General features: G+C 65.2%; 44 protein-coding genes and 1 pseudogene (1 of these 45 running past the window's edge). 26 read left to right on the forward strand and 19 right to left on the reverse strand.

Annotated features, from left to right (window positions below; genetic code table 11):
* A pseudogene (locus AC1DJW_RS05095) lies at positions 1 to 150 on the reverse strand (lipoyl synthase); the annotation flags it as partial.
* The gene (gene lipB / locus AC1DJW_RS05100; protein ID WP_476900863.1) at positions 147 to 815 is read right to left on the reverse strand and encodes a lipoyl(octanoyl) transferase LipB; all 669 of its coding nucleotides are present in this window, start codon (positions 813 to 815) and stop codon (positions 147 to 149) included. The pseudogene AC1DJW_RS05095 and the gene lipB, both read right to left, overlap by 4 nt.
* 224 nt (positions 816 to 1,039) lie before the next feature.
* On the opposite strand from lipB, the gene AC1DJW_RS05105 reads away from it, so the two are divergent.
* Complete coding sequence (locus tag AC1DJW_RS05105; RefSeq protein WP_476900978.1) at positions 1,040 to 2,623, forward strand: serine/threonine-protein kinase; 1,584 nt, start codon at positions 1,040 to 1,042, stop codon at positions 2,621 to 2,623.
* A gap of 4 nt (positions 2,624 to 2,627) precedes the next feature.
* On the opposite strand, the gene AC1DJW_RS05110 is transcribed toward AC1DJW_RS05105, so the two are convergent.
* Entirely contained in the window at positions 2,628 to 3,527 is a 900-nt protein-coding gene (locus AC1DJW_RS05110; RefSeq protein ID WP_459343126.1) for a TIGR01777 family oxidoreductase, read from the reverse strand.
* Positions 3,528 to 3,610: 83 nt separating this feature from the next.
* On the opposite strand from AC1DJW_RS05110, the gene AC1DJW_RS05115 reads away from it, so the two are divergent.
* Positions 3,611 to 7,132: a S41 family peptidase gene (locus AC1DJW_RS05115; protein ID WP_476900864.1), complete on the forward strand. Its 3,522-nt coding sequence runs from the start codon at positions 3,611 to 3,613 to the stop codon at positions 7,130 to 7,132.
* An 85-nt stretch (positions 7,133 to 7,217) separates the two neighbouring features.
* Here the strand turns inward: AC1DJW_RS05115 and AC1DJW_RS05120 are convergent, their stop codons facing one another.
* The 5 genes from AC1DJW_RS05120 to AC1DJW_RS05140 form a co-directional block, all read right to left on the reverse strand.
* Positions 7,218 to 7,646 (reverse strand): OsmC family protein, encoded by a 429-nt coding sequence (locus AC1DJW_RS05120; protein ID WP_284751992.1) that lies wholly within the window; start codon positions 7,644 to 7,646, stop codon positions 7,218 to 7,220.
* 213 nt (positions 7,647 to 7,859) lie between these two features.
* Positions 7,860 to 8,213, reverse strand: coding sequence for a hypothetical protein (locus AC1DJW_RS05125; RefSeq protein WP_284751993.1), 354 nt, complete (start codon positions 8,211 to 8,213; stop codon positions 7,860 to 7,862).
* Between the two features lie 168 nt (positions 8,214 to 8,381).
* Entirely contained in the window at positions 8,382 to 10,130 is a 1,749-nt protein-coding gene (gene sucB, locus AC1DJW_RS05130) for a 2-oxoglutarate dehydrogenase, E2 component, dihydrolipoamide succinyltransferase (RefSeq protein ID WP_459343128.1), read from the reverse strand.
* A gap of 107 nt (positions 10,131 to 10,237) precedes the next feature.
* Positions 10,238 to 11,620 carry a dihydrolipoyl dehydrogenase gene (gene lpdA, locus AC1DJW_RS05135; protein WP_284751995.1) on the reverse strand — a complete coding sequence of 461 codons (1,383 nt, stop codon included), beginning with the start codon at positions 11,618 to 11,620 and terminating at the stop codon, positions 10,238 to 10,240.
* A gap of 235 nt (positions 11,621 to 11,855) precedes the next feature.
* On the reverse strand, positions 11,856 to 13,376 hold the full coding sequence (locus AC1DJW_RS05140) for a leucyl aminopeptidase (protein WP_459341067.1): 1,521 nt from the start codon (positions 13,374 to 13,376) through the stop codon (positions 11,856 to 11,858).
* A 318-nt stretch (positions 13,377 to 13,694) separates the two neighbouring features.
* On the opposite strand from AC1DJW_RS05140, the gene AC1DJW_RS05145 reads away from it, so the two are divergent.
* From AC1DJW_RS05145 to AC1DJW_RS05160, 4 genes are all read left to right on the forward strand, one after another.
* On the forward strand, positions 13,695 to 14,633 hold the full coding sequence (locus tag AC1DJW_RS05145; protein WP_390282123.1) for a proteasome assembly chaperone family protein: 939 nt from the start codon (positions 13,695 to 13,697) through the stop codon (positions 14,631 to 14,633).
* Positions 14,634 to 14,668: 35 nt separating this feature from the next.
* Positions 14,669 to 16,027 (forward strand): MFS transporter, encoded by a 1,359-nt coding sequence (locus AC1DJW_RS05150; protein WP_390282122.1) that lies wholly within the window; start codon positions 14,669 to 14,671, stop codon positions 16,025 to 16,027.
* A 102-nt stretch (positions 16,028 to 16,129) separates the two neighbouring features.
* A complete protein-coding gene (locus AC1DJW_RS05155; protein ID WP_390282120.1) occupies positions 16,130 to 17,362 on the forward strand; it encodes a DUF4192 domain-containing protein in 1,233 nt (410 codons plus the stop codon).
* Between the two features lie 312 nt (positions 17,363 to 17,674).
* Positions 17,675 to 18,973, forward strand: a complete 1,299-nt coding sequence (locus AC1DJW_RS05160; RefSeq protein ID WP_284752000.1) for an RNA polymerase sigma factor — start codon at positions 17,675 to 17,677, stop codon at positions 18,971 to 18,973.
* Positions 18,974 to 19,051: 78 nt separating this feature from the next.
* On the opposite strand, the gene AC1DJW_RS05165 is transcribed toward AC1DJW_RS05160, so the two are convergent.
* Complete coding sequence (locus AC1DJW_RS05165) at positions 19,052 to 20,464, reverse strand: aminotransferase-like domain-containing protein (protein ID WP_284752001.1); 1,413 nt, start codon at positions 20,462 to 20,464, stop codon at positions 19,052 to 19,054.
* Here AC1DJW_RS05165 and AC1DJW_RS05170 point away from each other — a divergent pair.
* Both AC1DJW_RS05170 and AC1DJW_RS05175 read left to right on the forward strand, forming a co-directional pair.
* Positions 20,463 to 21,404 carry a DMT family transporter gene (locus AC1DJW_RS05170; RefSeq protein WP_476900865.1) on the forward strand — a complete coding sequence of 314 codons (942 nt, stop codon included), beginning with the start codon at positions 20,463 to 20,465 and terminating at the stop codon, positions 21,402 to 21,404. The two genes, AC1DJW_RS05165 and AC1DJW_RS05170, sit on opposite strands and share 2 nt — an antisense overlap.
* Before the next feature lie 67 nt (positions 21,405 to 21,471).
* Entirely contained in the window at positions 21,472 to 22,122 is a 651-nt protein-coding gene (locus AC1DJW_RS05175) for an FMN-binding negative transcriptional regulator (protein WP_459341065.1), read from the forward strand.
* 153 nt (positions 22,123 to 22,275) lie between these two features.
* Here AC1DJW_RS05175 and AC1DJW_RS05180 read toward each other — a convergent pair whose 3' ends face one another.
* Positions 22,276 to 22,497, reverse strand: coding sequence for a DUF7455 domain-containing protein (locus AC1DJW_RS05180; protein ID WP_284752004.1), 222 nt, complete (start codon positions 22,495 to 22,497; stop codon positions 22,276 to 22,278).
* A 222-nt stretch (positions 22,498 to 22,719) separates the two neighbouring features.
* Between AC1DJW_RS05180 and AC1DJW_RS05185 the strand changes: the two genes are divergently transcribed.
* Positions 22,720 to 24,828 carry a DNA gyrase/topoisomerase IV subunit B gene (locus AC1DJW_RS05185; RefSeq protein ID WP_476900866.1) on the forward strand — a complete coding sequence of 703 codons (2,109 nt, stop codon included), beginning with the start codon at positions 22,720 to 22,722 and terminating at the stop codon, positions 24,826 to 24,828.
* Between the two features lie 54 nt (positions 24,829 to 24,882).
* On the opposite strand, the gene AC1DJW_RS05190 is transcribed toward AC1DJW_RS05185, so the two are convergent.
* Entirely contained in the window at positions 24,883 to 25,875 is a 993-nt protein-coding gene (locus tag AC1DJW_RS05190; RefSeq protein WP_284752006.1) for a M56 family metallopeptidase, read from the reverse strand.
* 6 nt (positions 25,876 to 25,881) lie between these two features.
* Positions 25,882 to 26,268 carry a BlaI/MecI/CopY family transcriptional regulator gene (locus AC1DJW_RS05195; RefSeq protein WP_078105520.1) on the reverse strand — a complete coding sequence of 129 codons (387 nt, stop codon included), beginning with the start codon at positions 26,266 to 26,268 and terminating at the stop codon, positions 25,882 to 25,884.
* A 272-nt stretch (positions 26,269 to 26,540) separates the two neighbouring features.
* Between AC1DJW_RS05195 and AC1DJW_RS05200 the strand changes: the two genes are divergently transcribed.
* Genes AC1DJW_RS05200 through cydD form a run of 3 tightly spaced genes read left to right on the forward strand, consistent with a single transcriptional unit; the run spans position 26,541 to position 32,791 of the window.
* The gene (locus AC1DJW_RS05200; protein WP_390282114.1) at positions 26,541 to 28,145 is read left to right on the forward strand and encodes a cytochrome ubiquinol oxidase subunit I; all 1,605 of its coding nucleotides are present in this window, start codon (positions 26,541 to 26,543) and stop codon (positions 28,143 to 28,145) included.
* Between the two features lie 20 nt (positions 28,146 to 28,165).
* Positions 28,166 to 29,263 carry a cytochrome d ubiquinol oxidase subunit II gene (gene cydB, locus AC1DJW_RS05205; protein WP_476900867.1) on the forward strand — a complete coding sequence of 366 codons (1,098 nt, stop codon included), beginning with the start codon at positions 28,166 to 28,168 and terminating at the stop codon, positions 29,261 to 29,263.
* Between the two features lie 3 nt (positions 29,264 to 29,266).
* Complete coding sequence (gene cydD / locus AC1DJW_RS05210; protein WP_476900868.1) at positions 29,267 to 32,791, forward strand: thiol reductant ABC exporter subunit CydD; 3,525 nt, start codon at positions 29,267 to 29,269, stop codon at positions 32,789 to 32,791.
* A gap of 7 nt (positions 32,792 to 32,798) precedes the next feature.
* Here cydD and AC1DJW_RS05215 read toward each other — a convergent pair whose 3' ends face one another.
* Together AC1DJW_RS05215 and AC1DJW_RS05220 are read right to left on the reverse strand one after the other, a co-directional pair.
* Complete coding sequence (locus tag AC1DJW_RS05215; protein ID WP_476900869.1) at positions 32,799 to 33,884, reverse strand: NAD(P)H-dependent flavin oxidoreductase; 1,086 nt, start codon at positions 33,882 to 33,884, stop codon at positions 32,799 to 32,801.
* Positions 33,885 to 33,892: 8 nt separating this feature from the next.
* Positions 33,893 to 34,411 carry a DinB family protein gene (locus AC1DJW_RS05220; protein WP_284752011.1) on the reverse strand — a complete coding sequence of 173 codons (519 nt, stop codon included), beginning with the start codon at positions 34,409 to 34,411 and terminating at the stop codon, positions 33,893 to 33,895.
* Positions 34,412 to 34,535: 124 nt separating this feature from the next.
* On the opposite strand from AC1DJW_RS05220, the gene AC1DJW_RS05225 reads away from it, so the two are divergent.
* Positions 34,536 to 34,916 (forward strand): VOC family protein, encoded by a 381-nt coding sequence (locus AC1DJW_RS05225; RefSeq protein WP_284752012.1) that lies wholly within the window; start codon positions 34,536 to 34,538, stop codon positions 34,914 to 34,916.
* 57 nt (positions 34,917 to 34,973) lie between these two features.
* Here the strand turns inward: AC1DJW_RS05225 and AC1DJW_RS05230 are convergent, their stop codons facing one another.
* Positions 34,974 to 37,511: a DNA gyrase/topoisomerase IV subunit A gene (locus AC1DJW_RS05230; RefSeq protein WP_476900870.1), complete on the reverse strand. Its 2,538-nt coding sequence runs from the start codon at positions 37,509 to 37,511 to the stop codon at positions 34,974 to 34,976.
* Between the two features lie 54 nt (positions 37,512 to 37,565).
* Here AC1DJW_RS05230 and AC1DJW_RS05235 point away from each other — a divergent pair, with 54 nt between their 5' ends.
* The 4 genes from AC1DJW_RS05235 to AC1DJW_RS05250 all read left to right on the forward strand — a co-directional run bounded on the left by AC1DJW_RS05235 (position 37,566) and on the right by AC1DJW_RS05250 (position 42,993).
* On the forward strand, positions 37,566 to 40,259 hold the full coding sequence (locus AC1DJW_RS05235; protein WP_390282406.1) for a bifunctional acetate--CoA ligase family protein/GNAT family N-acetyltransferase: 2,694 nt from the start codon (positions 37,566 to 37,568) through the stop codon (positions 40,257 to 40,259).
* Positions 40,260 to 40,326: 67 nt separating this feature from the next.
* The gene (locus tag AC1DJW_RS05240; protein ID WP_284752015.1) at positions 40,327 to 41,055 is read left to right on the forward strand and encodes a DUF5998 family protein; all 729 of its coding nucleotides are present in this window, start codon (positions 40,327 to 40,329) and stop codon (positions 41,053 to 41,055) included.
* Positions 41,055 to 42,284, forward strand: coding sequence for an alkaline phosphatase family protein (locus AC1DJW_RS05245; protein ID WP_476900871.1), 1,230 nt, complete (start codon positions 41,055 to 41,057; stop codon positions 42,282 to 42,284). The genes AC1DJW_RS05240 and AC1DJW_RS05245 overlap by 1 nt, the downstream gene beginning before the upstream one ends.
* Positions 42,277 to 42,993 (forward strand): thymidine kinase, encoded by a 717-nt coding sequence (locus AC1DJW_RS05250; protein WP_476900872.1) that lies wholly within the window; start codon positions 42,277 to 42,279, stop codon positions 42,991 to 42,993. Before AC1DJW_RS05245 ends, AC1DJW_RS05250 begins: the two co-directional genes overlap by 8 nt.
* 23 nt (positions 42,994 to 43,016) lie before the next feature.
* Here AC1DJW_RS05250 and sepH read toward each other — a convergent pair whose 3' ends face one another.
* A complete protein-coding gene (sepH, locus tag AC1DJW_RS05255) occupies positions 43,017 to 44,405 on the reverse strand; it encodes a septation protein SepH (protein WP_476900873.1) in 1,389 nt (462 codons plus the stop codon).
* Between the two features lie 286 nt (positions 44,406 to 44,691).
* Here sepH and AC1DJW_RS05260 point away from each other — a divergent pair, with 286 nt between their 5' ends.
* Positions 44,692 to 44,991: a DUF4193 domain-containing protein gene (locus AC1DJW_RS05260; RefSeq protein WP_078105507.1), complete on the forward strand. Its 300-nt coding sequence runs from the start codon at positions 44,692 to 44,694 to the stop codon at positions 44,989 to 44,991.
* Here the strand turns inward: AC1DJW_RS05260 and AC1DJW_RS05265 are convergent.
* Positions 44,988 to 45,488 (reverse strand): DUF3093 domain-containing protein, encoded by a 501-nt coding sequence (locus tag AC1DJW_RS05265; protein WP_476900874.1) that lies wholly within the window; start codon positions 45,486 to 45,488, stop codon positions 44,988 to 44,990. The genes AC1DJW_RS05260 and AC1DJW_RS05265 overlap by 4 nt on opposite strands.
* Positions 45,489 to 45,587: 99 nt before the next feature.
* Between AC1DJW_RS05265 and dut the strand changes: the two genes are divergently transcribed.
* The 4 genes from dut (at position 45,588) to AC1DJW_RS05285 (ending at position 48,095) form a co-directional block, all read left to right on the forward strand.
* Entirely contained in the window at positions 45,588 to 46,100 is a 513-nt protein-coding gene (dut, locus tag AC1DJW_RS05270; RefSeq protein WP_284752019.1) for a dUTP diphosphatase, read from the forward strand.
* A 111-nt stretch (positions 46,101 to 46,211) separates the two neighbouring features.
* A complete protein-coding gene (locus AC1DJW_RS05275; RefSeq protein ID WP_284752020.1) occupies positions 46,212 to 46,961 on the forward strand; it encodes a DUF3710 domain-containing protein in 750 nt (249 codons plus the stop codon).
* Entirely contained in the window at positions 46,954 to 47,307 is a 354-nt protein-coding gene (locus AC1DJW_RS05280; protein ID WP_390282413.1) for a single stranded DNA-binding domain-containing protein, read from the forward strand. The genes AC1DJW_RS05275 and AC1DJW_RS05280 overlap by 8 nt, the downstream gene beginning before the upstream one ends.
* Positions 47,304 to 48,095 (forward strand): DUF3159 domain-containing protein, encoded by a 792-nt coding sequence (locus tag AC1DJW_RS05285; RefSeq protein ID WP_476900875.1) that lies wholly within the window; start codon positions 47,304 to 47,306, stop codon positions 48,093 to 48,095. The genes AC1DJW_RS05280 and AC1DJW_RS05285 overlap by 4 nt, the downstream gene beginning before the upstream one ends.
* Here AC1DJW_RS05285 and AC1DJW_RS05290 read toward each other — a convergent pair.
* Entirely contained in the window at positions 48,065 to 48,796 is a 732-nt protein-coding gene (locus tag AC1DJW_RS05290; protein ID WP_284752023.1) for a potassium channel family protein, read from the reverse strand. The genes AC1DJW_RS05285 and AC1DJW_RS05290 overlap by 31 nt on opposite strands.
* Positions 48,793 to 49,467, reverse strand: a complete 675-nt coding sequence (locus AC1DJW_RS05295; protein ID WP_284752024.1) for a potassium channel family protein — start codon at positions 49,465 to 49,467, stop codon at positions 48,793 to 48,795. Before AC1DJW_RS05295 ends, AC1DJW_RS05290 begins: the two co-directional genes overlap by 4 nt.
* Positions 49,468 to 49,577: 110 nt before the next feature.
* On the opposite strand from AC1DJW_RS05295, the gene AC1DJW_RS05300 reads away from it, so the two are divergent.
* From AC1DJW_RS05300 to dxs, 4 genes are all read left to right on the forward strand, one after another.
* Positions 49,578 to 51,551 (forward strand): APC family permease, encoded by a 1,974-nt coding sequence (locus AC1DJW_RS05300; RefSeq protein WP_459341056.1) that lies wholly within the window; start codon positions 49,578 to 49,580, stop codon positions 51,549 to 51,551.
* Complete coding sequence (locus AC1DJW_RS05305) at positions 51,551 to 52,948, forward strand: class I SAM-dependent RNA methyltransferase (protein WP_476900876.1); 1,398 nt, start codon at positions 51,551 to 51,553, stop codon at positions 52,946 to 52,948. Before AC1DJW_RS05300 ends, AC1DJW_RS05305 begins: the two co-directional genes overlap by 1 nt.
* Before the next feature lie 140 nt (positions 52,949 to 53,088).
* On the forward strand, positions 53,089 to 55,920 hold the full coding sequence (locus AC1DJW_RS05310) for an aconitate hydratase (protein WP_476900877.1): 2,832 nt from the start codon (positions 53,089 to 53,091) through the stop codon (positions 55,918 to 55,920).
* A 152-nt stretch (positions 55,921 to 56,072) separates the two neighbouring features.
* Positions 56,073 to 57,671, forward strand: partial view of a 1-deoxy-D-xylulose-5-phosphate synthase gene (gene dxs / locus AC1DJW_RS05315; protein ID WP_284752031.1) — the 5' portion only. Its footprint extends 375 nt past the window's final position; only the first 1,599 of its 1,974 coding nucleotides appear in the window; it begins with the start codon at positions 56,073 to 56,075; the stop codon falls past the right edge of the window.

A 57,671-nucleotide genomic window follows, 5' to 3' on the forward strand; every position in this document is an offset into this window, starting at 1 on the left:
GCCTTCTTTTTTCACGAGGTTCTTCAGGCCCACGAATTCCGGTCCCATCTGGACCTTGGCCTTGATCCACTCGGGCTTGCGTTCGACCGGGACGGCTTTGTTGCGCTGTTCAACGCGCAGCAGCTTACGGCCTTCAGGTGCCAGGGTCACTGGAGTGCTCCTTCGGGGCTGGATACGAGTGCTTCTTCGTGCTTGCGGAACTCTTCCACGAAGCGCTCAGCAATGTCGGCCGGATTGATGGTCCTGCCGGTCTCAATGGACATGGTGGTGACGCTGGCGTCGGTGATGCCGCACGCGATGATCTGTGCGTAGGGCGCGAGGTCGTTGCTGCAGTTGATGGCCACGCCGTGCATGGTGACGCCGTCCAGGACGCGAATGCCGATTGCGGCGATCTTGCGGTCCGGACCCTTTTCGTCGGCGAGGACCCAGACGCCTGCCCGGCCTTTGACCCGCGTGGCCTTGATCCCGTAGTCCTCCATGATCGCGATCATGACGGCTTCGAGACGCTCGACGTAGTCACGGATCCCGGCACGGTATTTCAACTTGAGGATGGGGTAGGCAATGAGCTGGCCCGGTCCGTGCCAGGTCAATTTGCCGCCACGGTCCACCGGAACGACGGGAGTGCCGTCAAACGGGCGCTCGTGGTCCTCCGTGAGCTTGCCTGCCGTGTAGACCGCGGCGTGCTCAAGGAGCAGGACGGTGCTGGGTTTCTCGCCGGCAACAACCTTGTTGTGGAGTTCGCGCTGGATATCCCAGCCCTGCATGTAGTCAACGAAATCCGGGGCAAGACCCAGCTGTGAAAACTCAAGAGTCATGGGGACAAGCTTAGACCCCGCCGGGCGCAGGCCATGATTTTGTGGCCAAGCTCTCAGTCGTACTCGGCCGGGTTGCGGGGCTCCGGTCCCTGGCCTGTGGATAACTTCTGCGGCAATCCGCGATTTCCGGTATTTGTTGAGGCATGGAGACTTTTTCGCCAGGCGGGAGCGGCCAAGACCAAGACGGGGCCGTGCCCTCCCAGGGGACCGAACCTTCCGAACCCGTGATCCCGGGTTTTCTTCCGGTCCGTGAGCTGGGCCGCGGAGGGAGCGCCACGGTGTGGCTCGCAACGGAGCAGCGGTCGGGAAACAATTTCGCCGTGAAATGCCTCGACCGGAAACCGCCGATGGTTGATTCATGCGAGTCCAAGTCATCCCTGCTCCGTGAAGTGCAGCTTCTGTCCCGGCTGGACCACGAGCACCTCGTGAAGGTCCGTGGCGTCGTTGAGTTGGCAGGATCCTTTGGCGGCGGCTTGGGCGTGGTCATGGACTACGCCCCCGGGGGATCGCTTGCGCAGTTGGTGTCCAGCAGGGGGCGTCTTGGCGTGGGCGAGACGGTGACTATCCTGACGCCCCTGGCGCATGCCCTGGCCTATCTGCATCGCCAAGGCATGACACACTCCGATGTCTCGCCCGGAAATGTCCTCTTCACCGCCCAAGGGAAGCCGCTCCTCTCGGACATGGGCATTTCCCGCGTGGTGGGGGACGCCTCGGGGGTCCCAGACTCCGGAACCCCCGGATTCGTGGATCCTGATCCGATTACCCCGGGGACCGCGGAACTCCAGCCGCAACGCGACACCTACGCCCTCGCCGCCCTTGGCTGGTATTGCCTCACCGGCTCCGCGCCTGACACTGCGGCCCGCCGGCCGCCGCTGACATTGCTGGTGCCCGCGGTCCCCACAGCCCTTGCCGTCGCCATCGAGGCCGGGCTCCATCCCGACGGGGAGCAGCGGCCTTCTGCGGCCGAATTGGGTGTTGCCATCTACAGGAGCGCAGCGCCGGAAGCCGTGGACCTTTCTGCGTCGGTGCATGCGACGGTTGTTCCTGAACTGATGACCCGGCGTCGGGCTTCTGATCGCCGCTCGAAGCGCGCCCGCATCGCGGTGCTTTTCAGCCGCTCCCGCCCGCCGGGGGTGGGCCACAGGCACCGGCGGGCGGTAGCTCCGGCTTCCGCCCGACGGCGGGTGGCGTCTCTTGTGCTCGCCCTCGGGGTAGTTGTGGGCGCCGGATCAGGAGCCGCAGTGTGGTGGGCTGGCACAGTGTGGTGGGCCGGCGATCTGGGACCGGGAGCAGGGCCGCCGACGCTTGGCGCGGCGTCGACGACTGGCCAGGAAGACCGGAGCGCGAACGAACCGGGCAATACCCGGCAGGGAACCGTCCTCGACGGGGTTCCCGCGGCGGTACTGGGCCAGATCCGATCCGAAAAACCGGAGGAAGCCATCAGCGGGCTGTCTGCGATCCGGGACACAGCGTTGAGTTCCGGCAAGTTCGAGTTGTTGGACCTCGTCAATGTACAGGGCTCAGCGGCTGCAGCCTCGGATGGAAAGCTCAGGGACGAATTGATCGGCGCCGGCTTGGTTCTCGCGGGCTTTTCCACCATCTTGACGAGCGTGAGAGTGGAAGGCGTTCCCGACCCGGACCGGGCGACGGTTGCTGTCACGGTGGCAACCTCGGCTTATGAAGAACGGGACGCCGCGGGGACGGCCGTCCGGGCGCGTCCCCCGGGCAAGCCACAGGAACTCAGGCTGGTCCTCCAGCGCGGCGGGGGCTCGTGGAGGATCACGGAGATCCTGGCCAAGCAGCCTTAGGGGCTCATTTGCCGCCGTTTGCCACCCATCGGGCGGCGTCCGCCAGCGCGGGGTGCTGCCAGGCAAAGCCTGAGTCCATCAGCCTTGCCGGTTCCATGCGCTGGTTGGCAAGGACAAGTTCCTCTGCCAGATGGCTGCCAAGGGCGAGGCGCAGGGCCGGGGCGGGTACGCGCAGGAACGCCGGCCGGTGCAGGGCAGCCGCCAGTTGCGCAACGATCGCGTTGACATCCGCGCTTTCGGGGGCGCACACGTTGACGGGACCTTCAAGCGACGAGTTGAGCAGGTATTCGAAGGCTGAGACCTCATCCACCAGGGAAATCCACGGCCAATATTGCCGGCCGTTTCCCAGCGGTCCGCCCACGCCCATCTTCAACAACGGAAGGAGCGGCCCCAACGCTCCGCCATCAGGGCTGAGGACCACCCCGGTACGCGGTGTCACCACCCGTACGCCGGCAGGTGCCGTATGGGCGGCGGCCTCCCAATCGACGCACAGGGTGGCCAGCATGCCTTTGCCTGGCCCTGCGTCCTCCCGGAGCAGGCCGGCGCGGGACGAACCGTAGTAACCCGACGCCGACTGGCTCAGGAACGTTCCGGGCGGAGTGCCCAGCCGTCCCATGGCAGCCGTGAGCGTTCTTGTTGTCCGCAAGCGTGAGTCGATGATGTCCCGCACTCGCGCCTTGCTCCAGCGGCGCTCCCCGATGCCTGCCCCGGAGAGGTTGACCACGGCGCCTGCGCCGTCGAGTACCGCCTCATCCAGTTGGCCCGCGGCCGGATCCCAAAATGCCTCATTTGCCCCTGCAGGCGGACGGCGGACCAACCGCACGACGTCGTGCCCGCTGCCGAGGAGACGCGCGGAAAGCGCGGTTCCAATGAATCCTGAAGCACCCGATATCACGATTCGCATGCCTCATCTCATCATGGCGAGCGTCACTTCGGCATTACGGCAGGCCTCAAAAGGCTCGCTTCACCTTTGACTATGATCGAACAATGACCTCCTCCAGCTACTTCCGTTTCCCGCATTTGCACGGTGATTTGATCACTTTCGTGGCCGAAGACGACGTTTGGATTGCGCCCGTGGCCGGAGGCCGCGCGTGGCGGATTTCGGCCCAGCAGCTCCCTGCACGCAATCCCCGCTTCACCCCGGACGGCAAGCGGCTCGTCTGGACGACGATCGTGGGGGCCGCTCCCGAGGTGGTGACAGCGAATGTCGACGGCGGCGGGTACCGGCAGTTGAGCTACTTCGGCCACGGCACCACCAGGGTCAAGGGATTCACCTCCGCAGGCGACGTCGTAGTCACCACGGCCTTCGAACAAGCCGAGGGGCGGCACACCCACGCCTACGCCTTGCCGCTCGACGGCGGCCCCGCCGTCGAGCTTCCCTTCGGCCCCGTCGAATCAGTGGCATTCGGCCCGGAAGTGGGGGACGAGCGTCCCGTGGTCCTTGCCAGCGTGCTTTCCCGCGAGCCTGCCTGGTGGAAGCGGTACCGCGGCGGCACTGCCGGAAAACTGTGGATCGACGCCGACGGGAACGGCGAGTTCGCCCGCTTGGTTCCCGCGCTCGACGGGAACCTCGCGGACCCGCTGTGGGTAGGCGGACGGATCGCCTTCCTTTCGGACCACGAGGGCTACGGGAATCTCTACTCGCTGCAGCCGGACGGTTCGGACCTGCGCCGGCACACCGATCACGAGGACTTCTACGTCCGGCACGCTGCGAGCGACGGCAAGCGGGTCATCTTCGAATCGGCGGGTGAGTTGTGGATCCTGCCGACGCTTGAGGCCGACGCCGAAGCGGTACGGCTGGACGTCAGCCTGGGCTCGGCATCCCAGTCGCGGCGGCCCGCTCCCCTCAAAGTCGCCGCTCACTTGGGCGAAGTCTTCCCCAACGCAGCCGGTTCGGCCAGTGCGGTGGAATCCCACGGAACCATCCACTGGCTGCGCCACAAAGACGGACCGTCCCGCGTGGTCGAAGCGACTCCCGGCGTGCGGGCAAGGCTTCCCCGGCCCCTCATTGACGGTCGCATCGCCTATGTAGCAGACCACGACGGCGTCGATTCCATCTATATCAAGAGGATTGCCCCGCGTTTCTCACGGCCGGCCGTCGAGGCGCCAGTCAAGGACGCAGTACCGGCGCCACACGAAGCTGAAGAGGCCGCGGCCGGACAACTGCCCCGCCCCGTCTCGGCATCAGCCATTGCGGGACAGCCCGCGACGTCCGAGGTTCGGGTGCCGCAGCCGCACACGGATATTGCTACGGCGTCCGCGGATACTGAGGCCGCCCCTGTCAGCACCACAAGTGGCGGGGCCGAAGAATCACCGATCGATTTCCTGCGGATCGATTTTCCCAGGGCGGCCCGTCCAAGCGCCCTCGAAGCCAGTCCCGATGGCCGGTGGCTTGCCGTGGGTACCGCGTTCGGAGACGTCTACCTGGCCGACACTGCCAGCGGCACCTTGTCGCCGCTTGTCAGCGTGGGGGATGGCAGCATCGACAGCCTCGCCTGGTCGCCGGACTCGCAATGGCTTGCATGGTCCGAGCCTGTGACATCCTTTGGCTCGCGGAGCAAGTTGCGCATGGTCAACATCGCCAGCCCGGAAGACGTCGTGGATGTCACCGACGGCCGCTTCTGCGACGAATCGCCGGCATTCACTCCTGACGGCAAATTCCTGGCGTTCCTCTCGAACCGCAGCTTTGATCCCGTCTACGACGGCCATGCCTTCGACTTGTCGTTCCCCAGCCCCATCAAGCCGTACCTCGTGGCACTCGCCGCAGCCACTCCATCTCCCTTCGGCCCGGTAGTGGATCTGCTGGACGAGGATGAAGACGCACCACCCGCACAGACGAACGGCGCGAAGGACGGTGTGGGAGATGGTGCCGGGGCGACCGTCAGGGTCCATGTGGACCTTGAAGGGCTGCCCTTGCGCGTCATCGGCGTCCCCGTGCCGCAGGGCAACTACTCGGCGCTTTCGGCTTCCAGCGGCGCATTGCTGTGGCTCGACACCCCGCTCTCAGGTGTCACGGGAGACGGCCGAGGCAAGGTGCAGGACAAGGCGCCCGCTCCGGCTTTGGTCCGCTACGAGCTTTCGAAGCAGAAGCAGGTCACACTAGCCTCCGCGGTTGAGCGTTACCGACTTTCCGGAGACGGCAAGAAACTGGTCTTCGTGAACGACAAGCAGGTTATCGCCGTACCGTCCGATACCAAGGTTGAAGAAGAATCGGGCGAGCTCGTCAAGGTTGAGCTGAACCGGATCCGGGTAGTCATGGATCCTTTGGCGGTGTGGGGGCAGGCCTTCGACGAAGCGTGGCGGCTGCAGCGGGACTTCTTCTGGACGGAAGACATGGCGGGCCAGGACTGGGATTCGGTGCACGCACGGTACCGGCCCGTCGTCGAACGCCTCGGCTCGCACGACGACTTGGTGGACCTTCTGTGGGAACTGCACGGTGAGCTGGGCACTTCCCACGCGTACGTGCGTCCGGCGGCCGTGGGCGAACCCGGGAGCAATGGACAGGGCCGGCTCGGCGCCGACCTCAAGCTCACGGAGGCCGGCTGGGAGATCACGCGGATCCTCGCCGGAGACTCTTCCGACCCCCTCGCCAACTCGCCGCTGACGCGGCCGGGATCCGACGCGAAGGTGGGCGACGTTGTCCTGGCGATCGACGGCGTCGGGCTCTCCGCAGACCGTACTCCCGCCAAACAACTGGTGGGCGCAGCGGGCCGGACCGTGGAACTCACGCTCCTGAATGGCGCTGGGCACGGCGAGGCGGCCGGCCAGCAGCGGCGGATCGCCGTTGTTCCGGTAAAGGACGAGGAACGCTTGCGGTACCAGGAATGGGTGCACGCCAACAGGCGCACTGTGCGCGAGGCCTCGGACGGAAAGTTCGGCTATCTGCATGTCCCGGACATGATGGCCAACGGCTGGGCGCAGCTTCACAGGGATCTTGATACCGAGACCGCGCTGGACGGCTTGATTGTCGACGTACGCCGGAACCGTGGCGGCCACACCTCCCAGCTCGTGGCTGAACTGATCGGCCGCAAGGTCACCGGGTGGAGCATGCCCCGCGGCGAAAAGCCGCGTACTTATCCGCATCACGCTCCGCGCGGCCCCGTCATTATCCTCGCCGACGAATTCGCCGGCTCGGACGGTGACATCATCACGCAGGTGTCCAAACTCCGCGGCATCGGCCCGGTCATCGGCACCCGGACCTGGGGCGGCGTCGTGGGCATCGACAACCGTTTCGCCTTGGCTGACGGCACCGGCGTGACCCAGCCTCGCTATGCCACGTGGTTCTCCGGTGGCATCGGGTGGAGCGTGGAGAACTTCGGGGTTGAGCCTGACATCGAAGTGGTGTTCCCGCCCCACGCCTATGCGGCCGGCACCGATCCCCAGTTGGAGTACGGGATCGGGGCCCTCAAGGAAATGGTGCAGGAGCTACCCACAGACCGGCCACCCCTGCGTGCAGGCTACCGCAAGCTCCGCCCGGCTGCGTTGCCCGCGCGGCCGCAAAAGGGCTAGCCGGAGGCCCACAAGACGAAGTCCCCGCCCTTCCGGAAGGAAAGGCGGGGACTCGCTTTTTGGACAGGTTTCGGACGTGTTGCCGCTAGGAAGCGAGCGTGGCATCCAGCGTGATCGGCGTTGCCCGGAGTGCCTGGGATACCGGGCAGTTGACCTTGGCGTCTTCGGCGAGGCGCTGGAACTCTTCTTCGGAGACACCCGGGATGCGTGCGCTCACGGTCAGGTGGATGCCCGTGATGCCTTCGCCTGGCTGGAAGGTGACATCGGCCTTGGTGTTGACCTCTTCCGGCGTGAAGCCTGCGCCTGCGACGCCGTTGCTGAAGGCCATCGAGTAGCATGCCGAGTGTGCGGCAGCAATCAGCTCTTCGGGGCTCGTCTTGCCCTCTGCGGACTCCGCGCGGGCCTTCCAGGTGACGTTGAAGGTTCCGAGCCCGGAGCTGTCCAGCGTGGTGTTGCCGGCGCCTTCGATCAGGTTGCCGTTCCATACGGTGTGTGCGGTGCGTGTTGTTGCCATGTCCACTCCTCAGCGTCGTTGCGAATTGGCATCCGGATACCGGATGCCACCGGGTTCAATCCTAGGGAGTCGACGGCGGCGGCGCACCGCTTGTCCGCTCTCAGAGGATTGTGACTGCCACGGTTCAAGCGGTAACGGCTTAAGCGGCAACGGCCGCCCGGACGAAAGGTCCAGGCGGCCGCTCAGTTTGCTCCAGCCAGCGATTATCCGGGATTACTGCCAGATCGTGGCGATGGCGATGTTGATCAAAGCCAGGCCGCCGACGCCGTGGGCCAATCCCGTAGAGACCGGTTCGCCCTTCTTGACCTTGCGTGAGCCAATGACGGCGAGAACGGCCACGGCGAGGCCGATCGCGAACTTGATGCCGAGCTTGAAGTAGTTGGGATCGGCATTGGGCAGCATGGGCAGGATTCCCATCATGGCAACACCGGTGATCAGCTGCACGAAGGCGCCATCGCGCTGACGCGGGTGAACGGTCGGCTGCTTCATGGTGGCGATCCAAAAACCCACGATCATGGCTGCGCCGACGATGTGCAAGAACAGCAGGACGTTGAAGAGGATAGTCATGGCTCCAGCTTAGCGAGAATCTTCTACGTGCCGTAGCAAAGCCACGGAGCAATATCCTGGCATGAAAAACGGGAAGGTCCCGGCGGTTTCCCGTCGGGACCTTCCCGTCGTCGTGATCGCGGACTCAAGCGCAGTCACACGGTGCGTGCCCTCACGTGATGACTGGTACTAGAGGCCCAGGTCGGCTTCGAACGCGCCTTCCTCAAGGCGGGCCTTGAGGGTCTGGAGGAAGCGGCCGGCGTCAGCACCGTCAACCAGGCGGTGGTCGTACGTCAGGGACAGGTACATCATGGAGCGGATGGCGATCGAGTCATCGCCGTTCGCGTCGGCAACCACGACCGGTCGCTTGACGATGGCACCGGTGCCGAGGATACCCACCTGCGGCTGGTTGATGATCGGCGTGTCGAACAGTGCGCCGACAGAACCGATGTTGGTGATGCTGAAGGTACCGCCGGACAACTCGTCCGGACCGATCTTCCCCTGGCGGGTACGGCCGGCGACGTCGGCGATCTTGCCGGCCAGGCCGGCAAGGTTCAGGTTGCCTGCGTCGGAAATGACCGGGACCAGCAGGCCCTTGTCGGTGTCCACCGCGATCGCGAGGTGTTCCGCGTTGTGGTAAGTGATTTCCTGCTTGCCTTCGTCGTACGCGGCGTTCAGCTTGGGGTGCTGCTTCAGGGCTTCGGCCACGGCCTTGGCGATGAACGGCAGGAAGGTCAGCTTGACGCCGTTCTGGGCCTCGAAGGAGCCCTTGGCCTTGAGGCGGAGCTTGGCGATCTTGGTCATGTCGACCTCGTGCACCTGGGTCAGCTGCGTTGAGGTTTCGAGGGACTCGCGCATGCGGCGGGCGATGACCTGGCGGATGCGGGGAGCCTTCTCCACGGTTCCGCGGAGCGAGGAGGCCGCCACGGGGGCGGCAGCAGGCTTGCTCGGGGCTGCGGGAGCTGCCGGGGCGGGTGCGGCGGCTGCTGCTTTCATTGCGTCGGCCGCGGCGAGCACGTCCTGCTTCCGGATACGGCCACCGACGCCGGTGCCCGCCACGGTGGTGATGTCGACACCGTTCTGGTTGGCAAGCTTCCGGACGAGCGGGGTGACGTAGCCCGACTCGGTCGAAGACGCTGTGGGTGCGGCAGCCGGCGCCGGAGCTGCGGGCGCCGCGGCAGCCGGTGCTGCTGCTGGTGCGGGGGCCGCCGGTGCCGGTACGGATTCAACAACCGGTGCCGCTGCGGCGGGTGCTGCTGCTACGGGTGCCGGTGCAGCCGCGGGTGCCGGTGCTGCCGCGGCGGGCGCCCCGGAGCCGATGACGGCAAGAACGGAGCCGACCTCGGCTGTGTCGTCCTCGTTGACGCGGATCTCGAGCAAAGTGCCGGCCACGGGGGAGGGGATCTCGGTGTCGACCTTGTCGGTGGAGACCTCGAGGAGCGGCTCGTCCACCTCGACGGTGTCGCCGACGGCCTTGAGCCAGCGGGTTACGGTGCCTTCGGTGACGCTTTCGCCCAGGGCGGGGAGAGTCACGTCGTGACCCGATGCCTCACCGGAAGCTGCGGCGGGGGCGGGGGCGTCTTCGGCTGCGGGAGCCGGCGCAGCTGCGGGAGCCGGCGCGGCTTCAGGGGCCGGTGCTGGTTCCGGAGCTGCCGGTGCTTCTTCCACCGGTGCGGCTGCAGGCGCGGCAGCGCCGTTGCTGCCGCTGCCGATCCGAACCAGGGGAGCGCCGACTTCGGCTGTCTCGTCTTCAGCTACGAGGATTTCTTCGATGATGCCGGCAATAGGAGACGGGATTTCAGTGTCTACTTTGTCGGTGGAAACTTCGAGCAGGGGCTCGTCGACTTCCACTCGGTCACCAACCTGCTTGAGCCAGCGAGTGACGGTGCCTTCGGTGACGCTTTCACCAAGGGCGGGCAAGTTAACGGATTCAGACATGTCGTCCCCGTTCTCCTTATTGATCTTTAGTGCGGATGAGTGTTGCCTGCTGGGGTCCTGCGCCCGCAGTTCGTGCGGGCGCAGGACCGGGTGTCTTGCGTAAAGACTTAGCCGTGGAGCGGCTTGCCTGCCAGCGCGAGGTGGACTTCGCCCAGGGTCTCGTTCTGCGTCGGGTGTGCGTGGATGAACTGGGCCACGTCCTCCGGGTGTGCTTCCCAGTTGACGATCAGCTGTGCTTCGCCGATCTGCTCGCCCATGCGGGAACCGATCATGTGGATACCGACGACGGGACCGTCCTTCTGGCGGACGACCTTCACGATGCCGCCGGTGCCCAGGATGGAGCTCTTGCCGTTGCCGGCCAGGTTGTATTCCTGGGTCTGGACCTGGTCCTCGCCGAACTTCTCCTTGGCGCCCTTTTCGGTGTAGCCAACGGTGGCGATTTCAGGTTCGCAGAAGGTGACCTTCGGGATGTTCACGTCTTCGACGACCACGGGGTTCAGGCCGGCGATCTCTTCGGCGACGAAGATGCCCTGCTGGTACCCGCGATGGGCCAGCTGAACGCCCGGGACGATGTCGCCGACGGCGTAGACGTTGCCGACGCCGGTGTGCAGGCGTTCGTTGGTGATGACGAAGCCGCGGTCGATGGTGACGCCTGCCTCTTCGTAACCGAGGTTGGCGGTGACGGGGCCACGGCCTACGGCAACCAGGAGAAGATCGGCTTCGAAGGTCTGGCCGTCGACCAAGGTGACCTTCACGCCGTTGTCGTCCTGCTCGACGCCCTGGAAGAAGACGCCGGTGCTGAACTTGATGCCGCGCTTCTTGAAGGCGCGCTCAAGGTTCTTGACGATGGCGGTGTCTTCGTTGGGAACGAGGGAGGGGAGGCCCTCGACGATGGTGACGTCGACGCCGAAGGACTTCCACACGGAAGCGAATTCGACGCCGATGACGCCGCCGCCGAGGACGATGACGCTCTTGGGGATGTAGTCCATGGTCAGCGCTTCATCGGACGTGATGACGCGGCCGCCGATTTCCAGGCCGGGGAGGGAACGGGAGTAGGAACCCGTGGCCAGGACGATGTTCTTGCCCTTGTAGGCTGTGCCGTTCACGACGACGGTGTCGGTGCCCTGCAGCTTGCCTTCGCCTTCGATGACCGTGATGCCCTTGGACTTGATGAGTCCCTGCAGGCCCTTGTACTTACCGGCGACGATTCCGTCCTTGTAAGAGTTCACGGCTGTGATGTCGATGCTGTCCAACGTGACGTTGACGCCGTACTTGGCGGAATCGCGTGCGTGGTCGGCCAGTTCGGCCGAGTGCAGCAGTGCCTTGGTGGGGATACACCCGTTGTGCAGGCAGGTGCCGCCGAGCTTTCCCTTCTCGACGAGACCAACGGTGAAACCAAGCTGAACGGCACGCAGAGCCGTGGCGTAGCCGCCGCTGCCGCCACCGAGTACCAGGATGTCGAATTCTTGCGCAGTTGCCTGATCGGCCACTAGGACGCTCCCTCGCGTGAGCGATGACACGCGACTACGCGTCATCTGGTCTTGGAACTTGTACTGCCGCGATTATGCCAGCACCGAAGTTCTCTTGCATTTGTGACTACCGTGGTTCACCTTAGCGAACCACTTATCCATGCTCCACCCTGCCGAGGCTTTTGTGGGGCGCTTGTGGCCAGACTCACGTCGGGCCGTGGGGCCGGTCATAAACCGGCCCCACTTGGGGACTTGCTTAGGCCGACGCCAGCACGTCTTCGACGTAGGCGAGCAGCGTCCTGACGGTGCAGCCGGTGCCTTGCTTGGGCGTGTAGCCGTAGGGGCTGCCGTTGTTGAAGGACGGGCCGGCGATGTCGACGTGTGCCCAGGGGATCTGCTTGCCCTCGGCATCCTTGCCGACGAACTCTCGCAGGAACACGGCCGCGGTCATCATTCCGCCATGGCGTTCGCCGATGTTGGCGATGTCAGCAACCTGCGAGTCGAGGCTTGCCCGCAGTTCTTCCGGCAGCGGCATCGGCCAGATGAGCTCGCCCGCGCGGTCTGCCGCGGACTTGAGGGCGCCCGTGACGGCGTCGGAACCCATGACACCGGCAGTGCGGTCGCCGAGGGCGATCAGCTGGGCGCCTGTCAGAGTCGCGACGTCGATGATGGCATCCGGCTGCTCGAGGCTCGCCGCGACCAGTCCGTCCGCCATGACCAAACGTCCCTCGGCATCGGTGTTAAGGACCTCGACCGTCTTGCCGCCGTACACGGTGAGGACGTCTGCCGGCCGCTGTGCAGCGCCGGACGGCATGTTTTCGGCGATGCAGAGCCACGCGGTCACCTTGACGGGCAACCCGAGTCCCGCGACTGCCAGGACAGTATTAAGTACGACGGCGGCGCCCGCCATGTCGCTCTTCATGTCGCCCATGCCGAGGGCCGGCTTGATGGAAATGCCGCCCGTGTCAAAAGTGATGCCCTTGCCGACAAGAGCGATCTTCTTGGTGGCCTTGGCCGGGGAATATTCCACCTTGACGAGGCGGGGCTGGCGGGTTGAACCCTTTCCAACGCCAAGGATTCCGCCGAAACCGTCCTTTTCGAGGCGCTTTTCGTCCCACACGGTTACCTTCACGGGCAAACCCTTGGAGAGTTCCTTGGCAGCTTCGGCAAAGGACTCCGGGTAAAGGTGGCTCGGAGGCTGGTTGACCAGGGTGCGGGTGGCGTTGACCGCGCGTCCGACGAGCAATGCCCGATCGAGCGCGGGCTGGAGATCCTTGCCGTCAAATGCCGTGTGGATCAGGACCTTGCCGACCGGATCCTTGAGGCCATCCTTGCTGGAGCGGTGCTCCGTATAGGAATAGGAACCCAGCACAGCGCCTTCGGCGACGGCCGCGACGTCGGCGAGGGACGCCGTCGGGAGGGCCAGCGTCACGGACGACAAACCGGCCAATTGGCGGACGGCCGATCCTGCGGCCCGGCGCAGGGTTTCCTCTGCGAGGAGGGCGTCGTCGGCGACCTTGCCGACACCTGCCAGGACGAGGACGCCCGAACCGGTCTCCGGAAGACCCGGCAGACGGTGTACCTGATCGGCTGCTCCCGTGATGCCGAGGAGGCCCAAAGAAGCCGCGAGGGTTTCCGCGGCCTTCGCCCCCAGCGGGTTCCCGAGCAGTACCGGTCCGCCTTCCCCCTGTCCGACGGCTATCACGAGTGCGTCGCTGGGCGACTTCTTCAGGTCCTTGGCGATAGTGCCAAGGGTGATGTCTGTAGTCTTCACCACGAGGATTTGTCCTCATCTCTCTCTGCATGGCTTGGCCGGGCTGCATGTTAGGCGCCCGGCCCTGGTACCCGTCCGTTGTCCGCTTGTGACAACGTCCGTGGTTGCTTGGGTCCGCGCACGGCGGCACGTCTCGATCGTAGTCTGTCTGCCGCGCCGGAAAGCAATTAAATGAGAGTTGCGGCACATTGGCCGACAGGAATGCGCGGCCCGTCCGGGGCGTTGTACCAATACATGGAGCGTGGCAGGCCGCCGAGGCATGTGCCGCGGTGTGCAGCCGCCTGCTCCTCCAAGAATTTGAAACTGCGAAAGGAACATGCCGTGTTTGAACGGATTTCCGGCTCACTCCTTGACCCTGAGTCGCTCTACGCGAGCAACATCGAGCTCTTCCACAGCCCGGAAATCAGGGGCCTCAACATGCTGATGGGCTTCACGGGATTCGCTGATGCCGGCCACGTGGTCCAGCAGATCAACCGGGAACTGCTGGATACGCTCGAAGTCGAAACGGTGGCTGTGTTCGACGCCGACCAGCTCATCGACTACCGCACGCGCCGTCCCCACATCAGCTTTGTCGAAGACCACCTTGAGGACTACAAAGCACCCCAACTGGCGCTTTACAAGCTGAATGACGGCTTGGGCGAGCCGTTCCTGTTGCTTGCCGGTTTTGAACCGGACCTCCAATGGGAGCGTTTCGCGCGCGCCGTCGTCGGGATCGTGGAGAAACTGGACGTCAACCTGGTGACCTGGATCCACTCCATTCCCATGCCGGTTCCGCACACCCGCCCGGTCGGCGTAACCGTGCACGGAAACCGCCCGGAACTCATCGAGGGCATTTCCACATGGAAGCCGACTGTCGAGGTTCCTTCGGCCATTGGCCACATCCTGGAACTGAGGCTCATCGAAGCCGGGCGGAAAGTGGCCGGGTACGTCATCCACGTTCCGCACTACCTCGCGGATGCCGAGTACCCGCCCGCTGCGGTGGCGGGACTGGAATACCTGGGGGCGGCCACGTCCCTGATGCTGCCGACGGACCGCCTTCGTGAGGCCGGCAGGGAAGTGGGCAGGCAGATCGCAGAACAAGTGGAAGCATCCGAGGACGTCCAACAGGTGGTTTCAAAGCTGGAGTCCCGCTACGACGACAAGGCCGAGGGAACCGTGCGCCGTTCCCTGCTCGCCGACGAGAACGACGAACTGCCCAACGCCGAGGACCTGGGCGCGGCGGTTGAGGCGTATCTCGCGCGTAAAGATGCGCGCCCATAAAGCAGCTTTAATGCAGCCCCGGGCATAATGGAAGGGTGAACGCACCCCGCGCCTGGCTCATTTGGACGATAGGGGTGCTTGCCTACCTCGTGGCAGTCGCCCAGCGCACATCCTTTGGTGTGTCCGGACTGGAGGCTACCGAACGGTTCCATGCCAGCGCGGCGGCTATTTCTTTCTTCACTGTGCTTCAGCTGCTGGTTTATGCGGGCCTCCAGATACCGGTCGGACTCTTGGTTGACCGGTTCGGCTCGCGCGCCATGATTGCCAGCGGTGCCGTGCTCATGGGCCTCGGCCAACTCCAGTTGGCTTATGCCGACGCTGTTCCGGCGGGCGTACTCGGCCGGGTTCTCGTAGGCGCCGGTGATGCGATGACCTTCGTCTCCGTGATCCGCCTCGTGCCGATCTGGTTCGCGCCGGCAAGGGTTCCGCTCGTCACACAGCTGACCGGAATGTCGGGCCAGCTCGGCCAGCTCATCAGTGTGGTGCCGTTCGCCCTGGTCCTTCATTCGGCCGGCTGGAATACGGCCTTCCTCGCGTTGAGCTCGTTGTCCGCGCTTGCGGTCGTCCTTGTCCTCGCCTTGCTCAGGGACGTTCCGCCGGGTCACCCGCCCCGGGAGAGCGCCCAAGGGCTACGCGCCACAGGGGTGACCCTGGCCCGTGCATGGCGGCAGCCCGGGACGCGTCTGGGACTTTGGTGCCATTTCACTGTCCAGTTCAGCGGTAACGTCTTCGCCATGTCCTGGGGCTACCCGTTCCTGGTGTCGGCGCAGGGCCTGAACCCGGCCACCGTGTCAGCCCTGATGGGGCTGTTCGTCGTCACCAGCATTCTTGTGGGGCCCTTGTTTGGAACCTTCGTGGCCCGGCACCCGATGCGGCGCTCGGCCATGGTCCTCCTGATTACGGCGGCTACCGCCCTTGCCTGGGCTGCGGTCCTGCTGTTGCCGAGCAGGGCGCCCCTGTGGTTGCTTGGCTTGCTGGTGGTCGCCCTGGCCATCGGTGGTCCCGGGTCCATGATCGGATTCGATTTTGCCCGGACATTCAATCCTTCCCACAGGATCGGTACCGCCACGGGAATCGTCAACGTGGGCGGCTTCGTTGCGGCGCTCCTGACGATCTACTTGGTGGGGCTCATCCTCGACATTCTCCATACCAGCGGTTTCTCGGGCGGGGAGCTGTACGGCCTGGCGTCCTTCCGCATCGCATTGAGCGTGCAGTTCGTGTTCCTGCTCGTGGGTACGGTCTTGATCCTCATGACCCGCCGCAAAGTACGCCGCCAGATGGCGGCCCAGGGCGTACACGTCCCGCCGCTCCTCGTGTCGCTGGCGAACCAGCGCCGGCGCCGCGTGGCTTTGCGCCGCGAACGGCTCGCAAAGCAGCGAAGCTCCACGCCGTAGCCTGCTTCCGCGGTGTTCCTCCACAGGCACTGACGGACACCTTTGTCCACATACGGCAATTGAGGCCTGCCGTCGCCCGCTCTTGATGCCGATGCTGGATTCATGACAGCAGACAACCGTGTGACCATCTCCCGGCCCGAGGACATCCTCGGCTTCATTCCCCACGCCTTGGGACTTTGGCCGAAGGAGAGCCTCGTCGCGATCACAATGCGCGGGCAGACGCTTGGTGCCACCCTCCGTTTGGACCTTCCTCCCGAGAGATCCGAACGTGTGCTTGCCGGGTACTCACGGAGGATCGGTGAGTATCTGGAAGCGGACCCTGACGCAGACGGCGTGCTTTTGGCAATCTTCAGCGACGACGGTTGGGACGATGACGGCGTCATGCGCGGCCACTTGCGGCTCCTGGAGGCCCTGGACCCCGTCCTGGCCCACCGAGGCGTGGCGCTGCGGGATGCCTGGTTCATCGGCTCCGACTACTGGCGGAGCGCATTCTGCACCGACCTGGAATGCTGTCCTCTTCCCGGGCGTCCCGTGGACCAGATCCTGGACAGCCGGCTCAACGCGGAAATGGTGTTCAGGGGAAGCAACGTCAGGAAATCGCCCCGGTTGCTGGGGCCAGGGGACCAACCTGTCCATGATCCGGAGTTTATGCGAGTGGAAGCCGCCGTGCTTGAGGAGTTGCTCCGGCGGTGGCGGAGCCGGAAGGCATTCGCAGAAATGCTGGATGTGTGGACGTGGGTCCTCGATTCGAGCTGTCGAGGGGAGTTCGACGGCGAGGCTGCGGCGTTCCTCCGGGCGAGCCTGCGGGTCCCCGCCTGGCGGGACGCCGTGGTGGTCCTGGCTGCTGCCGGGAAAGCTGTCGCGTGCGGCGGCGCGGAAGCCTTCGGCTTCTTTGACCATGTGGACGATGGAGAGGGCGATGAAGAGGATGCCTTGGTCATTCCGCCGGGGCTCCGTTCCCCGTCGCCGGCGGTGGCCGGCAAGCCGACTGAGGCGGAGGATCTCAGTGTCTTGCGTTATGGAGACGTGCTGCTGGGGCTCTACCCGGAGAACCCTGACTGGAACCGGTTGACGAGCCTGGACCAGGTTCTGGCGAGCCTCTCCCGTCACGGCGGTGGGGAGGCACGCGCCGCTGCGCTCACGATCCGGGGATGGATTCAGTGGTGCCGGGGGAGCGGTTCGTTCGCCGACGAGCTCCTTTCGCATGCCGAAGGTGAACACCAGGGCTATCGGCTCGCGGAGCTGCTTGCCGAGGTGGTGAGGCGCGGAACGGTGTGCGGCTGGGCCAAAAGCAAGTCGTCCGCGTGGCGGAAGTTCGGCGGGGAGGTGGCGTGACCCGAAGCCTGGAGGTGACTCCGGAGCGTGCCAATGAGGGAAATCCGTGCGGTACGTAATTGTCCGCGCGGTAGCGGGATATCGACCCCCAGAATTCAAAACCGTGAGACAATGGTTGCCGAGACCCGGTTGGGTCCGTGTTTCAAGTGCCGTAAACGTCCCCTGAATTCAGGGAACATTAAGGCGCCGTCGGGAGTTTTACCTAAAGACTCTGCGGTCGGCGATGGCACTTGATGTTACAGCGGACTTGACAGGGTCATAGTGGTGTTGCCCCCATGGTGATTCCACAGACCGCCGCTAGAAAGGTTTTCTGTGACCCCGTCTTCCGCCGAGAAGGAACCCGCCGCCCTGGCCGAACTGTCCGCCGAAGAAAAGAAGGCGGCTCCAGCTGCGAAGCGTGCGGCAACGCGTGCTGCCAACACTTCGACTGCAGGTGCAGAGAAGCCGGCACCCAAGAAGCGCGGGCCCAAGCCCGGCGCCAAGGCCGCTGCCGAAGCAGCCAACAAGTCCGCCGGCGCCGACGAGGACTCCGAAGAAGAAGTCGAGGATTTTGACGCCGTCGTTCCCGACGAAGCAGAGCTCACTGAGGAAGTCGAAGAAGGCGAAGAGGGCAAGAAGCCGGCCGCGACCGGTTCCGGCTTTGTCTACTCGGATGCCGACGACGACGACGCGCCTGTCCAGCAGGTCATGTCTGCAGGCGCCACGGCCGACCCCGTCAAGGACTATCTGAAGCAGATCGGCAAGGTTGCCCTGCTGAATGCGGAGCAGGAAGTCGACCTTGCGCTCCGCATTGAAGCCGGCCTCTTCGCCGAAGAGAAGATCAACGCCGATGACGGCTCCATGGACCCGAAGCTCAAGCGTGAGCTCGAGTTCATCATCCACGACGGCAAGAGGGCCAAGAACCACCTCCTCGAAGCCAACCTGCGCCTTGTGGTCTCCCTGGCCAAGCGCTATACCGGCCGCGGCATGCTGTTCCTGGACCTCATCCAGGAAGGCAACCTGGGCCTGATCCGTGCAGTGGAGAAGTTCGATTACACCAAGGGCTTCAAGTTCTCCACCTACGCCACATGGTGGATCCGCCAGGCCATCACCCGCGCCATGGCTGACCAGGCCCGTACCATCCGCATCCCCGTGCACATGGTCGAAGTCATCAACAAGCTGGCACGCGTTCAGCGCCAGATGCTGCAGGACCTTGGACGTGAACCTACGCCTGAGGAACTGGCCCTCGAACTGGACATGACTCCCGAGAAGGTCGTTGAAGTCCAGAAGTACGGCCGCGAGCCCATCTCGCTGCACACCCCGCTTGGCGAAGACGGCGATTCCGAATTCGGCGACCTCATCGAGGACTCCGAAGCCGTTGTACCGGCAGACGCCGTGAGCTTTACGCTCCTCCAGGAGCAGTTGCACTCGGTGCTCGATACCCTGTCCGAGCGTGAAGCAGGCGTCGTCGCGATGCGATTCGGCCTTACCGACGGCCAGCCGAAGACTTTAGACGAAATCGGCAAGGTCTATGGAGTCACCCGCGAACGCATCCGTCAGATCGAATCGAAGACGATGTCCAAGCTGCGCCACCCCTCGCGGTCGCAGGTCCTGCGCGACTACCTTGACTAAAGCAAGGGACGTGCCTTAACCGGCACAGCCCGTCAAAAAAGTGGACCTCCGGAATTCCCGGGGGTCCACTTTTTGCATCTAAGGGCTGTTCCGTTCGAGCGCTTGGCCGAGGATGCGGGCACCTTCCGGGAAGGCGGAGGGGTTGGGTCCTGCGTAGTTGAGACGGATGAACGGGCCCGCCGATTCGGCCGGGAACCATTCGGTACCGACCGCGATCATCACCCCGGCGCTCTCGCAATCACGGGTCAGCTTTTCGAGGTCCGTGCCGTCGGGCAGGCGTGCCCAGAGGTTCAGCCCTCCCTTGGGGATGAGGCTGAGGTGCGCCTGCGGCACGTGCTCGCGCAGGCTCGTGACAAGGAGGTCGCGGCGTGACTGGAGCTGATGGCGGAGGCTGCGCAGATGCGTCTGCCAGGCCGGCTGTGTGACGACATCGAGTGCCGCGGCCTGCAGCAATCCGCTGACATACATCGACTCGGCCGCGCGGTCCGCAAGGATGCGTTCGCGGGCGGGGCCGCGCGCGATGACGGCGGCAACGCGGATGGCGGGTGAAACACTTTTCGTGAGGGAACGTAGATAGACCACGTGGCCGGAGTCGTCACGTGCGGCGATGGGAACGGGCGTCGACGTGATGCCGAAGTCGTGGGCCCAGTCGTCCTCGACGAGGAACGCGCCGTACTCCCGGACGACGTCCAGGACTTCCTCACCCCGACGGGTGGACCATTGCGCTCCGGTGGGATTGGCATAGTTCGGCTGGGCGTAGAACAACCGTGCGCCCGTCTCCTCAAAGGCCCTGGCCAATTCTTCCGGGTCCGGCCCATCGGCTCCGCTGGGCACCGGGACGATGCGGACTCCGGCTTGCGTCGCGGCCAGGATGGCTCCCCAGTAGCTCGGGGATTCCATCAGGAGGGGCTGCCCATGGCCGACCAACGCGGTGAAGATGGAGCTGAGGCCGCCTTGGCTACCCGGCAGCACGATGACGTCGCTCGGTGTCGGCGGGGTGAGCCCTGCCGGCGTCGCGGTGCCGAGTTCGTGCGCGAACCAGGACTGCAACTCGGGAAGCCCTGCAGCGGGTGGCCGGGACAAAGCAGCATCGCCCCGGGCCGCCCGGGCGAGAGCGGCCCGCACAAGCCGCTCCGGCAGGAGTTCGCGGTCAGGGTATCCGGAGTGGAAGGCGATGGTGTCATTTGAGGTGTTGCGCATCGTGCTAGAGGCCGAGCGGGGAGGCGCCTGCGGTGCTCGGAGCGCCGCAGTCTGCCAGCCGTAGTCCGAGGGGCGGGCCGTCCGGACGGCTCGTACGAAGGTCCCGACGCCGGGCCGGCTCTCGATCAAGCCCTGCGAAGTGAGCGCTTGCAAGGCTTTCTGCACCGTCACGGGACTGGCCTGGTACTCGGCAACGAGAGACCGTGTGGACGGCAAGCGGGATCCCGGCGCGGCCCGGGCGATCCATTCACGCAGTCGCGCCGCAATCCTGGAACTGCTATCGTTGTTCATGAGAGACAATAGTAGCGCTACTACGCTTATTCGCCCAGTGATACCGTCCAGCTCCGCCACGGGCCTTTGGTGGGGCCTCCTGGGAGTAGCGGCGTTCTCGTTCACCGTTCCCTTCACCCGTGTGGCGGTTGGTGGCTTGTCGCCCCTGTTCATCGGCTCCGGCCGTGCCGTCGTCGCGGCGATACTCGCTGCATTCGCCCTCTCGCTCACCAGGCAGCGCCTTCCGCGAGGCAAGCAATGGGCGCGGCTCGCGGTGGTCGCCGCCGGTATTGTTATCGGCTTTCCGTTGCTCACGTCGTTCGCGCTGACGACGGCGCCGGCCAGTCATGGTGCCGTCGTCATCGCCCTGCTGCCGGCAGCAACGGCAACCGCCGCAGTGCTTCGCGGGCGTGAGCATCCGCCTGTCGCTTTCTGGCTGGTCACAGCCGTAGGGGCCGTTGCGGCCATTGCATTCGCATTTGCCCAGTCCGGTGGGTTCGGGCAACTCAACTGGGCGGATGTGCTGCTCCTCGGTGCTGTCATTGCCGCGGCGATCGGTTACGCGGAGGGTGGGCTGCTCGCCCGCGAACTAGGTGCATGGCAGACCGTATCTTGGGCGCTTGTCCTGGCGTTGCCGTTGATGGACGGCCTGACAGCGCTCTCCATGGCCCAGCAGCCGCCGTCAGCCTCGCCGGTCCAGTGGGCTGCTTTTGCATACCTCGGAGTCGTCAGCATGTTCTTCGGCTTCTTCGCCTGGTACCGAGGCCTCGCCATTGGACCCATGGCCAAGGTCAGCCAGGTACAACTCATCCAGCCCGTGCTGAGCATTCTTTGGGCAGGGCTGCTGCTCGGCGAATCCCTGGGCTGGGCCACGATTATCGGTGGGCTGGCTGTCATCGTCTGCGCCGGCGTCGCTGTCCGGGTCCGGCTCAATCCGCAGCCCGCGGAACAAAGCCGCTGAAGCCCAACAGAACCCCAAAACCGCACGTCACATAACCGCTCGTCACAAAATAGGAAGAATAGAACCCATGTACATCCCAGCGCATTTCGCGGCCGGTCCTGACGTGATCCACGACCTCCTGACGCGGCCAAGTGCGGCGAATCTGGTCACCATGTCGCCGCAGGGCCTGCTTGCCACGTTCCTGCCGCTCATCTACGATCCCGCGATCGGTGAACACGGTGCACTCCACGGACATCTCGCCCGGACCAACCCGCAATGGTCCGAGCCGGCGATCGGGGAATCGCTCGTGATCATCCAGGGTGCGGACGCCTACATCTCGCCCTCTTGGTACGCATCGAAGGAAGAACATGGACGCGTCGTCCCGACCTGGAATTACTCCACGGCGCACGTCTACGGCAAGCTTGCCGTCCACGATGATGCGGCGTGGCTCGGGAACCATGTCAGGCGCCTGACCGAGCTCAACGAAGCCCGTTCCGAGCGGCCGTGGTCCGTGGACGACGCGCCGGAGCGCTACGTCTCCGGCCAGTTGCGTGCCATCGTCGGCATAGAACTGGTGATCACCCGCATCGAAGCGAAAGCCAAACTGAGCCAGAACCGGCCGGACGCGGACATCGACGGGGTCGTGGCAGGGCTCGACGCCCAAGGCCACAAGGAGATCGCAGCCGACGTTGCCCGCGCCCGGCAGGTAAGACCGCGCCGGGACGCCGGCCGCGTCTAGGCAACGCCCTCCGCCTAGGCAATTCCCTCGCCTAGGCGGGGAGCTCCCGTTAACGGAGCTCCCCCTTAACGCAACGGCCCCCTCCGTCCGGAGGGGGCCGTTGTCTCTATGAAGTTTTGTCAGCCGGGTGGCCGTTGGGGCCAGCCATTTAGGCTAGTCAGCCAGGACGGGTTCCTTCTCCTGAAGGCGACTCGTCTCGTCGTGCCAGTCCGAGGTCATCGGCCGCAGCGTGGCCTCTACTGCACGTGCGTGGTGGCCGCAGAACAGCAGCTCACCGCCGGAGGACTCGAGTACAACGCGGACATATGCCTGGGCCCCGCAACGGTCGCACCGGTCGAGTGCATTGAGTGTGCGGTCTGCAACTGCTGTTGTCATGTTCGGCCTCCTTAGTAGTTCTGTGTATCCATATAACCAGCATTCGAAGCAAAACCATGGCAAGGATGGGTCACGTTCGCTGTCCGCGTATCACATGTGCGTAACACCGGGAAGTGGCGTCCAGCACGATTGGGAGTGGCAGCTCTCGTCCGGGCTCCGGGGCAGCTAGCCTAGGAGGAGTGTTTTTTGCCTCTGTTACACCCCCGAAGGAGCGCCCCGCCTGTGGCACCGAGTTCTGAATACAACGCCCGGCACCTTTCAGTTTTGGAAGGCCTGGAGGCCGTCCGCAAGCGTCCGGGCATGTACATCGGTTCCACCGACTCACGCGGCCTCATGCACTGCTTGTGGGAGATCATCGACAACTCCGTGGACGAAGCGCTGGCGGGCTTCGGGCACGACATCCAGATCATCCTCCACGCGGACAATTCGGTGGAAATCCACGACGACGGCCGCGGCATCCCGGTGGACCTGGAACCCAAGACCGGGCTCACCGGCGTCGAAGTTGTCTTCACGAAACTTCACGCGGGCGGAAAGTTCGGTGGCGGTTCCTACACGGCGTCCGGCGGTCTGCACGGCGTTGGCGCGTCCGTGGTGAACGCGCTCTCGGCCCGTCTGGACGTGCAGGTGGACCGCGGCGGAAAGACATACCAGATGTCTTTCCGCCGGGGCGAGCCCGGACGATTCAAGGACATCGGCTCGAAGCCCAGCCCGACGTCCGTCTTCGAACCGTTCGTCGAGAACTCGGTGCTCGACGTCGTGGGCAAGGCCAAGCGGGGCGTCACCGGCACCCGCATCCGCTACTGGGCGGACCGGCAGATCTTCACCCCGGATGCGAAGTTTGCCTACGAGGATCTGGCGGCGCGCGCCCGCCAAACGTCTTTCCTTGTTCCGGGACTCAAGCTCACGGTCCGTGACGAGCGCCGGCTCCCCGGCACGCCCGGCGAGAGCGGCCCGCACCAAGAGGTCTTCCACCACGACGGCGGCATTTCCGAATTCGTCGACTTCCTCGCCGCGGATTCGGGCGTCACGGATATTTGGCGGCTCCATGGCGCGGGCAAGTTCAAGGAAACAGTTCCGGTCCTTGACGAAAACGGGCACAGCAAGATCGCCGAAGTGGAACGCGACTGTGAAGTGGACATCGCGCTCCGCTGGGGGATCGGCTACGAAACCACCATGCGGAGCTTCGTCAACATCATCGCCACGCCCAAGGGCGGCACGCACCAGGCAGGCTTCGAACAGGCCCTCCTGAAGACCTTCCGCAAGGCAGTCGAAACGAACGCACGCAAGCTCAAAGCGGGCAACGACAAGATTGAGAAGGACGACGTCCTCGCCGGCCTCACGGCAGTCCTGACGGTCCGCTTGGCGGAGCCGCAATTCGAGGGCCAGACCAAGGAAATCCTGGGCACTTCGGCCGTCAGGGCGATCGTTGCCAAGGTGGTCGAGGATGAGATCACCGCGCGCCTGAACTCGGCGAACCGCAACGACAAAGCCCAATCCGCCCTGCTGCTCGAGAAAATCGTCAGCGAGATGAAGTCCCGCATCTCGGCACGCGTCCACAAGGAGACGCAGCGCCGGAAGAATGCGCTGGAAACCTCGTCGATGCCCACCAAGCTGGCAGATTGCCGCACGGACGACGTCGGGCGCTCCGAGTTGTTCATCGTGGAAGGTGACTCTGCCCTCGGCACCGCCAAGCTGGCGCGGTCCTCAGACTTCCAAGCTCTGTTGCCGATCCGTGGCAAGATCCTGAACGTGCAGAAAGCCTCGGTGGGTGACATGCTCTCCAACGCGGAGTGCGCAGCGCTCATCCAGGTGGTGGGTGCCGGTTCGGGCCGGAGCTTCGACATCGATGCCGCCCGGTACGGCAAGGTGATCCTGATGACCGATGCAGACGTCGACGGCGCCCACATCCGTACGCTGCTGCTCACCTTGTTCTTCCGGTACATGCGTCCCATGATCGACGAGGGCCGGGTATACGCGGCAGTGCCGCCGCTGCACCGGGTGGAAGTCATCAACGCGGGCCAGAAGGCCAACGAGATGATCTACACGTACTCGGAAGCCGAACTGCACGTTCTGCTGGCCAGGCTCGCCAAGGACGGCAAGCGCTACAAGGAGCCGATCCAGCGCTACAAGGGCCTCGGTGAAATGGATGCCGAGCAGCTCGCCGAGACCACCATGGACCCGCGCCACCGCACCCTCCGCAAGGTGGGCATCGAGAACGCCAAGATGGCCGAGGACACCTTCGACCTGCTGATGGGATCGGACGTCGCCCCGCGCAAGGACTTCATTATCGCCGGCGCTGCGGACCTGGACCGGGAACGCATCGACGCCTGATCCAGCTGGCCTGCGTTCAGCAGGCTCACCGAGCCCTTCAGGCCTGCAGGGCGTTCAGCCGAGCAAGCCCGGCACAATCAGCAGGCCTGTCGGCACGGCGAGCAACATGGCCGACGCCGCAAGGACCAGGGCGCGCTGGGCTGCCGGAAGCGGCGGCTTGGGTGAGAGCAGCCGGCTGACGCGCGACGCCGTCGTGCGGGGTGAATCGGCACCGCCCGTGCCGCTCAAGGTGCTGTCTTCGGGGGAAGCGTCCTGACCGCTTGTTCGGGGAGGCGCGAATTGCTCCACGGGACGGGCGGAACCGCTGGCCACGATCGCGATCGCTTTGATGAGTGTCCCCTTGCTCTCGGTGCGCAGGGCCACGTCATCGGCGAGCATTTCGATCAAGGAGTTGACCGCGACCTGGGCGAGGCGCGTGGTGGGGAACCAAGGCAGTGCCTGGCGCCACGCCGCGAAGGCCCACAAGAGAAGGTCGTGGCGTTGCGAGAGGTGGGCATTCTCGTGGATGAGGACGGCCCGGAGTTCGGCAGGCTCCAGGGCAGCCATCAGGCCGTCGGACAAGACGGTCACGGACCTTGCGCCGCCGGGCAGGCAGTAGGCAACGGGGGAGTCGTGGTTGATGACCACGGTGCCGGTGCCGTCGTCGGACGGTGAGGCCAGAAGCGCGAGGAGTTCGCGGTGCCTCCGCCGCTGCCGTTCGATCTTGACGTAGGTGAGCAGCAGGGTGAAGACGAGATGGGCGCTCAGTAGCGCCGCGGCGGACAAAGCGAACAAGTGCCAGAAGCCCAGTGCCGTGGTGGGCTCGTTGTGAAGCACCATGCCGGCCAGGGAACGCAGGCCCGCAATGAGGTTGTCGCCGATAGGCTCAAGCCCGTAGACGAGCATGGCCCCGATCATGGACAGGCCACCGGCGAGTGCGATGGCTTGCCAGAGGACCATGGCCATGAAAGGCGCGCGCGACGGCCATTCGGCGCGCGACAAGAGGACAGGAACCGGCCAGGCCAGCACCAAAGCAAGGACCGCCAGAAAATATGAGGTCCAGAACATGGGTGGTTAGTTTTTGCCGAGCAGCTTGCGCAGCGTGGCAGCTTCACTCTCGCTCACGGAACCGATGAACCGGGCCAGCACGGCCTCGCGGTCCGGGGCGGAGCCGAGGGCCTCGTGCATGAGGTCCGCTGTGTGGTCCGCGCGGCTCGAAACAGCCTGGTAGCGGTGCGGGCGGGTGCCGCGTTCGCGCTCCACGAGGCCCTTCTTCTCAAGGCGGGACAACACCGTCAGCACTGTGGTGACTGCGAGGTCCTTGCCTTGGTGTCCTGCAATGCCATCCGTGGCGGCAGAATCCTGCGCCAGCAGATCACGAAGTTTGTTGGCTGTCGCAGCCTCCTGGCCCGCCCAAAGGAGATCCATGACCGCCCGTTCCAGTTCGCCAAGACTTGCCATCAATGCATCCCTACTTTCCGCACTTGCCGCCCGTCGTATGGGCCGGGGGAAGTGCGATGATCCAACATTCCACCCTCAATCTACCGCTTTTTAGGCGACGATTCTACGTGAGGTAGAACATGCGGCGCGTCGTGTCCTTGCGGCACTGTGACGCCACTGGAAGAGTGGTGAGCACATCGCAAGGGAGTGTTCTACACTGTGTAGAAGTAGTTGTTTCTACGCAACGTAGAAAATGGACGCCGCAAGCGGGCGGCGGGACAATAAGGACAGCCATGGACGCCTTGGAAATCGCACGCTGGCAATTCGGAATCACCACGGTCTACCACTTCATGATGGTGCCGTTGACCATCGGGCTGGGGCTTGTCGTGGCAGTCATCCAGACTCTTTGGTATCGCACGGGCAAGGTTGAATACCTGCGGATGACCAAGTTCTGGGGCAAGCTCTTCCTCATCAACTTCATCATGGGCGTGGCCACGGGCATCGTGCAGGAATTCCAATTCGGCATGGCCTGGAGCGAATACAGCCGATTCGTCGGTGACGTGTTCGGTGCGCCCCTGGCCCTGGAGGCGCTGCTGGCCTTCTTCGTGGAATCGACCTTCCTGGGACTCTGGATCTTCGGCTGGAAGCAACTCAAGCGTGGCGTCCACCTCGCGTGCCTCTGGATCGCCGTGATCGGCTCGGTCTTCTCGGCGTACTTCATCATCGTGGCCAACTCCTGGATGCAGCACCCCGTCGGCGTCACGATGGTCAACGGGCGTCCCGTCATGACCGACGCGTGGGCAGTCTTCACCAACAACACCGCCATGGTGGCCGTACCCCACACGCTCTTCGGCGCGCTGGCGGTTGCCGGTGCGTTCCTTCTGGGCATCGCCTGGTACCACCTCTGGCGCCGCCGGCACGACGGTATCGACACCGTCGGAGCGGATGGCCGGGCCGTCGCGGGCGAAGCCGACATTCCCGGACGCGACAAGGCCGACTACAAGGTGTGGATCACCTCCCTGCGGATCGGCGCCGTCGTCGCCATGATCTCCTTCGCCGGAACCGCCATCACCGGCGATCTGCAAGGCAAACTGATGTTCGAACAACAGCCCATGAAGATGGCCGCGGCCGAGGCCGCCTGCCACGACGGAACCGGCTTCTCCGTGCTGAGCATCGGCAACCTCGGGTCCAAGAACTGCAACGACATCGTGGCCGTGATCGAGGTCCCCGGCATCCTTTCCTTCCTGGCCAAGGGCGATTTCACCACGGAAGTGAAGGGCGTCAACAGCCTCCTGGACGAATACAAGGCCAAGTACGGCACCCACCTGCCGGACAATCCCCTCTACGGCGATCGGGCAGGCCAGGACATCCAGTACGTACCGGTCATGGAAGTCACCTACTGGGGCTTCCGGATGATGATCGGCTTCGGCGGGATCGCTGCCCTTGCCGCTTTGCTCGCCCTATGGGTCACGCGCAAGGGCATGGTCCCGCAATCCCGCTGGATCATGCGCCTGGCGGTGTTCGGCATCCTGGCTCCCTTCGGCGCCAACGCCGCCGGCTGGATCTTCACCGAAATGGGCCGGCAGCCGTTCGTCGTCGCGCCCAATCCGGACGCCAGCGGAATCGACCAAGTGTTCATGTTCACGGCCGCCGCCGTCTCACCAGGCGTCTCCGCCGCCGAGCTCATCACCTCGCTGGTGGTGTTGGCCTCCATCTACGCGGTCCTGCTGGTGGTGGAAGTCCGGCTACTGGTCAAATACGCCCGCGGAGGCGTGGTGTCCGCGATGCCGGAGCTCGCCGAAGCGCATGACAAGAAAAAGAAGGACGACGACGGCGGGACCCCGGGTGCACCGGGCCAGCCCGGCGACAGCGACGACGTCCTGGCATTCGCCTACTAGGAAGCAGAGGGATCTTTCGAATGGAACTGTTGCCTACCGTCTGGTTCGTCGCCATCGCCGTGCTGTGGACGGGTTACCTCTTCCTGGAGGGCTTCGACCTCGGCGTCGGAATGCTCATGAAGCTCTTCGCCCGGAACAACACTGACCGCCGGGTGCTGCTGAACACGATCGGCCCGGTGTGGGACGGGAACGAAGTGTGGCTGCTGACCGCGGCCGGTGCCACCTTCGCGGCCTTCCCGCTGTGGTACGCCTCGCTGTTTTCGGCGCTCTACCTGCCGCTGCTGATTGTCCTGGTGGCCCTGATCCTCCGGGCGGTGGCTTTCGAGTACAGGGGCAAAGTTGACACCGCGCGCTGGCGGACCGTCTGGGACTGGGCCATCGCCTTGGGCTCGTTCACGGCCGCGTTCGGCATCGGCGCCGCGCTGGCGTTGACCACTACCGGGCTGCCGATCGACTCGAACGGCGACCGCCAGGGCGGCCCCTTTGCCTGGTTCAGCGGATATGCCGTGCTGGGCGGTATCGCCGTCGTCGCGTTCGCCCTGGTGCACGCACTGGCGTTCCTGGCCCTGAAGACCGACGGCGAAGTGCGCCACCGTGCGCGCCGCTGGTTCGTGCGACTCGCCCCGTTGTCCCTCCTGCCGCTGCTGGCATGGATGGTGGCCGTGCAGCTGCTCAGCGGCAAGCCGTTGACGTGGATCCTGGTGGTCCTCGGAGTCGTGGCGGCGGCAGGGGCATGGGTCCTCGCCCGCAAGGGTGCTGAGGGCAAGGCGTTCGGAGCCCTAGGTGCGTTCCTGGTGTGCGCCACTGCTTCCATCTTCGGCGCGGCGTTCCCCGTGGTCATCCCGTCCACTTTGAACCCTGCCTTCAACCTCACCATTTCCAACGCCTCGTCCTCCGCCTACACCCTGGGGCTGATGAGCATCGTGGCCGCCGTCGGCTTGCCCCTCGTCATCGCCTACCAGGCCTGGACCTACTGGGTGTTCCGCCGCCGCGTAAGTGCCGCACATATTCCCGCCGCACATGGTTTCCTCCCGGCCATCGCGGCCAAGGTCCTGGTGGGCCATGCGGCGTCGGGCGGACCAGCTGCCAAACACGCACCCCACGACGCCGGCGAGTAACGGATGAAGCCCCAGCTGCCCGCAGGACCCGCCACCCGATCCGCCTTGTACTTCCTTGGCCTGCTGTCCGCACTCAAGGCTTTGTCCCTGGTCCTGATTGCGCAGGCCATCGCGGAGATGCTGTCCGGACTTGCGGCGGGCGGCATGGGGTGGCGCGAAGGACTCCTGTGGGGTGCCGCTGGAGCGGTCCTGCGGTCCCTGACGGTCTGGGGCCAGGGAGTCGCGGCGCGCCGCGCGGCCCTCGGGGTCAAGGAAGAGCTGAGGTCCAGGCTGCTGGGACGCGCCCTCGGCCCCGGTGCTGCGGGACGAGTCGGCGAAGTGAACGACGGCGGGCTCGCCGTGCTTGCCACCCGCGGACTTGACGCATTGGACAACTATTACACCCAGTTCCTGCCCGCCTTGGTCAATTGCGCCGCTCTGCCTTTGCTCCTCGGCGCGCGGATCCTCTTTGCGGACTGGGTCAGTGCCGTGGTCGTGGTGCTGACCTTGCCACTGGTCCCGCTGTTCATGGTCCTGATCGGCCGCCATACCGAGGACAGGGTCCACGAAGCCCAATCCTCGCTGCGGAAGCTCTCGGGGCACATCCTGGAGTTGGCCAAGGGACTTCCCGTGCTGGTGGGGCTGGGCCGCGCGGGAGAACAGCGCGCAGCCCTCGAGGACCTCTCCGAGGAATACCGCTCGCGCACCATGGGAACCCTGCGGACTGCCTTCTTGTCCGCCCTCGCCCTTGAGCTGATAGCCACCATCTCCGTAGCCGTCGTGGCCGTCTTCATCGGTGTGCGACTTGTGGCGGGCGACATGGGCCTGGAAGCAGGCCTGCTGGCCCTCATCCTCGCCCCCGATTGCTATCTTCCCCTGCGCGAGCTGGGCACGGCCCACCACGCCAGCGACGACGGGCGCGAAGCGTTGGCAGCAGCCAACGCCGTGCTTGACTCGCCTGCGGGACGCCCGCTGAATGACGGGTACGACGCCACCGCGCCGGCCAGCAACGCCGCGCCAGCCGGCAGCGGGGCGCCAGCCAGCAACGCCGCGCCAGCCGGCAACGGCGGGCCAGCCGGCAGCGGGGCGCCGGCCGGCGTCGTGGTCACCGGACTGACGGTGACGTACGCGGTAAGGGTGGCTGCCGCCGTCGGGCCCATCGACTTCAAGGCTCCGGCCGGGCAGATCACCGCGCTTGACGGCCGCAGCGGTTCGGGCAAGAGCACCATCCTGGGTGTCCTCGCCGGCACGATCGGCGACGGTCCGCTGGCAACCATCGAAGGTTCCGTCACCGGCGTGGGCGCCGGCGCGGTGGCTTGGGTTCCGCAACATCCCGTCATGGTTGCCGGCACGGTGCTGGACGAGGTGGTCCTTTACCTGAACGGCCGCAATCCCGGCCCCGGGTCCCAGGTCGATGCGTCGATGGACCCCGGATCCACCGCCGATGCGGACACCGCGCGGGCCATGAGCTGCCTGGAGCAGGCCGCCGCGGAGCACCTCGCGTTCAAACATCCCGCCGAGTTGAGCCCCGGCGAAGTGCGTCGGGTGGCCGTGGCGCGCGGCTTGGCGCGCGTCGACGCGGGTGCCACGGTCCTGCTGCTCGACGAACCCACCGCACACCTGGACGTCGCGTCCGCGGACGCCATCCGTTCGGCCATCTCGGGGCTGCGGGGGGCCGCGACTGTCATCCTGGTGGCCCACGACGCCGCCACCCGGAAGCTGGCGGACAACGTAGTGAAGGTCGACGGCGGGAACGTCGGCGGCGGGGAGATCGACCGAAGGGCGGCGCAGGAGCAAGCAGGCCCCGCAGGGCTGGAATCCGCCGCACCCGCGTCAGCTCCGCTTCCACGGGACACGAATCCCGCAACCGCACCGGCGGGGGGAATTGAACCCCCCACCGGCATCTCCACGCTCAAGGCCCTGGCGCGGATCCTGGCGCCCGTCCGCTACAAGTTCGCATGTGCCACGCTCCTCGCGGCGCTCGCAGCCTTGTTTGCCGTGGCGTTGTCCGGGCTCTCCGGCTGGCTCATTATCCGGGCCAGCGAACAACCGCCCATCCTGTACTTGCTTGGAGCGATCGTTGGAGTCAGGTTCTTCGGCATAGGCCGGGCGGTGCTGCGGTACGCCGAACGCCTCGTCGTCCACGACACAGTCTTCGCCGCGATGACAAGGCTCCGGGGCGCGCTCTGGGCGAATCTCAGCGCGCGCGCCCTGTCCTTGCGACGGCTCCTGCAGGGCGGCAATGTCCTCGGAGCGGTGGTGGACGACGTCGACACGCTGCGGGACGTGCTGCCGCGCGTCGTGCTTCCCCCGCTGTCCGCACTCGCCGTCGCGGTGTCGGCGGTGGTCGCCTCGGCGGTGCTGGTTCCCGCCACCGTACCGGCGGTTGCCGCGACCGCCGTGGTTGGCCTGGTCCTGGCTCCTCTTCTTGCACTGGTGGCGGACCGGAACGCGGCACGCGCCGAGCAGCAACTGCGCTCACTCGTGCTGCGCGACGTTGCCCTGGCCCTCGACGCGCGCGCGGAGCTCAGCGCCAACGGCGTCGCCGGCCCGGTCCTGTCATCCCTGACCCGGAGGGACACTGCGGCCACGGCGGCCGCGCAGCGTTCCGCGTGGGCTGACGGAATCGGCCAAGGGTTGACCGTGCTTGCCTGCACCCTGGGAGCCCTGGCGGCCGGCCTTCTCGCCGCACCTTCGGTGCAAGCCGGAACTGTCGCGCCGGCCGTCCTGGCCGTCGTCGTCCTTGTTCAGCTGGCCCTCGCGGAACCCTACGGGGCGGCAGTGTCCGCCGTGCGGCAGGGTCCGGCTTTGGCCGCGGTACTGCGGCGGATCGCCCGGTCAGGGGCCTTCGATACGCCGGAAGCCGACGGCGGTGTGCTGACGTTGCCGGAGCGACCCGACGGCTCCGCGGGGATGCTGCTGGATGGCCTCGAAGCGTCCTGGCCCGGCGGCGCGCCGGTGTTCAGCGGGCTCAGCGCCGAAGCGGCCCCCGGACACTGGCTCGCGGTCACCGGCCCCTCCGGCTCGGGGAAATCCACGCTGCTCTCCGTGCTTCTTGGCTTCCTGCCGGCATCATCCGGGAGGGCCAGCGTCAGCGGGAGGGCCGCTTGGTGTCCCCAAGAGGCCCACCTCTTCGACTCCACGATTCGCGGCAATTTGCTGCTCGCCCGCCCGGCCGGCAGCAAGCCTTCCGAAGCGGACATGTACAAGGCCTTGGGCGCCGTCGGGCTTTCCGGAGTGGTATCCGGGCTCCCCGGTGGCCTCGATAGCCGCATAGGTCCCTCGGGTTCGTTCCTGAGCGGCGGCGAACGCCAACGGCTCGCCATGGCCCGCACGCTCCTCACCGGGGCAGCTGTCCTGCTCCTGGACGAGCCAACTGCCCATCTCGACGCCGAGGCCGGGCGCCTCATGATGGCGGAGCTGCGCGCCGGGCTAAAAGACGTCACAGTGGTCTTGGTTACCCACAACCCGGCCGACATCGCCGGGGGAGATTCCCGGCTGGATCTCGGCTCGCCGTCGGCGCTCCCGGAGCTGGTGCGCGGGAGCTAGCCCGAAGTTACGTTTGTCCGAGCCGCCCGAGGGTGGCGTCCACCGACTCGACGATATTGTCCACGAGTTTCCGCGCGTCGTCCTCCCGGATGAGCGGCGTGGATTGGCCGGCCCACAGCGACATCAGGTCCGGGATTCCCTGTTCGGCCGCGGCGGGCCGGAATTTGCCGGTCAGCCAGTTCTGGATCGGGAACGGGGCATGCGCGGAAGGATCGGCGAGCTCCGCGATGATCCGGTTGGGGATGCCACGTGCCAAGCGGCCGCTGAGGGCGCGGGTCAGGACGGTGTGGGCGGCGTCGGGTCCGCGCATCGCGGCCAGGTGTGCGGGACTGATGGCTGACTGCCGCGTGGCCAGGAAGGCCGAACCGATCTGGACCGCGTCCGCGCCAAGCGCCAAGGCTGCAGCGACCCCACGGCCGTCGGAGATGCCGCCAGCGGCGATGACCGGGACCGAGACGGCATCCACCACCTGAGGTACCAGGGCCATGGTCCCCACGAGCGAGTCCTCCGGGGCGCGCAGGAAGGAAACCCGGTGTCCGCCCGCCTCCATCCCCGTGGCGACGATGGCGTCCACGCCGCCGGCATCCAAGGCCACGGCTTCGTCAACCGTGGTTGCAGTACCGACCACCACGATGCCGTTCTTGTGAGCCTCCTCGATGACAGCCCCGGACGGAACACCGAACACGAAGCTCAGCACACCCGGGCGGGCGTCGACGGCCGCTTGAATCTGTTCCTGCAGATCGGGCAGGTAGGTTTCCGGTTGCGCGGGTGGCTCCACGCCCACCAGCTCGAAATACGGCCGGAGGATGTCCACAAAGGCGGCGAACTGCCGGGCATCCGCGGTTGGCGGCTCTTCGCCCTCGATGGGGAGCCAGAGATTCAGTGCGAACGGTTTCCCGGTGGCCGCCCTGAGGTCGCGGGCCGTGGCGGCAATCCGTCCCGCATCGTATCCGTAGAGGCCGTAGGAACCCAGCCCGCCCGCCTCGCTGACCGTGGCCGATAGCTCCACCGACGACAGGCCACCGAAAGGACCGAGGACGATGGGCAGGTCAATATTGAAGAGGCGGGTTGCCCGCGTGTCTTTCCACGACATCGCGGCGCCTAGCCGTCCACGTCGTGCAGGTGATGGACGACGTCGTGCAGGAAGTACTGGGCAAACGTCAACACGGTGAACGTCGAGCCGTTGCTCCGGACCCCCGTGCGGGGCCACTCGTCTTCGTGGACAGCGGCGAAGGAGTTGGCAATTTGAGTGCCCTCGGTGGCCAGCTGCGCAGTGACTTCCGCGGGGTCCGCATTGGCGTAGTCGCCGTCGATCGCGGCCTTGTCCTGGTCCCAGTTGGCGAAGTGCGCGTCGTCCTCCCGCAGCATCAGGTTCAGGCGCTGGTCGAAGAGGCTAAAGACGTCCCGCACGTGGCAGGCATACTCCAAGGGCGACCACGTGTGCTCGTCCGGGCGCGTGGACGCGTCTTCCCGGCGCAGAACGGCCCGCCAACGCGGCAGCATGTTGAGGACTGTCCCCGGGACAGTGGACGGGGTCACAGTGGCGGCGTCGAAGCCGCATTCGGGACAGGGCGTGGACAGGACCCAGGTCCAGTCCTTGTCATCGGGAATGATCGGCATGGCAGTAGTCTAGGGCCCGGATTACCGATCCGGGCACACTGCCCGGCGAGCGGTCCATCCCAGGTCTGATCAGACCGATCAGGAGTAAAGTTTGTGCTGGGGAAGCCTGGAAAGTGAAATTGCCATGCTTAAGGATCTAAACGTCGCCGGAGTGCTCCCTGCCAGCGATATCGCCCGCGCCCGCGACTTCTACCGCGACAAGCTCGGCCTCGAACCGGACAACCCGGAGGCCACAGACAACCTGATGTACAAGTGCGCCAACGGCACCGCGTTCCTGCTCTACGAGACGCCGAACGCCGGGACCGCCAAGAACACCCAGTTGGGATTCCAGAGCACGGACCTGGACCAGGACATGGCCGACCTCAGGGAACGCGGAGTTGTCTTCGAAGAGTACGACTTCCCGGGCCTGAAAACCGAAAACGGCGTAGCCACCATGCCGAGCGGAGAACGGGGAGCCTGGTTCCTCGACACGGAAGGAAACATCCTCAGCATCTCGACGATGTAGCCCGGCATAGTCAGGACCAAGCACAGTCGCGACGTAACAGTCAAAGCCTACTTCCGGTCAATTTTCCCCGGGGTTCCCTTCTTCCCACGCCATGCTCGCACCGATGGCATCTACAGGCTGGGAGAGGGGAACGCCGGAGCCGTCGCGGCGGCCGTGCTCCTGTGGGAGGGCCCGGGCAACGCCGGCGCTGGATGACGCCTTCGCCGGGCCGTGGCCCGCCCACCCGAGCAGGAGCGTGTCTTCACCCTTGAGGAAACGGTGGGCCCGCACGCCTCCCGTCGCCCGGCCCTTGGCCGGATACTCCTCGAACGGGGTGATCTTCGCCGTGCCCGGAGCGGTCCCCGGCAGAGCGCCGTTGCTGCCCGCGATCGTCACGACGACGGCGGCAGGGTCGTTGGCGCGCACCGCGCCGAAGTGGATGACGTCGTCGCCGTCCCCCAGCTTGATACCCGCCATGCCGCCCGCGGTGCGGCCCTGCGGCCGAACGGCGGAGGCGCTGAAACGCAGTAGCTGCGCAAGCCGGGTCACGAAGACCAGGTCGACGTCGTCGTCCTGGGCCGGCTCCACGCCCACCACAGTGTCCTTGTCCTTGAGCGCGATGACTTCCCAGTCTTCGCGGTTCAGCGGGTAGTCGGGCTGGACGCGCTTGACGACGCCCTGGACCGTGCCGATGGCCAACACGGCATCCAGCGGCACGAACGCCACGAGCGATTCGCCCTTGAGCAGGGTGATGAAGTCCTTTGCCGCGACGCCCCCGGCAAGATTGGGCAGGCCGGAAACGGGCGGCAGCGCCGGCATGTCCATGACCTGTACCCGGAGCATGCGTCCCTGCGAGGTGACCGCGCCGATCTCGCCGCGCGCGGTTGTCTTGACCACAGAGCGGTAGACATCATGCTTGCTCCGCGGCCCGGATTCGGCCAGCGGCTCCTGGTTGGAGGTCCGCGCGATCTGGCCGGAAGTGCTGAGGAGCGCCCAGCAGGGGTCGTCGGGGATCTCGAGCGGGAGCGCGGCGGCCTTGCCCTTGCCCGCCGGGACGGCTGCCGCGAGCGCTGCGGCGACGGTGGGGGAGACTGCCTCGGACTCGAGGAGAACCGTGCGCCGCGGTGTGCCGTACTTCTCAGCCACCTCGGCCAATTCCCCGGATACCAGCTCGCGCAGGAGCACGTCGGACGCGAGGATCGCCTCGAGCTCGGCGATCTCCCGGCGAAGTTCTTCCTGCTCTTTCTCGAGTTCGATGCGCGAGTATTTGGTCAGTTGGCGCAGGCGGAGTTCCAGGATGTAGTTGGCCTGGATCTCGGACAGGTCGTAGATGGACATCAGCCGTTCGCGGGCCGCCGATGCCTCGTCGGAGGAGCGGATGATCTGGATGACCTCGTCGATATCGACGATCGCGATCAACAGGCCCTCCACCAGGTGGAGGCGGTCCTTTTTCTTGCCCAAGCGGAAGGCCGTGCGACGGCGTACGACGGACAGGCGGTGGCCGACGTAGACCTGCAGGAGCTGGAGCAAGCCCAAGGTCTGCGGCTGCCCATCCACCAGGGTCACATTGTTGATGCCGAAGGAGTCTTCCATCGGGGTGAACCGGTAGAGCTGCTGCAGCACGGCGTTGGGGTTGAAGCCGTTCTTGATCTCGATCACGAGGCGCAGCCCGTGCTTGCGGTCCGTGAGGTCCATGACATCGCTGATACCTGTCAGCTTTTTGGCGTTGACGGCATCCTTGATCTTCTCGATGACCTTCTCCGGGCCCACCATGTAGGGGAGTTCGGTCACCACCAAGCCGGTGCGGCGGGCGGTCAGCTGTTCGATTTCCACCTTGGCGCGGGTCTTGAACGAACCGCGACCCGTGGCATAGGCATCACGGATTCCGTCCAGCCCCACGATCCGGCCGCCTGTGGGCAAGTCCGGGCCGGGCACGAACCGCATGACGTCTTCCAGCGTGGCGTCCGGATTGGCGATGAGGTACCGGGCGGCCGCGATGACTTCCACGAGGTTGTGGGGAGCCATGTTGGTGGCCATGCCGACTGCAATGCCCGTGGTGCCGTTGACGAGCAAATTGGGGAAGGCCGCGGGCAGGACGTCCGGCTGGGTGAGTTGGTTGTCGTAGTTGGGGACGAAGTCCACCACGTCTTCGTCGAGGTGCTCGGTCATCGTCATCGCAGCCGCGGCGAGCCGGGCTTCCGTGTAACGCGGTGCTGCCGGGCCGTCGTCGAGCGAACCGAAGTTGCCGTGCCCGTCAATCAGGGGCAAGCGCAGCGAGAAGTCTTGTGCCATGCGCACCATGGCGTCATAGATGGCCGCGTCACCGTGGGGGTGCAGCTTTCCCATGACTTCGCCCACCACTCGGGCGCTCTTGACGTGCCCGCGGTCCGGGCGCAGGCCCATGTCGCTCATCATGTACAAAATGCGCCGCTGGACGGGTTTGAGGCCGTCGCGCGCATCGGGGAGCGCGCGGGAATAGATCACCGAATACGCGTACTCCAGGAAGGAGCCTTCCATCTCGGAAGTGACGTCGATATCGATGATGTTCTCGGTGAAGTCCCCGTGGACGGCGGCCGGGGCCGCGTTCGAGCGGGAGGGACTTTGGCTTCGTGCCATGGAGTCGGTGGATCCTTAAACGTGTACTGCGGAAGACTTAGCTAGGCTAAGCCTATGGTGGATCAGGCCGGCGCCGGCGTATATCCGGAATATTGGGAGGCCGATGTCGTGCTTCGCGACGGCGGAACGGCCCACTTGAGACCTATCTCACCCGAAGACGCCGATGCGCTGCAGGCATTCCACACCGCGCAGTCCGAGACGTCCATCTACATGCGGTTCTTCTCGTTCAAGTCGAGGCTCTCCAGCAAGGAACTGCGCCGCTTCACCGAGGTGGACCACAAGGACCGGGTGGCGTTCGTCATCACCATCGGCGGAGAGATCGTGGGCGTCGGCCGCTACGACCGGCTCGATGATCCCGCCGAGGCCGAAGTGGCCTTCAATATTTCCGATGTCCAGCAGGGCCGCGGCATCGGCTCCATCCTGCTCGAACACTTGGCTGCGGCTGCCCGGGAGAACGGCATCCGCCGCTTCACCGCCGAGGTCCTGCCGGAGAACCGCAAAATGCTCCGGGTGTTCGCCGATGCCGGCTACGAGCTTGCGCGCAAATTCGACGACGGCGTCGTCAGCGTCGAATTCAACATCGACCCCACCGAAAAATCCCTCGCCGTCATGGAGTCGCGGGAGCACCGCGCCGAGGCCCGCAGCGTGCGGGACTTGCTGGCGCCGTCGTCGATCGCCGTGGTGGGTGCCAGCCGCCGGTGGGGGACCGTAGGGCACCAGTTGCTTGAGCACATCCTGGAGGGTGGCTTCACTGGCGCGGTCTATGCCGTCAACCCTGAAGCGTTCGAGCTGGCTGGCATGAAGTCCTTCGCCCGGATTGCCGACGTCCCCGGGCCGGTACAGCTCGCCATCATTGCCGTGCCTTACGAGGAAGTGCCGAAAGTCGTGGCCGAGTGCGGAGCGGCCGGGGTCAAAGGCCTTGTGGTCGCCACCGCCGGGTATGCCGACGACGGCGAGCGGGGGCTGCGGAGGCAGCGGGAGCTGGTGCGCCGGGCCAGATCCTATGGGATGCGCGTGATCGGCCCCGAATCGTTGGGGATTGTGAATACGAACCCGGACGTTTCCCTCAATGCCTCCATGGCCCCGAGCCTGCCCCGGCGCGGGGGACTGGGGCTGTTCACGCAGTCAGCGGCCATTGGGGTTTCCGTCTACGCCGCCGCGAGCCGCCGCGGCCTGGGCATTTCCTCGTTCCTCTCCGCAGGCAACCGCGCCGATGTCTCAGGCAACGACGTCATGCAGTTCTGGGAGGACGACCCCGATACTGTCGCCGTCGGGCTCTACCTGGAGTCGATCGGCAACCCGCGCAAGTTCTCCCGACTGGCCCGCCGCTTGTCGCGCAGCAAGCCGGTCATCGTTGCCAAATCGGATGTCACCGGGCTGCGCCTTCCGCCGGGGCATGTGGTGAGGACCACGTTGGCGCCCGCCGCCGCGTTGGACGCGATGATGCGCCAAGCCGGGGTCATCGCCGTCGAAACCATTGAACAGCTCATGGACGTGGCGCAGATCGTCTCCAGCCAGCCTTTGCCCAAGGGCCCGGCGCTCGCCGTCTACAGCAATTCCGCGGCCTTCGGGAAGGTCGTGGCGGACAACGCGGCGCCCCAAGGACTCGTCGTCGACAGGATCGTCACCGACGTGGACCTCGACGCGGGGATGTCCGCAGCGCAGGAGCAGCTGCGGAGCAGCCTCCGGAAGAATCTCGCGGACGATTCCGTGCATGCGGTGGTGGCGGCCATGGTGCCGTCCCGCAGCCTCACGATGGAAGCGATCGCCGGAGTGCTTGCCGAATGCGCAGCGGAGGCCGGCAAGCCCGTCGTAGCGGCCTTCACGGGGATCCTTGACGCTTCCGTGCAGCTGGATGGCGTGCTTGCTCCAAACGGCGAGTCCGGGCCATCCCTTCCTTGCTACTCGAGCGCGGGCAGCGCAGTGGCGGCCCTGGCGGCAGTGGTCCGATACGCGAAGTGGCTGGACCGGGACCAGGGCATGTTCGTGGAGCCTCCGGGTTGCGACCGCGAGGGTACCCGCCAACACATCGAACGGCTCCTGGCTTCCGTCACGGGGGAGCAATTGGTGCGGCTCGACGACGGCGAAGGTGCGGCCTTGCTGTCACGCTACGGCATCCCAGTGGTGCCGTCGGTTGCGTTCGAGAACGACGACGACGCCGTGGCCGCGGCTGAACTGCTCGGCTGGCCCGTGGTGCTCAAGACCACGGATCCCGCCCTCCGACACCGACTGGACCTCGGGGGTGTGCGGTTGGACATCGAGGATGCGGACTCGCTGCGTCGCAACATCGCGCAGATGCGTCACGCCCTTGAGCCTTACGGTTCGCCCGCCATCGAGGTCCAGGCGATGGCTCCCGTGGGTCAGGCCTGCACGTTCCGCGCCATCGAGGATCCGCTCCTGGGGCCGGTGGTGTCCTTCGGATTGGCGGGAGACGCCGTGAACCTCTTGGACGATTGGGCGCACCGGGTACCTCCGTTGTCCTCTGCCGATCTCCACGACTTCATCAGGGCCCCTCGCGCTTCCCTTAAATTGTTCGGCTACCAAGGGCTGCCTGCCGTGGACGTGGCTGCCCTCGAGGACCTGGGGGCACGGCTGGTCCGCCTCAAGGATGAACACCCTGAGATTGCCTTGGTGGAGTTCAATCCCGTCCTGGCCGGGACCCGGGGCGCGAAAATCCTTGCAGCCGAAGTGTGGATCGGGAACGCCGCACATCGCACGGACAGTGCCCGCCGTGCGATGCTCAGCTGAGCTGACGGTTGACCGCCAGAGGGCCGGACGGTTATGAAGTCCCCAGCCGATCTGTGAAAATGGGGGAATGAGCTCGAAGTCCCCGACGCCTCCGTCCGGTCCGGCTACCACCGGGCACCACGCAGCACACAACCACAGCTCGCAGGGGCAGAGCCTGGACCAGGCACTTCAACGGGCCGGTTTCTATCCTGTCCTTGTTGCCGATGTTGTGGCCGATGCCTTGGACGGGCGTGACTGCCTTGCGCACCTGGTGCATTTGGAAACACATTTCGACCGGGCCGAGGTCCGGCGGCACATCACGGTCCTGGTCCTCACCGAGGACATGCTGGTGATCACCCACGTCGATGACCAGCAGCTTGACGAAGCCGGCGAGCAGATCGTCGCCCAGATTTCCACGGAGTCCGTGCCCGTGGCACAGATCCGCTCGGTGGTCCTCAGCTACATGTATGCCCAGCCGCAGAACTACACTCCAAGCGACCCCGTCAGGGAGCTGACCCTGTCCATTGCCTGGTCCGGAGGCCAGCGTTTGGATGTCGGACCCGCCAGCTGCGGCGATCCCCAGTGCGAAGCCGACCATGGGTACACGGGCACCATCTCCCAGGAGGACATCGTGCTGCGGATCAGCTCCGAGGCCGACGGACCCAGGGCTGTCCAGGACGCGAAGATCTTCGCCCGCGCGCTGCGGGCAGTGAACACCGGCGCTCCCGGCCCTTCGGTCCACACCGGTTCCATCTCGGCTCCGCGACTCCGCTCGGGCGTTTTCGGCAACCGGCTGAGCCGCGGGCACCAGCGCTGATGGCGACGTCGGAACCCGTCGCCCAGGACACCGTCCCCGTTTCCAGCACCGTCCCTGAGCTTCCCGGCGCGCCGCTTTATGGAAGCAAGTCGATCGCCGAGGTCTTCACGAGCGCTGCGGCGAGCATGGGCCTGCCCGGTTTCGAAAACAAACTGCAATTGCCTGCATCGCAACGCGTGTGCGTCGTTCTCGCTGATGGACTGGGACGCAACCTCCTGAAGCAGAAGGCTGCCCACACCCCGTTTCTGAGGTCAATTGCGAATGCGGGCCAGGGAGCTGTTCCCGTGTGGCTTGATTCGGCTTTTCCTTCCACCACGGCATCGTCCTTGGCCAGCCTTGGAACCGGCCGTACGCCCGGTGAACACGGCATGGTGGGCTATGACGTCCTGGATCCTGCCCAGGACAAGGTGGTCAACCTGCTCGGCAATTGGGACGCCGGAGTCGACCCCCTGCGCTGGCAGCCGTTCCCGACAATTTTCGAACGCGTTGCTGCCGACGCCGACGTCGTCACGGTGAGCCTGCCCCAGTTCGGCGCGTCACCGATGACCCGCGCGGCGCTCCGCGGAAGCCGGTTCGTAGGCGGCACCTCGCTCCATGCCCGAACGGCAACGGCGGGGGAGGAAATGGCCGCAGGGACCCGCTCGCTCATGTACTTCTACGTCAACGAACTGGACAAGGCCGGGCACCGCTACGGCTGCCAGTCCGATCGCTGGGAGCACCAGCTCGAAGAAATCGATTCGACGGTCAAGAGGCTCTCTGCGTCACTGCCGGCGGGGACAACCATCCTGCTCACCGGCGACCATGGAATGCTGGACGTCCCGGAGTCACAGCGCATCGACTACTCCGCCGATCCTGCCCTTATTGCCGGGGTCCGGCATACGGCGGGCGAGCCACGCATGGTCCACCTGTACCTCGAACCCGACGCCGGACAGCGTCACCGGGGAGCCCTGTTGGATGCCTGGCGCACCCGCTTCGGCGAGCGGATCTGGGCCTTCACCCGCGAGCAGGCCCTTGAGGCAGGTCTCTTCGGGGACCTGCGAGCTGAGGTTTCCCCCCGGATCGGGGATGTCATGATCGCCGCCCGCGACGCTTTGGCGCTCTACGATGTCCGCCGCGTCCGTCCGACTGCCTTGGAAGTGGTGGGGCAGCACGGTTCGCTGACCAAGTCGGAGCGCGAAGTTCCGCTGCTTTGCTTCCAAGCCGGAGGTCCCAAGGGCCGCCGTGGCTGAACTCATTTTCTTCTCCGGAACCATGGACTGCGGCAAGTCCACCCTCGCTTTGCAGATGGACTACAACCACCGTGCGCGCGGGCGGGGCGGGGTGCGCTTCAGTTGCAACGACCGGGCCGGCGGTTCCGTCATTTCCAGCCGGCTCGGGCTCCAGACGGATGCGGTGGAGGTCATTGACACTACCGATTTCTGGGACGAGGTTGTCCGACGCAGGACGACCGGCCTCAAGGTGGACTACCTGATTTGTGATGAAGCCCAGTTCTACTCACCCGAACAAGTGGAACAGCTGGCGCGGGTGGTCGATGAGATGGGCGTAGACGTATTCGCTTTCGGAATCACCTCCGACTTCCGTACCCGGCTGTTCCCCGGATCCCAGCGTCTGGTGGAGCTCGCGGACAGGGTGCAGGTCCTGCAGGTCGAAGCGCTTTGCTGGTGCGGCCGCCGGGCAACACACAATGCGCGGACCGTGGACGGCATCATGGTGGTCGAAGGCGAGCAGGTCGTGGTGGGAGACGTTGCCATGGAGGCCGGCCGGGTGGAGGCTACCCCGGAGCACATCCAAGCGTCGCAACCGGTCGTCGGGTACGAGACCCTATGCCGCAGGCACTACATGCGCCGGGTCACGGCACACGGGGCCAACCTCATGGCGAGCCGGGACCAGTTGCTGCCGTTCGACGTCGACGCTTGCCTTTGGCACGGCGCCAGCTGAAGCTGCCGGGAACTGGAAGCTTCCTAGTCCCCGCGGGTTCCGAACAGGATGTCATCCCAGCTCGGGATGCTGGAGCGCTTTGGCCTTGACGGCTGGCGCTCGGCCGCCGCCGCATCTGAAGGTTCTTCATCCTTCTGGCCGGAAGGGGTTGGCCTCGGCTCTTCGCGTTCCCGCCGGGGAGCTCCGCCAAGCAGTTCGTCCAGGCCTGCCCGCGGTGCTGTTGCTTCCCGGGCCGTGGATTCGTCGTGGCCGGTCTGGGCATCATTGTCGGTCCGGGCGTCGTTGTCGTTCCTGCCGCGCAGCACGGTCACGGGGCGCAGCGGACCTGGGATCACCGTGATCTCCCGCGTATCCGTGCTCACGCCATCGTGAAGATGGAGGGAGTCGTTTTCCTCGTCGTCGTGCTTCGGGGCCAGGCTTAGCCGCGAGAGCATGGACGCACGCGCATCACGGCGGCTGGCGGCGGGTTCGGATTCCACCTGCTCGTCGGTGTCCGTGTCGGCTGACTCTTTGTCAGCTGTTTCCGTGTCCCCGGGTCCGTCTTCGATGTCGCCGTGCCGCGGATGCGCAGCCGGAACGCCGCTGCTGAGCAGCAGCGCCAAAGCGTCGTCGCTGTCCTCGTCAAGTCCCAGCCTCTGTCCGCGACGTGAGCGCAGCATGTCGAGGAGCCCGTCGGCTTCCCTGGTGGCAGCGGCAGCGGCCACACGGGCGGCGGTCCCGGCGTCGGCCTCGAAGTCAAAGGGCCGGTCGGAGACGGCCGCGAGTCGCCGTGCCGGTACTGGGCCGTCGAGGGGTTCCAGTTCGCTCAGCTGCTGGGCCCAGCGGTTGGCGTTCTGGATTGATTTGCGGGCGGGATGGAACGTCCACATCGCGGGTGGCTCTTCGCCGATGGTCTCCAGGCTGCCCGGCTTGGTTTCGAAGCGTGCGACGACGGTCCACGAGCCATCCGTCCGACGCCAGGAGTCCCATTCCACCGCAGAGGAATCGATCCCGTGGGCCGTGAGCCGGTGTGCGACCATCTCTCCCAGGCTTGCAGGTTCGTCGCCGAACGCCGCGCGGTAGGCGTCCTGGCCGGGGGCCGGGGCGGCGACTTCGACTTTGCGGGCTTGCTGGGCGATGTACTCGCGCTCGGCAAGCACAGGCCCCTCATACCGCTGCACGTTGGCGAGCGGCAGCCCTGAGAGCTCCGCCACCTCCGCGGCCGTAGCGCCGCTGCGGATACGTGACTGAATGTCACGGGGGGACATGGCGACGGGCGTGATCGAGGCACGTGCGGCCACCTGGGCAGGTGTCCGGCTCGCTGCAACGCGCAACGCCTCATCAATCGGAAGCTGGAACATCTCGCCGCCGGTACCGCTCAACAGGAGATGTCCGCCGTCGTCGTGGACGCCAACCAGCCGTAGATCCCGCATAAAATCCTCCACCATGGCCTATCTGACATTCGAAACTCTGCCACCCGGTAGGGCCTTTTCCTACTAGGACAAAGGGCGCGCCGCGATATTCCGCGATTTTCCGGCATTCGCTTGCGTGGGCGATCGTTGCCGGGGGTATGGACATTCGAGTCTGCCGGGAGGACAATCTGCCCGATATCGGGCACAAAAATGCGGCCTGCTGCGTTACATCCTTAGACCGGAGCAGGTTCTGGTCGACAGGACCGCAAGCCCTGCGTGGAGCACAAGGGAGAACGAAGAAGGGACCATGGCAACGGACTACGATGCCCCTCGGAAGACGGAAGAAGACACCGAGGACTCGATCGAGGAACTCAAGTCGCATCGCACCGAGAAACAGTCATCATCGGCTGTTGACATCGATGAGACTGATTTGGCCGATGCCTACGAGCTCCCCGGGGCGGACTTGTCTGGCGAAGAGCTGCTGGTCCGCGTCCTGCCTCCGCAGGCGGACGAATTTACTTGCTTCAATTGCTTCCTGGTCAAACACCGCTCCCAGATTGCGCGGGAGAAAGACGGGCATTTGTACTGCAAGGAATGCGAAAGCTAGCCTCGGGAGGCCTGCTCGGACAGCGCTGCCAGCAGTTCGTCGGGGCGGCGCGTTGACGTCAGCCAGTACGGAGTGCGGTCCGCCGGGTCGGTGATTTCAATGCGAACCACGGGATCAATCCAGCCGCGGAGGCACAGGAACGCCAGCCCGTGGAGCCGGGTACCGCGCTCCGCGGTGGCTTCGTCCTTGCGATAGGCGGTGACTGCGCCGACAAATTCGCGCTGGATAGTGGCACGTCCTACTTGGACAGTGTCCTGGTCCACCACAATCGCAGGAGTGGACAACACCAGCATGGTGGTCATGACCGCGAAGAGGACCAGCGCGGCGATAATGCCCGCGGTAATGCTGATCGGCGCGAACATCAGGATGCCCGCGGCGGACAAGCCGACCACGACAATCCAGATCCAAAGGGAGGGCCAGAGCTTTTCCGTAAACAGGACGCCCGTTCCACTCGAGGAATGGTGCGGCACGGGTACGGAAGCAGTCGATTCAGGCATACCACCAGCTTATCGGGACTGTGGCCCCTGGAATTAACCCGCCTGATGCCCTGCGACTGCAACGGTGGCAGTACCCCGCGGACGATAGAATATGTGACTGTGAGCCACGAAACAGCAGTAGCCAACCCCGCAGACACCTTCGCCGAATACGGTGCGCCGACCCTTCAGGTCCAACTGAAAATGCTCGACGCCGGTTTGGAAGCGCCGTCGTACGCCCACCCCGGTGATGCCGGTGCGGACTTGCGGGCCCGCGCGGACGTATCACTCGCCCCGGGAGAGCGGAAGCTCGTTCCTACGGGCGTCTCAATCGCGTTGCCAAACGGCTTTGTCGCCTTGATACACCCGCGGTCAGGGCTGGCCACCAAGCACGGACTCACTGTGGTGAACGCTCCCGGGACGGTTGATGCCGGCTACCGAGGTGAAATTTCCGTGACGCTTTTGAATACGGACAAAAACCAGGCAATCGAACTCAAGCGCGGCGATAGAATTGCTCAAATGGTGATCCAGCGCGTCGAGTACGCGCAGTTCGTTTCCGTGGAGGAGTTGTCCGACACCTCGCGCGGCACCGGCGGCTTTGGATCCACCGGAGGCTTCGCGCCGGCCGTGAGCTAGCAACAACCCCCGACAATCTGCACCGTACAGAGCTGATTGCCATGCTGCCCGCGAGTTGACGGGCAGTCTGCGGTTTACTGGGGGGTAGACCACTACTAAGGAGACAACCCGATGCTTTTTGGGCGCGGAAAGAAGTCCAAGGCCGAGCAGCCGAAAGACAACGGTACTGAGCAGGCCGATGCCGCGACGACGCGGCAGGACGCGGGCACGGTAACCACCGGAGCCGCCAAGGGCGACTTCCGTCTATCCAAGGGGCCGTTGGATGCCAGCGAAATCGATAGCCAAGATGGCTACGTGGACCTTGGCGCCCTGCTGATCGAACCTTCCGAGGGCCTTCAACTGCGCCTTGAGGTAGAAGAGGCAACCCAGCGGGTAGTAGCGGTCACCATGGACCTCGATGGCTCGAGCCTCCAGCTCCAGGCGTTTGCCGCTCCACGTTCCGAAGGGCTGTGGGACGAGATCCGCGAACAAATCGGCCAGTCCGTAGCCAGCCAGGGAGGCGAAGTCGAGGAAATCGTCGGCACCTTCGGCACGGAACTCATCGCCAAACTTCCTACCGAATCCGCCGACGGCGGACGTGGCTTCCGGGCTGCCCGGTTCATGGGCGTGGATGGACCCCGTTGGTTCCTCCGCGGCGTCATCGGCGGCCAGGCGGCTTTGGACAGGGACGCGGCCGAAGGACTTGAGAACCTCTTCCGCAAGGTTGTGGTCATTCGCGGAGACAACCCCATGCCGCCCCGCGAGTTGCTTCAGCTGAAGCTCCCCAAGGACGCCGTAGCCCCCGGGCAGCACGGAGCTCCCCAAGAAACGCCGGAGCTTCAGCGGCCCGAACGCGGCCCGGAGATCACCCAGATTGGCTGACAAAGCGGCCCAAGCCGCTGCCGCCCAGGGCGGCCCGGCGCCCCTGCCCCTTACTGAGCTCCCCATCCGGGGACGGGTCGACTGCACGGGTTTCATCGAGTCGGTGACCTACCAGCCGGCCAACGAGCAAGCACACTTCTCGGCGATCGTCGTCGACCGGATTGCGCACAGGGGCGACACTGGTCCGTTGACCCGCTTGCGCGTCATCTGGCTCGGGCGCCGCAAAGTGCCAGGCATCGAACCCGGGACTGTCCTGCGGCTCGAAGGCATGGTTACCCAGCGGGACGGGATGCCCACCATGTTCAATCCGCGCTACGAAATCCTCTCCCGGCAGGAGCACCAATGACCGTCGCCAACGGATCCGACCCCCAGGAAAAGCCAATCCAGGAAAAGCCCGGCCCGGCAGGGGATTCCGGGCAGGGAACCCAGGGGCCGAGCATTGCGGACCTCGCCGCAGGCTATGCCGAAAAAGCCGGGCTCCAACGCAACAGCCACGGACACGTCGACATCCTCAAATCGGCCGGGGGTATCCAGGGGATCGCCGAGAGCATCGTGCCCGGCCTCGTCTTCCTGATCGCTTTCATGGTCACCCGCAACCTTCCGGCCTCCCTGATTGCCTCCCTCGCGGCGGCAGCCGTCTTCACCGTGGTCCGCCTGGTCCAACGGCGCCCGTTGACCCAGGCGCTTGCCGGGATCGCCGGCGTCGCCATCTCCGCTTGGCTGGCGAACACCACCGGCAAGGCCGAGGATTTCTATGTCCTGGGCTTCTATACGAATATCGCGTACATCGTGGGAATGGTGCTGTCGATCCTGCTCAAGTGGCCGATCGCCGGTCTGCTGTTCGGATTCGTCCGCAACGAAGGCTTCGAATGGCGGAAGAACCCGGAGCGCTTGCGGGCCTATGCCATCGGCACGTGGGTGGTCATTGGGGTACTGGCACTACGGCTTGTGGTCCAGGTGCCCTTGTATTTCATGGGCGACCCGGGCCTCGCCGCGCTCGCTACCATGAGGCTGATCATGGGCGCTCCGCTATACATCCTGGGTCTCTGGATTGCCTGGCTCCTGACCCGGCCGACGCCAGGCCAGAAGCCGAACAAGGATCCTCAGCCGTCGAAGCCGTCGTCGTCGGACTGATCCGCAAACTCTTCCTCGACCTCAACTGAGCCGTGGTCGGCCGCGGACGGGGACAACAAGGCCCTGAGCCCGTCTTCGGCGGCAATGGTCGTGACGAAGAACAGTTCGTCGCCGCCGTCGATCACGTCGTCGCGGCTCGGGGTGATGGGGGCATGGTCCCGCAGGATCGCCACCAGGGTGGCGTCTTCGGGCCATTCGGTGCCGCCAACGGTGCTGCCGATGATGTGCGAGTCGTGGGGAACCGTGAATTCCACGAGCGAGGACACGCCCGTCTGCAAGGTCAGCAAGCGGACGAGGTCACCGATTTCCACGGCTTCTTCCACGAGCGCCGTCATGAGCTGCGGAGTGTTGACAGCGACGTCGACGCCCCACGAATCGTTGAACATCCAGTCGTTCTTGGGATTGTTCACGCGGCCCACCGTGCGGCCCACGCCGAACTCGGTCTTGGCCAGCAAGGACACCACAAGGTTGACTTTGTCGTCGCCGGTCGCCGACACGACGACGTCGGCCCCTTCCAACTTCGCCTCCTGCAGCGTGCTCAATTCGCATGCATCGCCCACGAGCCAGCGGGCCCCACGGAGCCCGCTGCGCCCAATGACCTCCGGTTTGAGGTCGATCAGCATGATCTCGTGTTTGTGGGCGAGCAGTTCCCGCGCGATCGATGAACCGACGCTGCCTGCGCCGACAATAACGACTTTCACTCAGACTCCTTGGCAGGTGCGCTGGAAAGGATGCGCGCCACCTCGGCGCTGCGGTCCAGATTCAACATGGCGTGCACGGTGTCGCCCTCCTGGTACGCCGTTCCGGCCTGGGGCAGGACGCCCTCACCAAAGCGGGTGAGGAAAGCGATGCGGATTCCGGACGCTGCTTCGATGGCAGTCAACGGGTGCCCGATCCAGCCTTGGTCAAGGTCGACTTCGGACAAAACAAGCCGGCCGGAGGGTTCGCGGTAATCGCCTGCCAGGTGTTGTTCGGGCAGGATCCGGCGCAGGACCTGGTCCGCGCTCCAACGCACGGCGGCCACCGTGGGGATGCCCAGGCGCTGGTAGATTTCGGCGCGGCCGGGATCGTAGATGCGGGCTACAACATGCGAAACATGGAAAGTCTCACGGGCTACCCGGGTGGCGAGGATATTGGAGTTGTCACCGCTGGAGACGGCGGCGAAGGCGTACGCTTCCTCGCAACCTGCCTGCTTGAGGGTGTCCCGGTCAAAGCCGACGCCGGTGACTTTCCTGCCGGTGAATCCGCTGCGCAAGCGGCGGAAGGCACGGTCGTCCTGGTCGATGATTGCCACTGAATGGCCGGCGTCTTCCAAGGTGTGCGCCAACGTTGCGCCAACTCGTCCGCAACCCATGATCACAAAGTGAGCCACGGTTTCTCCTTCACTCTTATGCATGCCGCTCGGTAAGACTCTACCGGGGCAAGTCGCGGAAGCCAGTCCGCCGTCATGACATCGCGTTCGATTCAGAGTAGCTTTGCGGAGTGCTGACAATTCTCAACGCCGCGAAGCGGGTTTTGGTGGGGCGGCCGTTCCGGAACGACCGTCTGGCCCACACCCTGCTTCCCAAGCGCATTGCGCTGCCGATTTTCGCCTCGGACGCCCTGTCCTCCGTGGCGTACGCCCCTGACGAAATCCTGCTGACGCTGGCCCTCGCGGGTGTGAGTGCCGTGGCCATTTCGCCGCTCGTAGGCCTCGCGGTCATGGTGGTCTTGCTCACGGTAGTTGCCTCGTACCGGCAGAATGTCCACGCTTACCCTTCCGGTGGCGGAGACTACGAAATCGCCAACGTCAACCTGGGGAAGTTCGCGGGCCTGACCGTCGCCGCTGCCTTGTTGGTGGACTACGTCCTCACCGTCGCCGTGTCGATGTCCTCCGCAGCGGCGTACCTGACCACCGCGATCCCGTCGATGCATGGGCAGCAGGCGCTCATCGCCACTGTCGGCGTCGTCATCCTGGCCCTCGTGAACCTGCGCGGAATCAAGGAAGCGGGCAGTGTCTTCGCAGTTCCCACGTACATCTTCATGTTCTCCATCCTGGGCATGACGGCCGTCGGTATCTTCCAGGCGGCCACAGGCCAACTCGGCCAGGCTCCCTCGGCGGCCTTCACGATCGTCCCGCAAGAGGGATTCGACCAGGGACTCGTGGGCCTGGCCGGGGCGTTCCTGCTCCTGCGGGCCTTCTCCTCCGGCGCGGCCGCACTGACCGGCGTGGAGGCCATCAGCAACGGTGTGCCGAACTTCAAGAAGCCCAAGAGCAAGAACGCGGCCACCACTCTGTTGCTGCTCGGAGTCATCGCCTCGGCGATGCTCGCAGGCATCATCTACCTTGCCAACGCCACCAAGGTCCACATCGTGCTGGATCCTGCCAAAGAATTCCTCCTGCATGGCCAGCCGCTGCCGGACGACTACATCCAGAATCCGGCCATCAGCCAGATTGCGCAGACCATCTTTGGAGCAGGGTCCATCCCGTTCTATATCGTGGTCGCCGCCACGGGTGTCATCTTGGTCTTCGCATCCAACACGGCATTCAACGGATTTCCCGTCCTCGGCTCGATCCTCGCCCAGGACGGCTACCTTCCCCGCCAGCTCCGGACCCGCGGAGACCGCCTGGCCTTCAGCAACGGCGTCCTGGCCCTTGCGGCCGGGGCCCTGGTCCTCATCATTTCGTTCAACGCCGATGTCACCAAGCTCATCCAGCTGTACATCGTTGGCGTCTTCATTTCCTTCACGATGAGCCAGCTGGGCATGGTGCGGCACTGGGGCAGGGAACTCAAACTCGCGCAGGACAAGGCCGTCCGCCGCAGGATCGTGAAGTCCCGCACCATCAACATGCTCGGCTTCGCCATGACAGCGCTGGTGCTGACCATTGTGCTGATCACCAAGTTCGAACAAGGCGCCTGGATCGCCCTCCTGGCGATGTTCGTCCTGTTCCTCATCATGTGGAGCATCCGCGCCCATTACGACAATGTGGCGAAGGAACTGGCCGTTGACGAGGATTCGTCCCCGCGTGCGTTGCCTACCCGGGTCCACGCCGTGCTCCTGGTGTCCCATGTCCGCAAACCGGTGCTGCGGGCCCTCGCCTACGCCCGGGCGTCGAGGCCGTCGCGGCTGGACGCCATCATCGTCGACATCGACCACGAGGAAACGGCGCACACCGTCGAGGCCTGGGACAAACTGGACATTCCGGTCCCGTTGACCGTTTTGGCGAGCCCGTACCGCGAAACCGTCACGCCCATCCTGGACTACGTCAAGAACATGCGCCGCGATTCCCCGCGCGACCTGATCGTCGTATACATTCCGGAGTACGTTGTCGGCAAGTGGTGGGAACAGCTCGTCCACAACCAGACCGCATTGCGCATCAAGGCCCGGCTCCACTTTGAACCCGGCGTCATGGTGGCCAGCGTTCCATGGCAATTGAAGTCCTCCGAAGAAGCAAAGGCATTGCAGGATACCTAATGACCCACCCCAGCAACACCCAATCCAGCTCGCCGACGGCCCAGGACGGAGCTGCCACGGAGCTGGTGGTGGACGTCGGCCCCATCGCCCATGGCGGCCACTTTGTCGCACGGCACGAAGGCCGGGTCATTTTTGTCCGGCACGGCATCCCGGGGGAGAAGGTCCGGGTCCGGTTGACCGACGCGGGAGAGTCTTCCCGTTTCTGGCGCGCCGACGTCGTCGACGTCCTGGAAGCGTCCGACGACCGGACCCGCCATTTCTGGCCGCTCGCCGACTCGCTTGCGGCTTGGAGCAAGGGCGGTCCGCCCGTGGGCGGCGCCGAACTCGGGCACGTAACACTGGAACGGCAGCGCCTGCTTAAATCCGAAGTCCTCGCCGAGCAACTGAAGCGGCTCGCCGGCGTCGAACTCAATGTCGAGGTGGAGCCGGCGGACGCCGGTGACCCGGGCCCCGGCGGCGATACAGGCACCGGCGGCGATAAGGGGCTCGGATGGCGGACCCGTGCCAGCTTTGCCGTCACCCCCGAGGGCCGGCTGGGGATGCATGCCCACCGCTCCGACGTCGTCATTCCGGTCCACGAGATGCCCTTGGCACTGCCGGGCATCAACGAGTTGCGGCTTTGGGACATCGACCTGCGGGGGATATCGCGGGTGGAAGTGGCTGCGCCTGCCAATGGATCGCGTCCGCTCGTCCTTCTTGCACCGGAAGAAGGCACCGATGCCCGGCGCCTCAACCGGATCCTGGGCCAGCTCCCGCATGAGGTGTCAGTGGCATCCTTCGACCCCGTCCGCGGAGAAGTCCTGCAGCTGCGCGGCAGGACGTGGGTCCAGGAATCGGCCGCCGGTCACGAATACCGTGTGACGGGAGAAGGGTTCTGGCAGATCCACAAGGATGCGCCCGGGACCCTGGTGGGGGCGGTGACGGGATTCCTGCACGACGGCGGATACCTCCTTCCGGGATCGGCCGTGGCCGATCTTTACGCCGGAGCCGGATTGTTTACGGCGCCCTTGGCGGATGCGGTGGGGGTCACCGGTTCGGTACTGTCCGTCGAAGGATCGCCCGGGACCAGCAGGGATGCCCGCAAGAATCTGCACGGAGAGACCCAGGTGGAAATCGTCCAGGGCAGGGTGGAACGTGTCCTCCGGCAGCGCCCCCGGAGCTTCGACGCGTTGGTGATCGACCCGCCGCGGGCGGGTGCCGGCAAAGCCGTGGTCAGCCAGCTCATTGAGTCCGGGCCGCGGGCAATCGCCTATGTGTCGTGTGATCCGGCCTCTTTCGCGCGTGATCTGGGGTACTTCCGGAACGGCGGATGGCGGCTTGAATCCGTCCGGGCCTTTGACCTGTATCCGCACACGCATCATCTGGAGACCGTTGCGTTGCTGGTGCCCGCGGCATAGCCGACACTACGATGGTGGAGAAGTCCTACGTCGCGCTTCACTTCTCCACCGACCGGCACGGCGCTCAGATTAGGCTTGCCTAACTAGCTAGCGGTCAACCACGCGACAAAGATGAAAGCTGTTGCGAGAGGAGTCCTGCCATGAGCACTGTGGACAGCTTCGGTTCCAAAGGCGTACTGAATGTAGCCGGCACCGATTATGAAATTTTCCGGTTGAACTCCGTTGAGGGCGCAGACAGCCTTCCGTTCAGCCTTAAGGTATTGCTTGAAAACCTCCTGCGGACGGAAGATGGCGCCAATATCACGGCCGACCACGTCCGCGCCCTGGCCGGCTGGGATCCGAATGCCCAGCCAGACACCGAGATCCAGTTCACCCCGGCCCGAGTCATCATGCAGGACTTCACCGGGGTTCCCTGTGTGGTTGACCTTGCCACCATGCGCGAAGCCATCAAGGACCTCGGAGGCGACCCCAAGCGCGTCAACCCGCTGGCTCCTGCTGAGATGGTCATCGACCACTCCGTGCAGATCGACGCCTTCGGCAACTCCGGCGCCCTCGAGCGCAACATGGAGATCGAATACCAGCGCAACGGCGAGCGTTACCAGTTCCTGCGCTGGGGCCAGACTGCTTTCGACGACTTCAAGGTTGTTCCCCCGGGAACCGGCATCGTCCACCAGGTCAACATCGAATACCTGGCACGCACCGTCATGACCCGTGAAGTTGACGGCGTCCTCCGCGCCTACCCCGACACTTGCGTCGGCACGGACTCCCACACCACCATGGTCAACGGCTTGGGCGTGCTGGGCTGGGGCGTTGGCGGCATCGAAGCCGAGGCTGCCATGCTGGGCCAGCCGGTCTCCATGCTGATCCCGCGCGTTGTCGGTTTCAAGCTCACGGGCTCCATCCCGGCCGGCGCTACCGCAACCGACGTCGTCCTGACCATCACCGAGCAGCTGCGCAACCACGGTGTGGTCGGCAAGTTCGTGGAGTTCTACGGCGAAGGCGTTGCGGCCGTGCCGCTGGCCAACCGCGCCACCATCGGCAACATGAGCCCCGAGTTCGGTTCCACGGCAGCGATGTTCCCGATCGACGACGTCACGCTCGACTACTTGCGCCTCACCGGCCGCTCCGATCAGAACGTCGCCCTCGTCGAGGCGTACGCGAAGGAACAGGGCCTGTGGCACGACCCCTCGCACGAGATCAAGTTCTCCGAGTACCTCGAGCTCGACCTGTCCACGGTTGTTCCCTCCATCTCGGGCCCGAAGCGTCCCCAGGACCGCATCATCCTCACGGAGTCCAAGGCCCAGTTCCGCGAGGACCTGCGCAACTACGTGAAGGAAGACCTGGCCGACGGAAGCCTGGACGAAGCGATTGACGAGAGCTTCCCGGCCTCCGATTCGCCGTCGTTCACCGCCTCCGCGTCGCACTTGGCGGACGTAGCTCCGCACGCACACGGACCGAAGTCCAACGGTCGCCCGTCGAACAAGGTGGGCGTCACAACAGCTGACGGCCGCGAATTCGAACTGGACCACGGTGCCGTCTCGATCGCTTCGATCACGTCCTGCACCAACACCTCCAACCCCTCCGTGATGCTGGCTGCCGCGCTGCTCGCCCGCAACGCCGTGGACAAGGGCCTCGCCTCCAAGCCGTGGGTCAAGACTTCGGTCGCTCCCGGTTCCAAGGTTGTCACCGACTACTACGAGAAGTCCGGCCTGACTCCCTACCTGGAGAAGCTCGGCTTCTACATCGTGGGCTATGGCTGCGCAACCTGCATCGGCAACTCCGGACCGCTCGACGCCGAAATCTCCGAGGCCATCCAGGCCAACGACCTTTCCGTCACGGCTGTCCTCTCCGGCAACCGCAACTTCGAAGGCCGCATCAACCCGGACGTCAAGATGAACTACCTGGCCTCCCCGCCGCTGGTCATCGCCTACGCCCTGGCCGGAACCATGGACTTCGACTTCGACGCCGATCCCCTGGGCCAGGACCAGGACGGCAACGACGTCTTCTTGAAGGACATCTGGCCGAACCCCGTCGAGGTCCAGAAGGTCATCGATTCCTCGATCGACAAGGAAATGTTCGCCCGCGGCTACGAAGGCGTCTTCGACGGCGACGACCGCTGGAAGGCACTCGACACCCCGGCAGGCGACACCTTCGCTTGGGACGCCAAGTCCACGTACGTGCGGAAGCCCCCGTACTTCGAAGGCATGAAGGCGCAGCCGGAACCGGTAACCGACATCGCCGGAGCCCGCGTGCTGCTGAAGCTGGGCGACTCCGTCACCACGGACCACATCTCCCCGGCCGGCTCCTTCAAATCGGACACCCCGGCAGGCCAGTACCTTCTGGCCAATGGTGTGGAGCGCAAGGACTTCAACTCCTACGGTTCACGCCGTGGCAACCACGAGGTCATGATCCGCGGAACCTTCGCGAACATCCGCATCAAAAACCAGCTGCTCGCTGACTTCAACGACGGTGCGGGCGTCGAGGGTGGCTTCACCCGCGACTTCACCCAGGCGGACGGCCCCCAGGCCTACGTCTACGACGCTGCCCAGAACTACCAGGCAGCCGGCACCCCCCTGGTGGTCCTGGCCGGCAAGGAGTACGGCTCCGGCTCATCCCGTGACTGGGCTGCCAAGGGAACCGCGCTGCTGGGCGTCAAGGCTGTCATCGCCGAAAGCTACGAGCGCATCCACCGCTCCAACCTCATCGGCATGGGCGTCCTCCCGCTGCAGTACCCGGCCGGCGAATCCGCTGCGTCGCTGGGCCTGCTCGGCACGGAAACGTTCTCCGTCGAGGGCGTCACCGAGCTGAACAACGGCACGACGCCGAGGACGCTCAAGGTCAGCGCAACGGCAGAGGACGGCAGCACCAAGTCCTTTGACGCCGTGCTGCGCATCGATACCCCGGGCGAAGCGGACTACTACCGCAACGGCGGCATCCTGCAGTACGTTTTGCGCCAAATTTCGGCACACTAGCCGAAATTTGCTCAGGTTCCGCCTGAGCTGGAAGGCAACAGCTACAGCCCCGGCTGGTCATCGACCGGCCGGGGCTGTAGCCTTTCCTGCGGCTTGGTTCCGGCCAAGGCGTTAGAGTTGTATAGCACGTCAATCACCCTAAGGAGGGGCCGTTGGGACTTTTGGAGACAATCCGGAACCCGCAGGACCTGGCCAAGCTCACCAGTCAGCAGCTGGAGCAGCTTGCAGGCGAGATCAGGACTTTCCTCATCACCAACGTCGCTCAAACGGGTGGTCACCTTGGACCGAACCTTGGCGTGGTGGAACTCACCATGGCCATCCATAAGGTCTTCGATTCGCCCCGTGACAGCATCGTTTTCGATACCGGCCATCAGTCCTACGTCCACAAATTGTTGACCGGCAGGCAGGATTTCAGCACCCTCCGGCAGCAAGGGGGCATGTCCGGCTACCCCGATCGTGCGGAGTCCGAGCACGACATCGTGGAGAGTTCCCACGCGTCCTCTTCCCTGTCCTGGGCCGATGGTATCTCCCGCGCCCGCCAGCTGACCGGTGAGGGCGACCGCTGCGTTGTCGCCGTCGTCGGTGACGGCGCCCTGACGGGCGGCATGGCTTGGGAGGCGATCAACAACATCGCCGCGGACAAACGACGCCGCGTGGTGATCGTCGTCAACGACAACGGGCGCTCCTATGCCCCCACCGTCGGGGGCCTTGCCGACTATCTCGCTTCCCTCCGCCCCACGATCGATTCCTTCCGGGCAGCGCCCACCTACGAGGTGGTGTTGGACTGGTGGAAGAAGAAACTGCAGAGCGGCGGACCTATCGGCCAGTTCACCTACAGGAGCCTTCATGCCATGAAGAAGGGCATCAAGGACTGGTGGGCTCCGCAGGGCATGTTCGAAGACCTGGGCATGAAGTACATCGGCCCTGTCGACGGCCACAACATGCGGGCCCTCGAGCACGCGCTGACTACTGCCCGCAATTACGGCGGCCCCGTGATCGTCCACGCGATGACAGAAAAGGGCCACGGTTACGCACCTGCCCTCGCCAACGAGGCGGACCAGTTCCACGCCGTCGGGATCATCGATCCGGAGACTGGCGAACCCACCGAAGCCGGCGGAGCCCGCTCGTGGACATCGGTGTTCGCCGAGGAAATCGCGGACATCGCCGATGAGCGCGAAGACATCGTAGGTGTCACCGGCGCCATGCTGATCCCCGTCGGACTGCACAAGTTCGCGGAACGGCATCCACAAAGAGTGATCGACGTCGGCATCGCCGAACAGCACGCACTCACTTCGGCCGCAGGCATGGCCTTTGGCGGACTGCACCCGGTCGTGGCCGTTTACGCCACGTTCCTGAACCGTGCCTTCGACCAGCTGCTCATGGACGTCGCTCTGCACAAAGCCGGGGTGACGGTTGTGTTGGACCGCGCCGGCGTGACGGGCCCTGACGGAGCCAGCCACCACGGCATGTGGGACATGGCTATGGTCCAGATTGTGCCGGGGCTGCATCTCGCAGCTCCGCGCGATGCTAGCCGCCTGCGGGAAGAACTCCGCGAGGCGGTTGCCATCGCCGACGCACCAAGCGTGGTGCGCTTCTCCAAAGGCAGCGTGGGAAGCGAGATCGAAGCGATCGAACGGCTTTCCGACGGCGTCGACGTGCTGGCGCGCCGCCCCGAAGGCTCCACGGAGAACGATGTCCTGATTGTCAGCGTCGGCGCGATGTCCGAGCTCGCCCTCGACGTCGCGTCCCGG

This window comes from Arthrobacter sp. 05L417 (genome assembly GCF_056397865.1).

Bases quoted from the DNA above. Each gene is read 5' to 3' on its own strand.
- lipB (WP_476900863.1), bottom strand. From the start codon at position 815: ATGACTCTTGAGTTTTCACAGCTGGGTCTTGCCCCGGATTTCGTTGAC.
- AC1DJW_RS05110 (WP_459343126.1), bottom strand. From the start codon at position 3,527: ATGCGAATCGTGATATCGGGTGCTTCAGGATTCATTGGAACCGCGCTT.
- AC1DJW_RS05115 (WP_476900864.1), top strand. From the start codon at position 3,611: ATGACCTCCTCCAGCTACTTCCGTTTCCCGCATTTGCACGGTGATTTG.
- AC1DJW_RS05120 (WP_284751992.1), bottom strand. From the start codon at position 7,646: ATGGCAACAACACGCACCGCACACACCGTATGGAACGGCAACCTGATC.
- AC1DJW_RS05125 (WP_284751993.1), bottom strand. From the start codon at position 8,213: ATGACTATCCTCTTCAACGTCCTGCTGTTCTTGCACATCGTCGGCGCA.
- sucB (WP_459343128.1), bottom strand. From the start codon at position 10,130: ATGTCTGAATCCGTTAACTTGCCCGCCCTTGGTGAAAGCGTCACCGAA.
- AC1DJW_RS05155 (WP_390282120.1), top strand. From the start codon at position 16,130: ATGACAGCAGACAACCGTGTGACCATCTCCCGGCCCGAGGACATCCTC.
- AC1DJW_RS05170 (WP_476900865.1), top strand. From the start codon at position 20,463: ATGAGAGACAATAGTAGCGCTACTACGCTTATTCGCCCAGTGATACCG.
- AC1DJW_RS05165 (WP_284752001.1), bottom strand. From the start codon at position 20,464: ATGAACAACGATAGCAGTTCCAGGATTGCGGCGCGACTGCGTGAATGG.
- AC1DJW_RS05175 (WP_459341065.1), top strand. From the start codon at position 21,472: ATGTACATCCCAGCGCATTTCGCGGCCGGTCCTGACGTGATCCACGAC.
- AC1DJW_RS05180 (WP_284752004.1), bottom strand. From the start codon at position 22,497: ATGACAACAGCAGTTGCAGACCGCACACTCAATGCACTCGACCGGTGC.
- AC1DJW_RS05190 (WP_284752006.1), bottom strand. From the start codon at position 25,875: ATGTTCTGGACCTCATATTTTCTGGCGGTCCTTGCTTTGGTGCTGGCC.
- AC1DJW_RS05195 (WP_078105520.1), bottom strand. From the start codon at position 26,268: ATGGCAAGTCTTGGCGAACTGGAACGGGCGGTCATGGATCTCCTTTGG.
- AC1DJW_RS05200 (WP_390282114.1), top strand. From the start codon at position 26,541: ATGGACGCCTTGGAAATCGCACGCTGGCAATTCGGAATCACCACGGTC.
- cydB (WP_476900867.1), top strand. From the start codon at position 28,166: ATGGAACTGTTGCCTACCGTCTGGTTCGTCGCCATCGCCGTGCTGTGG.
- cydD (WP_476900868.1), top strand. From the start codon at position 29,267: ATGAAGCCCCAGCTGCCCGCAGGACCCGCCACCCGATCCGCCTTGTAC.
- AC1DJW_RS05215 (WP_476900869.1), bottom strand. From the start codon at position 33,884: ATGTCGTGGAAAGACACGCGGGCAACCCGCCTCTTCAATATTGACCTG.
- AC1DJW_RS05220 (WP_284752011.1), bottom strand. From the start codon at position 34,411: ATGCCGATCATTCCCGATGACAAGGACTGGACCTGGGTCCTGTCCACG.
- AC1DJW_RS05225 (WP_284752012.1), top strand. From the start codon at position 34,536: ATGCTTAAGGATCTAAACGTCGCCGGAGTGCTCCCTGCCAGCGATATC.
- AC1DJW_RS05230 (WP_476900870.1), bottom strand. From the start codon at position 37,511: ATGGCACGAAGCCAAAGTCCCTCCCGCTCGAACGCGGCCCCGGCCGCC.
- AC1DJW_RS05235 (WP_390282406.1), top strand. From the start codon at position 37,566: ATGGTGGATCAGGCCGGCGCCGGCGTATATCCGGAATATTGGGAGGCC.
- AC1DJW_RS05240 (WP_284752015.1), top strand. From the start codon at position 40,327: ATGAGCTCGAAGTCCCCGACGCCTCCGTCCGGTCCGGCTACCACCGGG.
- AC1DJW_RS05245 (WP_476900871.1), top strand. From the start codon at position 41,055: ATGGCGACGTCGGAACCCGTCGCCCAGGACACCGTCCCCGTTTCCAGC.
- sepH (WP_476900873.1), bottom strand. From the start codon at position 44,405: ATGCGGGATCTACGGCTGGTTGGCGTCCACGACGACGGCGGACATCTC.
- AC1DJW_RS05260 (WP_078105507.1), top strand. From the start codon at position 44,692: ATGGCAACGGACTACGATGCCCCTCGGAAGACGGAAGAAGACACCGAG.
- AC1DJW_RS05265 (WP_476900874.1), bottom strand. From the start codon at position 45,488: ATGCCTGAATCGACTGCTTCCGTACCCGTGCCGCACCATTCCTCGAGT.
- AC1DJW_RS05275 (WP_284752020.1), top strand. From the start codon at position 46,212: ATGCTTTTTGGGCGCGGAAAGAAGTCCAAGGCCGAGCAGCCGAAAGAC.
- AC1DJW_RS05285 (WP_476900875.1), top strand. From the start codon at position 47,304: ATGACCGTCGCCAACGGATCCGACCCCCAGGAAAAGCCAATCCAGGAA.
- AC1DJW_RS05305 (WP_476900876.1), top strand. From the start codon at position 51,551: ATGACCCACCCCAGCAACACCCAATCCAGCTCGCCGACGGCCCAGGAC.
- AC1DJW_RS05310 (WP_476900877.1), top strand. From the start codon at position 53,089: ATGAGCACTGTGGACAGCTTCGGTTCCAAAGGCGTACTGAATGTAGCC.